The organism is Phormidesmis priestleyi ULC007, from assembly GCF_003003695.1.
Lineage (GTDB): Bacteria > Cyanobacteriota > Cyanobacteriia > Leptolyngbyales > Leptolyngbyaceae > Phormidesmis_A > Phormidesmis_A priestleyi_A.
Genome location: NZ_PVWG01000012.1, coordinates 57672 through 114219 on the forward strand (window position 1 = coordinate 57672; position 56548 = coordinate 114219).

The 56548-nt window shown below is 49.3% G+C and carries 59 protein-coding genes and 1 pseudogene (2 of these 60 only partly in view); 29 read left to right on the forward strand and 31 right to left on the reverse strand.

The genetic code is table 11. The features are described from left to right. From C7B65_RS12600 to C7B65_RS12630, 7 genes are all read left to right on the forward strand, one after another. Window positions 1-723: the final stretch of a tetratricopeptide repeat protein gene (locus tag C7B65_RS12600; RefSeq protein WP_073070470.1), read on the forward strand. 741 nt of this gene lie to the left of the window's left edge; the window shows 723 of its 1464 coding nt (coding positions 742-1464); its start codon lies off the left edge, out of view; the stop codon is at window positions 721-723. 140 nt (window positions 724-863) lie between these two features. After that, a complete protein-coding gene (locus C7B65_RS12605; protein ID WP_073070526.1) occupies window positions 864-2348 on the forward strand; it encodes a site-2 protease family protein in 1485 nt (494 codons plus the stop codon). Window positions 2349-2430: 82 nt separating this feature from the next. After that, window positions 2431-3228 (forward strand): PIN domain-containing protein, encoded by a 798-nt coding sequence (locus C7B65_RS12610; protein WP_073070469.1) that lies wholly within the window; start codon window positions 2431-2433, stop codon window positions 3226-3228. A 73-nt stretch (window positions 3229-3301) separates the two neighbouring features. Beyond that, window positions 3302-3865 (forward strand): hypothetical protein, encoded by a 564-nt coding sequence (locus C7B65_RS12615; RefSeq protein ID WP_073070468.1) that lies wholly within the window; start codon window positions 3302-3304, stop codon window positions 3863-3865. 99 nt (window positions 3866-3964) lie between these two features. Beyond that, window positions 3965-5671 (forward strand): SpoIIE family protein phosphatase, encoded by a 1707-nt coding sequence (locus tag C7B65_RS12620; RefSeq protein ID WP_073070467.1) that lies wholly within the window; start codon window positions 3965-3967, stop codon window positions 5669-5671. A gap of 2 nt (window positions 5672-5673) precedes the next feature. Beyond that, entirely contained in the window at window positions 5674-6108 is a 435-nt protein-coding gene (locus tag C7B65_RS12625; RefSeq protein ID WP_073070466.1) for an ATP-binding protein, read from the forward strand. Between the two features lie 70 nt (window positions 6109-6178). Next, window positions 6179-6364 carry a type II toxin-antitoxin system HicB family antitoxin gene (locus C7B65_RS12630; RefSeq protein WP_073070465.1) on the forward strand — a complete coding sequence of 62 codons (186 nt, stop codon included), beginning with the start codon at window positions 6179-6181 and terminating at the stop codon, window positions 6362-6364. Between the two features lie 198 nt (window positions 6365-6562). Here the strand turns inward: C7B65_RS12630 and tsf are convergent, their stop codons facing one another. The 4 genes from tsf to C7B65_RS12650 form a co-directional block, all read right to left on the reverse strand. Next, on the reverse strand, window positions 6563-7222 hold the full coding sequence (gene tsf, locus C7B65_RS12635) for a translation elongation factor Ts (RefSeq protein WP_073070464.1): 660 nt from the start codon (window positions 7220-7222) through the stop codon (window positions 6563-6565). A gap of 83 nt (window positions 7223-7305) precedes the next feature. Further along, entirely contained in the window at window positions 7306-8094 is a 789-nt protein-coding gene (rpsB, locus tag C7B65_RS12640; RefSeq protein ID WP_073070463.1) for a 30S ribosomal protein S2, read from the reverse strand. Between the two features lie 168 nt (window positions 8095-8262). Beyond that, window positions 8263-9177 carry an SMP-30/gluconolactonase/LRE family protein gene (locus C7B65_RS12645; RefSeq protein ID WP_223257327.1) on the reverse strand — a complete coding sequence of 305 codons (915 nt, stop codon included), beginning with the start codon at window positions 9175-9177 and terminating at the stop codon, window positions 8263-8265. 24 nt (window positions 9178-9201) lie between these two features. Then, complete coding sequence (locus C7B65_RS12650) at window positions 9202-10161, reverse strand: glycosyltransferase family 2 protein (RefSeq protein WP_073070461.1); 960 nt, start codon at window positions 10159-10161, stop codon at window positions 9202-9204. Between the two features lie 129 nt (window positions 10162-10290). On the opposite strand from C7B65_RS12650, the gene C7B65_RS12655 reads away from it, so the two are divergent. After that, window positions 10291-11493, forward strand: coding sequence for an argininosuccinate synthase (locus tag C7B65_RS12655; protein WP_073070460.1), 1203 nt, complete (start codon window positions 10291-10293; stop codon window positions 11491-11493). A 143-nt stretch (window positions 11494-11636) separates the two neighbouring features. On the opposite strand, the gene C7B65_RS12660 is transcribed toward C7B65_RS12655, so the two are convergent. Then, a complete protein-coding gene (locus C7B65_RS12660; protein ID WP_073070459.1) occupies window positions 11637-12299 on the reverse strand; it encodes a DedA family protein in 663 nt (220 codons plus the stop codon). Window positions 12300-12653: 354 nt separating this feature from the next. Between C7B65_RS12660 and C7B65_RS12665 the strand changes: the two genes are divergently transcribed. Beyond that, window positions 12654-13019 carry an STAS domain-containing protein gene (locus C7B65_RS12665; RefSeq protein ID WP_073070458.1) on the forward strand — a complete coding sequence of 122 codons (366 nt, stop codon included), beginning with the start codon at window positions 12654-12656 and terminating at the stop codon, window positions 13017-13019. Here C7B65_RS12665 and C7B65_RS12670 read toward each other — a convergent pair. The 4 genes from C7B65_RS12670 to rpsF form a co-directional block, all read right to left on the reverse strand. Then, entirely contained in the window at window positions 13016-13756 is a 741-nt protein-coding gene (locus C7B65_RS12670; protein WP_219898516.1) for a hypothetical protein, read from the reverse strand. The two genes, C7B65_RS12665 and C7B65_RS12670, sit on opposite strands and share 4 nt — an antisense overlap. Further along, window positions 13749-14300, reverse strand: coding sequence for an Npun_F5560 family protein (locus tag C7B65_RS12675; RefSeq protein WP_073070457.1), 552 nt, complete (start codon window positions 14298-14300; stop codon window positions 13749-13751). The genes C7B65_RS12670 and C7B65_RS12675 overlap by 8 nt, the downstream gene beginning before the upstream one ends. A 16-nt stretch (window positions 14301-14316) precedes the next feature. After that, window positions 14317-15318: an NAD(P)/FAD-dependent oxidoreductase gene (locus C7B65_RS12680; protein ID WP_073070456.1), complete on the reverse strand. Its 1002-nt coding sequence runs from the start codon at window positions 15316-15318 to the stop codon at window positions 14317-14319. A gap of 98 nt (window positions 15319-15416) precedes the next feature. Then, window positions 15417-15749 (reverse strand): 30S ribosomal protein S6, encoded by a 333-nt coding sequence (gene rpsF / locus C7B65_RS12685; protein WP_073070455.1) that lies wholly within the window; start codon window positions 15747-15749, stop codon window positions 15417-15419. 240 nt (window positions 15750-15989) lie between these two features. On the opposite strand from rpsF, the gene C7B65_RS12690 reads away from it, so the two are divergent. Further along, window positions 15990-16784: a fumarylacetoacetate hydrolase family protein gene (locus C7B65_RS12690; protein ID WP_073070454.1), complete on the forward strand. Its 795-nt coding sequence runs from the start codon at window positions 15990-15992 to the stop codon at window positions 16782-16784. Window position 16785: 1 nt separating this feature from the next. On the opposite strand, the gene C7B65_RS12695 is transcribed toward C7B65_RS12690, so the two are convergent. The 5 genes from C7B65_RS12695 to C7B65_RS12715 form a co-directional block, all read right to left on the reverse strand. Next, window positions 16786-17283, reverse strand: coding sequence for a Tic20 family protein (locus tag C7B65_RS12695; protein ID WP_073070453.1), 498 nt, complete (start codon window positions 17281-17283; stop codon window positions 16786-16788). Between the two features lie 487 nt (window positions 17284-17770). Then, window positions 17771-18088, reverse strand: coding sequence for a hypothetical protein (locus C7B65_RS27800; protein ID WP_181314388.1), 318 nt, complete (start codon window positions 18086-18088; stop codon window positions 17771-17773). A gap of 458 nt (window positions 18089-18546) precedes the next feature. After that, on the reverse strand, window positions 18547-18744 hold the full coding sequence (locus C7B65_RS12705) for a hypothetical protein (RefSeq protein WP_073070451.1): 198 nt from the start codon (window positions 18742-18744) through the stop codon (window positions 18547-18549). 156 nt (window positions 18745-18900) lie between these two features. Next, window positions 18901-19923 (reverse strand): response regulator, encoded by a 1023-nt coding sequence (locus tag C7B65_RS12710; protein ID WP_073070450.1) that lies wholly within the window; start codon window positions 19921-19923, stop codon window positions 18901-18903. A gap of 400 nt (window positions 19924-20323) precedes the next feature. Next, window positions 20324-23005 carry a DEAD/DEAH box helicase gene (locus C7B65_RS12715; protein WP_317615805.1) on the reverse strand — a complete coding sequence of 894 codons (2682 nt, stop codon included), beginning with the start codon at window positions 23003-23005 and terminating at the stop codon, window positions 20324-20326. 246 nt (window positions 23006-23251) lie between these two features. Here C7B65_RS12715 and dnaA point away from each other — a divergent pair, with 246 nt between their 5' ends. Together dnaA and dnaN are read left to right on the forward strand one after the other, a co-directional pair. Next, window positions 23252-24619 carry a chromosomal replication initiator protein DnaA gene (gene dnaA, locus C7B65_RS12720; protein ID WP_244913202.1) on the forward strand — a complete coding sequence of 456 codons (1368 nt, stop codon included), beginning with the start codon at window positions 23252-23254 and terminating at the stop codon, window positions 24617-24619. 480 nt (window positions 24620-25099) lie between these two features. Then, window positions 25100-26248, forward strand: coding sequence for a DNA polymerase III subunit beta (dnaN, locus tag C7B65_RS12725; RefSeq protein ID WP_073070447.1), 1149 nt, complete (start codon window positions 25100-25102; stop codon window positions 26246-26248). A gap of 114 nt (window positions 26249-26362) precedes the next feature. Here the strand turns inward: dnaN and C7B65_RS12730 are convergent, their stop codons facing one another. Together C7B65_RS12730 and C7B65_RS12735 are read right to left on the reverse strand one after the other, a co-directional pair. Continuing rightward, entirely contained in the window at window positions 26363-27283 is a 921-nt protein-coding gene (locus C7B65_RS12730) for a DUF4351 domain-containing protein (protein WP_073070446.1), read from the reverse strand. Window positions 27284-27348: 65 nt separating this feature from the next. Continuing rightward, window positions 27349-28353, reverse strand: a complete 1005-nt coding sequence (locus C7B65_RS12735) for a hypothetical protein (protein WP_106254003.1) — start codon at window positions 28351-28353, stop codon at window positions 27349-27351. A gap of 404 nt (window positions 28354-28757) precedes the next feature. On the opposite strand from C7B65_RS12735, the gene C7B65_RS12740 reads away from it, so the two are divergent. The 3 genes from C7B65_RS12740 to C7B65_RS12750 all read left to right on the forward strand — a co-directional run bounded on the left by C7B65_RS12740 (window position 28758) and on the right by C7B65_RS12750 (window position 29846). Beyond that, a complete protein-coding gene (locus C7B65_RS12740; RefSeq protein WP_073070444.1) occupies window positions 28758-29174 on the forward strand; it encodes a fasciclin domain-containing protein in 417 nt (138 codons plus the stop codon). A gap of 156 nt (window positions 29175-29330) precedes the next feature. Next, a complete protein-coding gene (locus tag C7B65_RS12745; RefSeq protein ID WP_223257326.1) occupies window positions 29331-29549 on the forward strand; it encodes a UBP-type zinc finger domain-containing protein in 219 nt (72 codons plus the stop codon). A gap of 24 nt (window positions 29550-29573) precedes the next feature. Beyond that, the gene (locus C7B65_RS12750; RefSeq protein ID WP_073070443.1) at window positions 29574-29846 is read left to right on the forward strand and encodes a hypothetical protein; all 273 of its coding nucleotides are present in this window, start codon (window positions 29574-29576) and stop codon (window positions 29844-29846) included. A gap of 261 nt (window positions 29847-30107) precedes the next feature. Here C7B65_RS12750 and C7B65_RS12755 read toward each other — a convergent pair whose 3' ends face one another. From C7B65_RS12755 to C7B65_RS12785, 9 genes are all read right to left on the reverse strand, one after another. Then, window positions 30108-31859 carry an eCIS core domain-containing protein gene (locus C7B65_RS12755; RefSeq protein ID WP_083582777.1) on the reverse strand — a complete coding sequence of 584 codons (1752 nt, stop codon included), beginning with the start codon at window positions 31857-31859 and terminating at the stop codon, window positions 30108-30110. Continuing rightward, window positions 31807-31971, reverse strand: coding sequence for a hypothetical protein (locus C7B65_RS27805; RefSeq protein WP_181314389.1), 165 nt, complete (start codon window positions 31969-31971; stop codon window positions 31807-31809). The genes C7B65_RS12755 and C7B65_RS27805 overlap by 53 nt, the downstream gene beginning before the upstream one ends. An 18-nt stretch (window positions 31972-31989) precedes the next feature. Further along, on the reverse strand, window positions 31990-32298 hold the full coding sequence (locus C7B65_RS12760; RefSeq protein WP_073070441.1) for a hypothetical protein: 309 nt from the start codon (window positions 32296-32298) through the stop codon (window positions 31990-31992). Next, window positions 32264-32548 (reverse strand): type II toxin-antitoxin system BrnA family antitoxin, encoded by a 285-nt coding sequence (brnA, locus tag C7B65_RS12765; protein WP_073070440.1) that lies wholly within the window; start codon window positions 32546-32548, stop codon window positions 32264-32266. Before brnA ends, C7B65_RS12760 begins: the two co-directional genes overlap by 35 nt. Then, window positions 32529-32804: a BrnT family toxin gene (locus C7B65_RS12770; protein WP_073070439.1), complete on the reverse strand. Its 276-nt coding sequence runs from the start codon at window positions 32802-32804 to the stop codon at window positions 32529-32531. The genes brnA and C7B65_RS12770 overlap by 20 nt, the downstream gene beginning before the upstream one ends. Before the next feature lie 121 nt (window positions 32805-32925). Then, entirely contained in the window at window positions 32926-33285 is a 360-nt protein-coding gene (locus C7B65_RS28345; protein ID WP_073070438.1) for an ATP-binding protein, read from the reverse strand. After that, entirely contained in the window at window positions 33257-34978 is a 1722-nt protein-coding gene (locus tag C7B65_RS28350) for an ATP-binding protein (protein ID WP_073070437.1), read from the reverse strand. Before C7B65_RS28350 ends, C7B65_RS28345 begins: the two co-directional genes overlap by 29 nt. A 53-nt stretch (window positions 34979-35031) precedes the next feature. After that, window positions 35032-35712, reverse strand: a complete 681-nt coding sequence (locus tag C7B65_RS12780; RefSeq protein ID WP_073070436.1) for a hypothetical protein — start codon at window positions 35710-35712, stop codon at window positions 35032-35034. Continuing rightward, window positions 35709-37187, reverse strand: coding sequence for a hypothetical protein (locus C7B65_RS12785; RefSeq protein WP_073070435.1), 1479 nt, complete (start codon window positions 37185-37187; stop codon window positions 35709-35711). Before C7B65_RS12785 ends, C7B65_RS12780 begins: the two co-directional genes overlap by 4 nt. Before the next feature lie 116 nt (window positions 37188-37303). Here C7B65_RS12785 and C7B65_RS12790 point away from each other — a divergent pair. Next, window positions 37304-38343 (forward strand): annotated as a pseudogene (locus tag C7B65_RS12790) (IS630 family transposase). Here C7B65_RS12790 and C7B65_RS29260 read toward each other — a convergent pair. Further along, window positions 38336-38461, reverse strand: a complete 126-nt coding sequence (locus tag C7B65_RS29260) for a hypothetical protein (RefSeq protein ID WP_262983528.1) — start codon at window positions 38459-38461, stop codon at window positions 38336-38338. The pseudogene C7B65_RS12790 and the gene C7B65_RS29260 overlap by 8 nt on opposite strands. Before the next feature lie 259 nt (window positions 38462-38720). Then, on the reverse strand, window positions 38721-38882 hold the full coding sequence (locus C7B65_RS27810; RefSeq protein ID WP_181314390.1) for a hypothetical protein: 162 nt from the start codon (window positions 38880-38882) through the stop codon (window positions 38721-38723). 7 nt (window positions 38883-38889) lie between these two features. Between C7B65_RS27810 and C7B65_RS28355 the strand changes: the two genes are divergently transcribed. Further along, on the forward strand, window positions 38890-39252 hold the full coding sequence (locus C7B65_RS28355; protein ID WP_219898518.1) for a hypothetical protein: 363 nt from the start codon (window positions 38890-38892) through the stop codon (window positions 39250-39252). 72 nt (window positions 39253-39324) lie between these two features. Here the strand turns inward: C7B65_RS28355 and C7B65_RS12805 are convergent, their stop codons facing one another. Then, window positions 39325-40311, reverse strand: coding sequence for a nucleoside hydrolase (locus C7B65_RS12805; RefSeq protein ID WP_073070434.1), 987 nt, complete (start codon window positions 40309-40311; stop codon window positions 39325-39327). Window positions 40312-40566: 255 nt separating this feature from the next. Beyond that, window positions 40567-41790, reverse strand: a complete 1224-nt coding sequence (gene chlP / locus C7B65_RS12810) for a geranylgeranyl reductase (protein WP_073070433.1) — start codon at window positions 41788-41790, stop codon at window positions 40567-40569. Window positions 41791-42522: 732 nt separating this feature from the next. Between chlP and C7B65_RS12820 the strand changes: the two genes are divergently transcribed. The 7 genes from C7B65_RS12820 to C7B65_RS12850 all read left to right on the forward strand — a co-directional run bounded on the left by C7B65_RS12820 (window position 42523) and on the right by C7B65_RS12850 (window position 49378). Further along, window positions 42523-42753 (forward strand): hypothetical protein, encoded by a 231-nt coding sequence (locus C7B65_RS12820; protein ID WP_073070431.1) that lies wholly within the window; start codon window positions 42523-42525, stop codon window positions 42751-42753. A gap of 406 nt (window positions 42754-43159) precedes the next feature. Further along, window positions 43160-43840 (forward strand): deoxyribose-phosphate aldolase, encoded by a 681-nt coding sequence (deoC, locus tag C7B65_RS12825; protein WP_073070523.1) that lies wholly within the window; start codon window positions 43160-43162, stop codon window positions 43838-43840. A gap of 219 nt (window positions 43841-44059) precedes the next feature. Next, complete coding sequence (recO, locus tag C7B65_RS12830) at window positions 44060-44917, forward strand: DNA repair protein RecO (RefSeq protein WP_073070430.1); 858 nt, start codon at window positions 44060-44062, stop codon at window positions 44915-44917. 2 nt (window positions 44918-44919) lie between these two features. Next, on the forward strand, window positions 44920-46611 hold the full coding sequence (locus tag C7B65_RS12835) for an MFS transporter (RefSeq protein ID WP_223257325.1): 1692 nt from the start codon (window positions 44920-44922) through the stop codon (window positions 46609-46611). A 77-nt stretch (window positions 46612-46688) separates the two neighbouring features. Next, the gene (locus C7B65_RS12840) at window positions 46689-47894 is read left to right on the forward strand and encodes a glycosyltransferase family 4 protein (RefSeq protein ID WP_073070429.1); all 1206 of its coding nucleotides are present in this window, start codon (window positions 46689-46691) and stop codon (window positions 47892-47894) included. A 69-nt stretch (window positions 47895-47963) separates the two neighbouring features. After that, on the forward strand, window positions 47964-48251 hold the full coding sequence (locus tag C7B65_RS12845) for a DUF3288 family protein (RefSeq protein ID WP_073070428.1): 288 nt from the start codon (window positions 47964-47966) through the stop codon (window positions 48249-48251). 170 nt (window positions 48252-48421) lie between these two features. Then, window positions 48422-49378: a protochlorophyllide reductase gene (locus tag C7B65_RS12850; RefSeq protein ID WP_073070427.1), complete on the forward strand. Its 957-nt coding sequence runs from the start codon at window positions 48422-48424 to the stop codon at window positions 49376-49378. 30 nt (window positions 49379-49408) lie between these two features. Here the strand turns inward: C7B65_RS12850 and C7B65_RS12855 are convergent, their stop codons facing one another. After that, on the reverse strand, window positions 49409-50635 hold the full coding sequence (locus tag C7B65_RS12855) for an MlaD family protein (protein WP_083582776.1): 1227 nt from the start codon (window positions 50633-50635) through the stop codon (window positions 49409-49411). Window positions 50636-50639: 4 nt separating this feature from the next. Then, window positions 50640-51419, reverse strand: a complete 780-nt coding sequence (locus C7B65_RS12860) for an ABC transporter ATP-binding protein (RefSeq protein WP_073070426.1) — start codon at window positions 51417-51419, stop codon at window positions 50640-50642. A gap of 316 nt (window positions 51420-51735) precedes the next feature. On the opposite strand from C7B65_RS12860, the gene C7B65_RS12865 reads away from it, so the two are divergent. The 5 genes from C7B65_RS12865 to C7B65_RS12885 form a co-directional block, all read left to right on the forward strand. Continuing rightward, on the forward strand, window positions 51736-53109 hold the full coding sequence (locus C7B65_RS12865; protein ID WP_083582775.1) for a gluconeogenesis factor YvcK family protein: 1374 nt from the start codon (window positions 51736-51738) through the stop codon (window positions 53107-53109). A 102-nt stretch (window positions 53110-53211) separates the two neighbouring features. Next, window positions 53212-55635: a tetratricopeptide repeat protein gene (locus tag C7B65_RS12870; protein ID WP_073070425.1), complete on the forward strand. Its 2424-nt coding sequence runs from the start codon at window positions 53212-53214 to the stop codon at window positions 55633-55635. Beyond that, the gene (gene tsaE, locus C7B65_RS12875) at window positions 55632-56093 is read left to right on the forward strand and encodes a tRNA (adenosine(37)-N6)-threonylcarbamoyltransferase complex ATPase subunit type 1 TsaE (RefSeq protein WP_073070424.1); all 462 of its coding nucleotides are present in this window, start codon (window positions 55632-55634) and stop codon (window positions 56091-56093) included. The genes C7B65_RS12870 and tsaE overlap by 4 nt, the downstream gene beginning before the upstream one ends. Before the next feature lie 64 nt (window positions 56094-56157). Then, window positions 56158-56427 (forward strand): type II toxin-antitoxin system RelN family antitoxin, encoded by a 270-nt coding sequence (locus C7B65_RS12880; protein WP_223257324.1) that lies wholly within the window; start codon window positions 56158-56160, stop codon window positions 56425-56427. Continuing rightward, window positions 56417-56548, forward strand: partial view of a type II toxin-antitoxin system RelE/ParE family toxin gene (locus tag C7B65_RS12885; RefSeq protein ID WP_073070423.1) — the 5' end (the start) only. Its footprint extends 228 nt past the window's final position; 132 of the gene's 360 nt are visible here — the first part of the coding sequence; it begins with the start codon at window positions 56417-56419; its stop codon lies beyond the right edge, outside the window. The genes C7B65_RS12880 and C7B65_RS12885 overlap by 11 nt, the downstream gene beginning before the upstream one ends.

Genomic DNA, 56548 nt, shown 5'->3' on the forward strand with positions numbered 1-56548 from the left:
AACGCGGCAGTTGCAGACTTTAGCCAGGCAATTCGTTTCAACCCTAACTATGTCTCTGCTTACTACAATCGCGGGTTAGCTCAGTCTAAGCTAGGCAATCTGGAAGCCGCCCAAGCAGACTTTACAAAAGTTGCCCAGCTAAACCCTGACAAGCCAGAAGTCTTTTTACAACGAGGTCAAGTGCAAGCGGCGCTCGAAAACCCTCAAGGCGCGATCGCCGACTATAACCAGGCGCTCAAGCTCAAACCCGACTATGCCGAAGCGCTCAAGAGTCGAGGCGATTTGTTAGCGACGACTGGAGACAAACAAGGCGCATTCAATGACTATAACCAGGCAGTGCAAGTGCAGCCGGATTTTGCGTCTGCTTACACGAGTCGAGCCGATGCGCGATCGCACTTAGGCGATCGTCAAGGCGCGATCGCTGACTATAGCCAAGCGGTTAGCCTCAATGCTGAAGATGCCAAAGCCTATGAGAATCGGGGCAAGGCAAAAATGGATCTGGGCGATACAAGAGGCGCGATCGCAGATTTTTCTCAAACCCTTCGCATTGATGCGCGTGTGGCAGACGCTCACTATTATCGGGGTGTCTTGCTGGCGAAGCTGGGCAACCAACGCGACGCGATCGCCGATTTGCGCCAAGCAGGCGACCTTTATCGACAACAGGGTCAAGCAGACGGCTATCGCAACACGCTCAAGCAAATCAATCAAATAAACAGCCGCTAGAATCCTGCGGGCAATGGCTCAGAAAACCCTAACTTCGATAGAGTAGATCTAACAGCGTCCTGTTTTTGAAGACCTTTCAACTTCATCAGCAGGGCGTTTGTGGTTCGATCGAGGTAAGCAATGCTTACAAGGGTTGGGAGATGATTACTGCAATAACTGTGTTGGTTGCGCTAGGAATTCTGGGCTGGGGATATTATCGAGCTAAACCTTTTGGCAAACTAGGAATTCTTGCCTGGTTGCAATCGGTGGTGTTGATGGCTCCCTGGCTGTTTTTCTTTGGTTTGACAACCTTGGGCATCTACCTCAACTTGGTGAGCGTTTTGCTGCTGTTTGTCGCCTCTACAGGACTCTATATTGTCATTGGGCGCAGACTTCGGGCAGTCGCTCAAGAAGAATCTCAACGAGCGACAGTCACAAAAATCAAGGGTGACGCATTCGATTCTCAGCCTGAGCCACCGAGTTCAGAGATAGCTCAACTGCCTGAGTTAGACTCTGCCGAGAAGCCTGAATTGCTGCCCATTCCCGCAGAGGATCTCAAAGCGATTCAAGGAATTTTTGGCATCGACACATTTTTTGCCACCGAAACCATTCCCTATCAAGAAGGCGCGATTTTTAAAGGCAATCTGCGCGGCGAGATAGAACCTACCTTTGCGCGACTCTCTGCAAGTTTGAAGGAGCGATTGGACGATCGTTATCGCCTGTTTTTGGTCGAAGGTCAAGAAAGCAGACCCGTCGTCGTGGTTTTGCCCAGCACCAACGATCCCAAGCCCGCAACGCTGGCGCAGAAGATTCTAGCAGGAGTGCTGTTAATTGCGACGATCGCCACCTGTCTAGAAACCGCTGGGTTTTTGCTGGAATTTGACTTCTACAATTCGCTAGAACGATTTCGAGAAGTGCTGCCGATCGCACTCGGCATTCTCACCGTTTTGGGCGTTCATGAATTGGGGCACTGGCTGCTGGCGCGTCGCCACAAGGTTCGGCTGAGTTTTCCCTATTTCATTCCAACCTGGCAGATTGGTTCGTTTGGTGCCATTACTCGATTTGAGTCGCTGTTGCCTAACCGATCGGCGCTGTTTGATATTGCGTTTGCGGGGCCGGCTGCGGGGGGCATAGTCTCACTAACGATGTTGATTACGGGATTGTTACTGTCTCACGAAGGCAGTCTATTTAAGCTGCCAACCCAATTTTTTGAGGGGTCAATTCTCGTCGGCACTGTGGCACGAGTGATTTTAGGAACGGCACTTCAGCAAACCAGTGTTGCCGTTCATCCGCTCACGATCTTGGGCTGGGTAGGGCTAATTTTGACCGCGATTAATCTTATGCCTGCCGGACAACTCGATGGCGGCAGAATTGTGCAGGCAATTTATGGGCGCAAAACGGCTGGGCGAACCACCGCCGCCACGATCGTGGTGTTAGCGATCGCGTCTCTCGTCAACCCACTGGCGCTTTATTGGGCGATCGTGATTTTAGTTTTGCAGCGCAATTTAGAGCGACCCAGCCTCAACGAGTTGTCAGAACCCGATGACACACGAGCCGCCTTGGGCTTGCTTGCACTGTTTCTAATGATTACTATTTTGTTACCGCTAACCCCAAGTTTGGCAGGGCGATTGGGAATTGGTGGGTGATTACACTATCGTAGATATAGGGTGCATTGTCCGTTTACGGAAATTCTCGCTGGTCTTTCCTTTTCGCATCTTCCTGAAATCTATGTCAGATCTACCTCCCATTTTGCTGCTGCTCGATTTGAGCGCGCTGCTAGTGAGTAAGCCGCGAGAGTGGCAAGAGTTTACACGACTGGGTAATTGCTATGTGCCCCAATTGGTCTACCAAGAAATCCAGGCGTTAAGTCAGATTGGAATTGAACGCAACCATGAGCATACTGCCAAAGAGTTTTGCCGCTTTTTTGCAGAAAGTAACTGGCAACTTACTGGGGTAGGGGCGCTTCATCCCTCACTTCAGCCTAGTGATGGGCAGAATATGAGCAAACGCGCTCGATTAGCTCAGGCAGTCTCGGAGTGTGCCTATGGGTTTGCGCGTAACAGTCCAGGTCGGCTCGTGGTTTTGATTTCTAATGACCAGCCTTTGCTGAAACGGGTTCAGAGCTTGGGCGTAGCAAATCTCAGCGGAGTGCCCGTGTCAGCCATGTTGATTTGGAGTCGTAGCGGTCGCAGGCCTCCGATCGTAGCTCAACACCTGCAAGCAATGCGATCGAACACAGTCACAGTCAGCGGGATGACGACTCCTCGCCGTCTGCAAACATCTTCCTCGCTGCCCAAAGTGGCTCCTAGACCCCTGAGAGAGCCTCAACCGAAAGTGCGCCCTGTTCAGCCGCTTTATAATCATCCCAGCACGTTTCATCAGATTGGGTCTGGCGTGTCTACCCTCGTTGCGGTGGCGATCGCTCTCAGCATTATTTGGTATATTGTTCAACCCAAAAGCTTTAACCAATTCTTACGACAGCGAAATCTGCCCACCCTGCCTGAGATTCCTTCAATGCAAAAATAATAATCCCGGAACTTGCCCTTGGCTCAAGACCGTCTCTGACTGTATCCACCTCAGTCATGAAGACTTTTTTGCAATGTTTTTCAGCCGTTCAGCTAAACTATTTGCCGCGATCGTTTTAGTCGGTGCCTTATCGTTGGTCACTGGAGTCCCGCTCGGGCAGAACGCTGCCGCGACTCCGCTGTTTCAATCGCTTCAAATTTGGCAGGGCACTGCAACAAATGGCAGCATTCAGCCTGTTCAAATTCCGCTCAGTCAGCCCTTACCTAAAATCAAAGCAAACGTCGTCTTTCAGACGATCTCTAGCGGAGGCTTTGCCGGATTAACCTATGAAACGCTCCTGCTCAAAAACGGGCAACTGATTCGCAGTCGGATCAATCGCGATGGCAGCAAGTCTGAGATCATAGCGATTCGGCTGTCTCCCCAACGAGTGCGGCGGTTTGAGAAATTGGTGAAAACTCATATCAAACCCTTCGATCGTCTTAGCTATCCCGCCCATCCAGGCTCCGCAGACTTCTTCATGGTGACGGCCTCTAGTCATGCGGGCACTGTGCAATATGCCGACATCATTCAGTCTGAGCTACCGTCCTCTCTCAAAATCATCCTTCAAGCCTGGAATCAACTCGCAGCGAAACAATAACGCGATCGGTTTCAAATCCTCACAAACCCGTTAGTTTCACGGAGATCAGGGCACCTTGGGCTAGTTAGAAGTGCCGACAACCCTGGAGTGAAGGATCGCATGGGACGAGAGACAAAACCTAAGCTTAAGTTAATGATTGTGGACGATGAGCCAGATAACTTGGATCTGCTTTATCGCACGTTTCGACGCGATTTTGAGGTGGTCAGGGCAACCAGCGCGATCGCCGCCCTCAAAATTCTCGATCAGCAGGGTGAGATGGCAATCATCATCTCCGACCAGCGAATGCCGGAAATGTTGGGCACCGAGTTTTTAAGCAAAACAGTCGATCGCTTTCCTGACACGATTCGGATTGTCTTGACGGGATATACCGATGTCGAAGATTTGGTCGATGCGATCAACGCCGGAAAAGTCTTCAAGTACATCACCAAACCGTGGAAGCCTCAGCAGCTTCAAGTCGTCATTGAGCAGGCGGCAGAAACCTATGGCGTGTTGAAACAGAGAACCGCCGATTTGCAGCGCGCGCTCCGACGAGAATCGCTATTTAATGCGGTCACGACTGCGATTCGCGAGTCGCTCGACTATCCCAGTATGCTGCAAACGATCGTCGAAACTCTGGGGCAAACCTTTGGCGCAAGTCACTGTGTGCTGCACCCCGTTGAAGGAAAGAGCATTGTGGCAGAATCATTGCTCTACTGCTTGGCAGACTGTGAGCCAATCAGTGAGGAGCGCGATCGCCAAGACCCGATGGTGCAAGCGGCACTAAAAACTCGCAAAACTCAGGTTGGTCAATCGCCCAAAGATGCCGATATGCGTCTTGTGGTGCCGTTAACCTATCAGCAAGAATTGTTAGCAATTCTCTCTTTCTACCAAGGCAGCAGTGAGCAGGCGGGTGCTGACTTGTTTCACCCTCCCTGGTCAAAAGAGGATATTCAACTTCTAGAAGGTGTTGCAGAACAGGCGGCTCTGGCGATTTCTCAGGCAAAACTTTATCAGCGAACCCAGAAACAAGCCGAACAAATTCGAGCAGAGTTAGCGGTTGCTCGTCAAATTCAAACCAATTTGCTGAGACAGACGTTACCCATCCTTGAAACCGTTAAAGTTCAAGCCTGCTGTCACCCAGCACGAGAGGTAGGAGGAGACTTTTTTGAGGTCTACCAGCATCCTCAAGGCGATGTATGGCTGGCAGTTGGTGATGTATCGGGAAAAGGCGTTCCGGCGGCATTGTTTATGGCAAGCGCTATCTCTGTGCTGAGGCGAGAACTGTCTCAAGAAACTCCCCCTGAGCCAAACGTGGTGATGCAGAACCTCAACAGCATTCTCTCGCAAGATCTGGTTAGCACAAACTGCTTTATCACGATGGTTTTAGCGCGCTATTCGCCGATCGACAAGCAGTTAGTTTATGCCAACGCTGGGCACATTTACCCAGTGGTTTGGGCAAGACAGACAGGTGCTTCTCAATCAGAGCAAGCTGTGGTAGAGCCGATTTATCTCAAAGTGCGGGGGGTGCCGTTAGGAATTTTGCCTGAGTGGAACGCGATCGCCGGAAATCTCACGCTCCACTCTGGAGAAGTGCTGCTGCTGACTAGTGATGGCATTACGGAAGCGATAGTTCCTTCTGAAGATTTGACGGGTCACACCCCAACTAATGGGGGCAAGGGTAGCTCAATGCTCAAAGAAATAGGACTTTGGCAATTACTCCTTCAAGAACGGGAATGCTTAGATCTAAATCACCTTTTAGCCCGTATCCAATCACACAATGCTATTCAGGAAGATGATCAGACGATTCTATCCCTGGAGGTTCTTTAACGATGAGAACTGAACTTCACATTCCCAGCACTTTGCAGTTTTTAAGCGTTGTTGAAGGTTGGCTTCTAGGAAGTCTAGAAATCGAGTTTGGCGATCGGGTAGATTGGGCGCGACAGTCAAATCGTCTGCGTTTGGCTCTGGTCGAGGCTTATTCTAACGTGGTGCGACACGCTCACCGCGATCGTCCTCATCTTCCGGTGCTGATTCGCTTAGAGGTGAAAGACCGAGATCTAGCGCTAGAAATTTGGGACTATGGGCAAGGGTATGATCTTTCAACCTATTTGGCTCCGTGCCCAGAAGACAAGCAAGAAAGCGGCTATGGCTGGCTGATCTTAAATCGATTGATGGATAAGGTGGAATATCGCTTGCAGGTTGATGGGCGCAATTGTCTAAAGCTGGAAGCGAATTTAGTAGAGGCGATGGAAGCTTCGGATTAGTGCGTAGGAATGCAAGAGACCTCAAATATAATGAGCAATAATTGATGATCCAAAACTTAAGGTAATAGTGATGGGAAAATACCGTGTTCTGATCGAGGCAGACGAAGATGGAATGTATGTTGCAGAGGTGCCAACATTACCTGGGTGCATCTCTCAAGGTCAAACTCGTGCAGAAGCGATTGAAAACATTAAAGAAGCAATAGCAGCGTATCTAGAGAGTTTAGATGCCTACGGAGAGCCAGTTCCTTACTTTTAACGTCAGTTCGACGAGGTTTTTTGCTTCGTTGTCAGCGGCTTCCCGAATTCACAATCGGAGCAAACCGCTTCTGTCGAACTGACGTACTTTTAACTTGCAGTTTCGCTAAAAAAATGTAGAGACGCAACAAATCACGTCTCTACAAAATTACAGTCTATTGAAATGGCGACAAAGGCTTAATTGATAGATTCAAAACATCTATTTCTGACCTGTTTGAGCCGCAACTTCTGCCGCAAAGTCAGTCTCTTCTTTTTGAATGCCTTCACCCAATACAAACCGGACAAACCGACGCACTTGAATGTTTTCGCCAAGTTGAGCGACGTTGCGCTTGACCAACTCGTCAACGGTGATGTTTTGGTCACGAATGTAGGGCTGATCAAGCAAGCACATTTCCTTTAGACGCTTATCGATCCGACCTTGAACGATCTTCTCTTTAAGTTCTTCTTTTTTGCCGCTCAGGTCATCTTTACCCATCTCGATCGCTTTCTCTTTATTCACGATCTCTTCAGGAATGTCACTAACTTTGACATACTCAACATTCGGACACGCCGCCACCTGCATCGCTACGTTTCTCACGAGTTGTTGAAACGCTTCGTTGCGAGCCACAAAGTCAGTCTGACAGTTGACTTCAACGAGAACGCCAATCCGTCCGCCTGTGTGAATGTAGCTATCGACTAATCCTTCAGCCGCAACTCTGCCTTCTTTTTTGCCAGCAGACGTGATTCCCTTCTGCCGCAGCCATTCTGAGGCTTTTTCTAAATCACCATTGTTTTCCTGGAGTGCTTTTTTGCAATCCATCATGCCTGCGCCCGTTTTTTGGCGCAGTTCACCGACCATCTTTGCCGAAATGTCTGCCATCTTGCCTTTCCCTAATCAACGAGTGGTTAGCCGTCAGCCGCTAGTGGTTAGACACCCACGACTAACGGCTGTAACGGGTCGAGTTATTCTGCGGCGGCGGGTTCTGCCGCTTCTTCAGGTGTGAAGGCTTCGCTTTCGTCGTATTCGTATTCGTCGTCTGCGCCTTCGTAGTCATATTCGTCGTCGAGTTGACCGTGACGACCTTCGTAGATCGCATCTGCCAACCGACCTACTATTAGCTTAATCGAGCGGATCGCATCATCATTCGCTGGGATAGGAATGTCTACCACATCCGGGTCGCAGTTGGTGTCAAGCAACGAGACGATCGGAACGCTCAACTTCAGACATTCTTGAACGGCGTTATATTCCCGCTTTTGATCCACAATCAGAACGATGTCAGGAACCTTCCGCATGGCTTTGATGCCACCGAGATATTTCTGAAGTTTGTCGAGTTCCCGTCGCAAGACTGCGGCTTCTTTTTTGGGCAACATATCCATTGCGCCCGTTTCTTCGCGACGCTCAAGATCTTTGAGGCGATCGACGCGGGTTTTGATCGTCGCCCAATTGGTCAGCATTCCGCCGAGCCAGCGCTGGTTGACATAGTAAGCCCCACAGCGAGACGCTTCTTGAGCGACAATTCCGGCGGCTTGGCGCTTGGTGCCAATAAACAGAAACTTTTTGCCTTGCTCAGACGCGGTACGCACATAGTTGTAGGCGGTGTCCATCAACTGGGCGGTTTGCACCAAGTCAATGATATGCACACCATTGCGCGCGGTGTAGATGTACGGGTCCATCTTGGGATTCCAGCGACGGGTTTGGTGCCCGAAGTGGACTCCAGACTCAAGCATTTGAGCCAACGAAACAACTGGCATTCTTTTTACTCCTGATTCGGGTTAATCCTCCACCCAGGTGAGTTTCAATGAAGTTTGAAACACCCGAAATCCTGGATGTGTGGGTTGAAACAACTTTACTAGGATAGCACAATTAGAGGCGTGTTGAGGAAGCTGAAAGACTGGAGTAGCAGCCTTGATCGCCCACCTTCAAGGAGTCACTGCCAGTCCCTCGACACCGACTTCTAGTCGAACGACTTTTGCAGGCTGAACTCCGGTTTTGGGCGGCAGCGACATTCCTCCATTTGTGGTGACGTAAATTGAAGTGCGATCGCCCTCAGTTCGACCAAAGGCTAAGGCGGTGCTTCCGGTCATGCCTTGCTCGACTGCGGCGATCGTCGTGATCGTGCCATCAGACGCAATTCGCACCACGCTGTTATAGATGTGAGTGGTTCCATACAAATTGCCCTGCACATCAAACGCAAAATCATCAATGTTGGCGTTTTGCACAAAGATTTCTGGCGTACCAGGATTGCCATCTGAGCTGATGGGAATGCGAACTAAATGCTGATATTGCGTATTTGAGGCATAGAGAATTCCCTGGAAAATCTTCAATCCGTTGACTGCGGGGATCGGGTTTTCAAGACTTCGCCGATCGAGCAGATCATGTTCTAACCAGACTTTTGCTGATTTTTGGGTGGCATTAAATTCCCAAATGGCACCGAGATAAGAATCTGCGATCAGATAGCGATCGTCCATCAGATGAGTCATGCCGTTGAGAAAAATTGCGTCGGCGATCGTCACCAGGGTCTCAACTCCGCTCTGAGCCACTCTAAAGACGGCTGAAACTCCCTGACTGGTTGCCCCTGAGACGAGAAGATTACCCTCTTTATCAAAGGCGATTCCCGCAGTTTTGCCGTCAACTCTGGCAAATTCGCGTTGTTGTCCAGTCGGACTGATTTCGTAAATGATCCCATCTTCGTAGCTCGTGACGAAAAGAGTGCCGATCGCGTTGATCGCAATGTTTTCTAGAAACGTGTTGACGGGAAACTCAGCGAATAGGAAATCGGACACGATCGCCTTCGGAGTATGGTCAAAGATGGGCGGAAGCTGTGGATTACTCAAGACGGAACTCCTGATCTTAAAGATCTATCTCTGCTGAGATTCTGCATAGGCATCATACACGGCGCGAACGGTATACCAGTTTAGAAAAATGCGGGCGACTTGCTCGGCGAGTTGGGGTTTGCCTTGTTGAATCAGCCATTGGATCAGAGGAGCCATCGTGCGTTCGTTGAGGCGACCTCCGATCGTCAGTCCTTCCCACAGCGCTCGACTGATCCACGTCATTTGAATCATCATTTTCACGTCCCAAGTCGGGTGTTTTTGATAAAACAACACACCCATCCGACCGCGCTGAATTTCTTTGTCAATCATGTCGGGGATTTGTTCTAAAGAAAATGGCGGATGCCAATGATAGCCGACCGCATCGGGACACTTGATCAGCGTTAATCCCAATTTCTTCAACCGGACTCCTAACTCCAAATCTTCCCAGCCGTAGAGTTGAAAGCCTACGTCAAACAGTCCCGCTTTTTCGAGCCAGTGACGGGCGATCGCTACGTTCCCCGTCGCAAAATAGGCGGCTGAAAAATCCGTCACCTTAAAAGGCTCTGCGGTCGGATTGTCAAAATTGCAGGTGTTGATGACTCGCCCGTAAGTAAATAAGCGAGCAGGCTCTGAGCCTGTGCCAGAGGCATCGCTTCCCAATTCTTTTTGACCCTGATCAAGCGCTTCTGCATGAGCACGAAGAAACACTTCTGTAACAACTAGATCGCTGTCGATGAAAATGATCGTGTCACCGATCGCTTTTTCGACACCGAGATTTCGAGCCGCCGCCGCACCCTGATGATTTTGACAAAACAGCTTCACATGAGGAAACTTTGCCGAGTCAGATTGCAGCCACTCGACCGTTCCATCAGTCGAGCCATCATCGACTACCACAATTTCGTAGTCAGAAAAAAGACTGCTCGACTGCTGATTTTCTAAGGCTTTTAAGCACTTCTCCAAAATCGGCTGGCGATCGTAAGTCGGAATCACGACACTAAAAAACACGGCTTTCCTGCACACGGGACGTTATCAGTATCTCTTTTTGGCTCACAATTCTGTGCAACTCCCGACATAACCTGGCACAGATTCGATAGATAATGTATCGTCAATCGTTACTACCAATTGAGAAAATTCATGGGTCGTGCTAATAAGGTTGTCCTAGCATATTCGGGTGGAGTTGATACGTCTGTCTGCATTCCTTACCTCAAACAGGAATGGGGCGTTGAAGAAGTGATCACACTGGCAGCAGATCTCGGTCAAGGGGACGAATTAGAGCCAATCCGCGAAAAAGCCCTAAAGTCTGGTGCGTCTCAATCTCTGGTAATTGACGCTACCCAGAGTTTTGTCAAAGATTACGCCTTTCCGTCAATTCAAGCAAATGCGCTTTATGAAAATCGCTATCCGCTCTCTACCGCGCTGGCTCGTCCTTTAATCGCCAAATTGCTCGTCGAAGCGGCGGCTGAATATGGAGCCGATGCGGTCGCTCACGGCTGCACGGGAAAAGGTAATGACCAAGTGAGATTTGATGTCGCGATCGCCGCCCTCAATCCCGATCTAAAAGTCCTCGTACCCGCACGAGAATGGGGCATGAGCCGCGAGGAAACGATCGCTTACGGAGAGCGATTCGGCATTCCTTCCCCGGTGAAGAAATCTTCGCCCTACAGCATCGATCGTAATCTTTTAGGTCGCAGCATCGAAGCCGGCCCGCTTGAAGATCCCTGGACGGAAGCCTTAGAGGAAGTTTTTGAGTTAACGAAGGCGATCGCCGACACGCCTAACGAGCCAGAATATGTTGAGATTGGCTTTGAGAAAGGAATTCCTGTCAGTCTCAATGGCGAGATGCTGAATCCGATCGATCTGATCACTCAGTTAAATAAAAAAGCTGGGGATCACGGATTTGGTCGCATTGACATGATGGAAAATCGCTTAGTCGGCATCAAATCACGGGAAATTTATGAAGCTCCGGCGCTGTTAGTGCTGATTCATGCTCACCGCGATTTGGAAAGCTTGACCTTAACTAAAGATGTGACCCAATACAAACGGGGGATCGAAGAAACTTACTCCAATCTGGTCTACAACGGTCTTTGGTACAGTCCACTCAAAGGGGCACTAGATGCGTTTGTTCACCAAACCCAGGAGCGAGTTTCGGGAACGGTGCGCGTCAAACTGTTTAAGGGAAATGCAGCGATCGTGGGTCGCCAATCCAGCAAAACCCTGTACACGCCCGAATTGGCAACTTACGGGTCTGACGATAAGTTTGACCACAGAGCGGCTGAAGGTTTTATCTACGTTTGGGGGTTGCCAACTCGCGTCTGGTCACAAAACCTGCGGACGTAAACGTTTTTAGGATCGTGGATTAAATCATATCGGTACTTGCAATGATCAAGGGCACGGCAGTGCCATGCCCCTACGCAAATTCTGGCTTTATTTAATTCACGGTTCTTTGGGGCGATCGCCCCTTTTTTGTTCAAATTCAAAAACTATTCACCGTCACTCGCAGGTTGCTGATCTACCACAGCCACGGCTTCTTGTTTTGCCTTGCGAGATTCTAGCCAGAGCGGAACCACAATCCAGGCAATGACGATTAGGAGGGCGACGATCGTAAACTGTGATGCCAGTCCAATCAGCTTCTCTAACGGCACCACTTGACCCGCAAAGAATGCCAGTGACACCATCACCGATGCCCAAGCACACGCCCCAGCGACGTTATAGCCCATAAACTTCCAGTAGGGCATCTCAGCAATGCCAGCCAACGGACTTGCAAAGATTCGCAGTAGGGCAATAAAGCGACCAAACAAAACGGCTTTTCCGGCATTCTCGCTGAACTGCGATCGCAACTTTTCTAGCTGCTCTTCACTCATCCGAAACAGGCGACCCACCTTCAGCAACATTGCCCAGCCACCATAGCGACCAATCCAATACCCACAGTGACCGCCTACGATCGCACCTGCTGCGGCAACCCCTAAAACTAGCCAGTAGTTAAGCTGATCGTTTCCAGCTAAAAATCCTCCAGCTAACGTGACCGTTTCGCCAGGAATCGGCAACCCCAAGTTTTCTAACAAAATTCCTAAAAAGATCGCCCAGTAGCCATACTGTTGGGCAACTTCCTGAATAGCTTCTGGCGAGATGAAGTCGAGTGACATACCAACAACCTTTACAAAGCTTAACCTACGTCGATCTTGACTTGATTCTATAAATCCGTCAATCCCAAAAATTGGAATTCTCTGGTCTTAGATAGAATTTTTGATTTTATAGTCTGGAAGAAGACTTTTTATTGAATTGAAGTGTAACCGATTCCAAAATGAAGATTCCGTAAAACTTTAGAAGAATCAGGCTTTGTCCGGGAATCTAATCTTTATAGTTGTAGCAAGTGTTTAAGTAAATCTACTTAATTATCTGAAAAACCTTCGCTGTCCTTGTCCCAAAGCATCAGCGTACGTTTAAAACAGCTAACTATAGTTACTCAGACCAACGAAATCATTATTAGGAACGAGTTTATGATTTCTAGAGGACAAATTGAGGAGATTCGACTTCAGCCCCAAGGTCGCTTAGACCTACAAGGTGGAGAGCGGCTTCAGCAACAGCTTGAAACGATCGCTCCTAGACGCTATAAGATTTGGGTCATTGACCTCTCAGAAGTGGAGTTTATCGACAGCCCTGGTTTGTCTGCCCTGATCAGTGGGTTAGAGCTTGCTAGAGAATCGAACGCCCGTCTTGTTCTTTGCAGTTTACGCCCCTCGGCACAACTGATCTTTGAAATTACTCAACTCGATCGGGCCTTTGATATCTTCGAGAGCTATGATGTTTTGCTGACTGCTCTTATCATTCCAGAATCAATCATTCCAGCTTTAGAAGTTGCTTAGGGTTGAAAAACTCGGTATTCACTTGCTGGAGCGATCGTTAAGTCTAAAATCGGCGTGTTGGTTAAGCAGTGCCAATGACAGGCGAATAAATTGGGTAGCTGAATGTTGAGACTCGCGATCGCAGGTGTCGCCGGAAACGGGAATAGCCGATCGAAGAAAACTGTTTCCCCGGCAAACCCAAACTGCATTAAATAAGTAGAAGGCGTGGCTGAGACCAACTTTAATAAACGCTGCCCTAATTCATAAAGTGGCTGACGATATCGATCGGGCAGGTGAAAGGGTTGGAGATAGCTGAGTGGATCAGCCGATGCGATCGCCTCAGCGTAAAGTGCGCCCTTTGAAGTGAGCACGATCGGCAGCCAAAAGTTCCCTTCCCCCGTAAAGGAGTGCAAATCTTTCTCCACCCGTTGCCGCAGCTCTAGCACATCGCGACAGTCTTGATAAATGCCCCTTTGAGGAAATTCTAGAGAAACTGGAATATCCAAAGTGAGGGGACATAACAAAATGTCTTCTAAGCAAATTGTACCGTTCGTCAACTTTTGCTGAAGACGGGCGATCGTTTCTATCTCTACCTCACAGTCAACTTGGATAGCCACCTCAGTTCGAGAGGAGGGTGATTCCTCGGTGCCGCTTAAGTTTTGAGTGTGAGGAGCGACAGAGGGCATAAGAATTGCCTGTTTCAAGGCTTCACCCAGCAAATCGGACTCCTCATCAGTCACGATTAAAACTTTAGGCATTGCCAAAGCTAGGCAGCGAAACGTCACCTTCACGAGGAAAGCTCGGTAAATCTAGATGAGAGGTGCGACGAGTTCTCACCGCCAAACGGTAGCTGACGCTTTGCAACTCGGCATGAAGCTGGCGATTTTCTCGCTGCACCGACGCAACTTTTTCACGCACCGGAGCCATCCGCTCGGCAAATTTTTGCTTATAGATCTTGGGCAACTCTTGCACAACTTGCTCTAACATTCGCGCCCGATCGGTCAATTCTTGCACCGACTGCCGCAGTTGATAAATCTCGCCATCTCGTTCAGAAATCTGCTCTTGATAGAACGTAACCTGCTGCTCAACGTTGTGCAGTTGCTCTCGCAGTGCCCGCATTTCTTCTAAGTGACGCTCAGATGAAATATCGGACGCTGGCACGGCAGCAGCATTGCCTTTGACGAGCCGGAACAGCTCTTGAGAAAGCTGCTGGACGAGTTGGTCGCGCATCTGCAATTCTTCTTGCAAACGCACAACCTCGACTTGCAGTGATTGAACCGGGGGGATATCAGCTTGGGTCACTTACTCAGTTACTCCGTTATGAATGGGTGGTTTGCTTGAGATTTTCTTCCCAGAGACGGGGAGGAGAGGCGCGACGAATATCACGCCAAATTGCAGTTGCCGCTAATGTACCATCTGCAACCGCAATTGATACCTGATTTACGCCCTCTTTTAGGTCTCCTAAGGCAAAAACTCTGGGGTGAGAGGTGCGACACATACTATCTGTGACCAAATTTCCCCCTTTCCACTCTAAATCTAGCCCCTTTAAGTATTGGTTAAAGAAGTGGGAACCCATCGCGACCAGTCCGTTTTCAAGCTCTACTGTCGAATCGTCTTCTAGCAGAACGCCCGTCATGTGGTGATCGTGTCCTAAAAAGCGTCGAATGGGCGTTTCGACCAACGGATAGCCATGCGCCTGGAGCTTTTCGCGCATCTCTTTCCCGACTTCACACAACCCTTGCGTAAATACGGTGATATAAGGCGTAAACCAATTCAGCACAAAAGCCGTGTTGATCGCGGCTTCTGTGTTCACAAACAGACCGCATTTTGTGTCTCCTATCTCGTAACCATCACAGATCATGCAGACGTGCAGGTTATATCCCGCATAGTCATAAACATTCTGCATGTCGTCTAGCTGGGGCAAATGGTCAATTAACCCACTAGCGGCAACCAGGTATTTGGAGCGAAACACGGGATAGGTGCTGTCTTTTTTACCAACTTTGACCTTGACTGCAAAGGTGTCTCCTTCATCTTGGACATCTTCGACAAAACCGGGTAAATAGTCACCGTCTAGAGAGAGAAGATGCTCTTGCCCCTGTTGAAGGATGGCGCGTCCGGGCGTGGTGGGGGGCAACCCTAAATAATTTCGCATATCCTGCATCCAGAACGATCGACCGCGACCTTTCTCAATTACTAAGGTCGAAAGACGGTATCGTTGCAGATAAAGAGCGGCCGACAACCCACCTGCGCCGCCACCAACGACGATGGCATCATAAAGGCGATCGAGACGCTGGTCTAGATTTTTCCGTGAGAGCTTCATAGGCGTGACTTAATAAAACTAGGTGAATACAAGATAGGGAGCTATCACAGCCCCCTAACGTCAACAAAGACCCCTACCTCTAAGCCTAGCTCTGACCTCTAGACCTCAGCAGGCTCAGTTTCAATCTCAGGCTCTGCTTTGGGCACTTCTTGTTTGACGGTCATGTAGCGAATAACTTCAGTGCTAAGGCGCATTGCCCGCTCTAGGGGGGCAACTTGGCTGCCGTCGCCCTGATAGTTCATCTGAACATAGACTCCCTCGCGCTGTTTGGCAATCTCGTATGCCAGACGGCGCTTGCCGCGGTGTTGGGTTTCGATGATTTCTGCGCCGTTTTCCTTCAGAATATTCTGATACTTCTCGATCGCAGCTTCTACGGCTTCGTCACCGATATCAGGACGAAGAATGTACATGGTTTCATAGATATAGTTCATGACTAGTTTTTTCCTTATGGACAATGGGCTTTTTGGGTGGCTGCTCAAATTTGGCGAATCGTGTTAGTCAACACTGGATGCGCGGCTCTATTGACCAATCATTAAAAAAGCAAGGACTTACAATTCTATATCAATTTTTCAGCAATCCGGCTGACTGATTCGAGATTTTGAGGGTTGTAGGTTTGGTTTAAACGCTCGATCGCAATTTATATTCCTAAATTAAAAGGTATCGGTTTAGTTATGGCACAGCGTTATGTTCGAGTCCAAAGCCTTGATGGGAAGATTCACTACGGGCTGCTGCAAATCGATCGCAAAGTTCAGGTTTTAGATGCGCCTCCCTGGTTAAAAGGGCAATTGACAACGCTTGAACTCGATGCCGATCAATGTCAAATTTTGGCTCCTTGTGCGCCTTCAAAAATCGTGGCGGTGGGCAAAAACTATGCGAACCATGCTGCCGAAATGGGAACGCCCGTTCCACAAGAGCCGCTGTTGTTTCTCAAACCGCCCACGACGGTGATTGCATCTGGGGCAGAGATCTTCTACCCGACTCAATCGGCGCGAGTGGATTATGAAGGCGAATTAGCACTGGTGATTGGAGAGCGCTGCACTCACTGCACCCCCGAAGCAGCTCATAGCAAAATTTGGGGCTATACGATCGCCAATGATGTGACGGCGAGAGACTTACAAAAAAAAGACGGACAGTGGACGCGAGCAAAGGGCTTTGATACGTTTTGTCCTTTGGGTCCGTGGGTGGTGAGAGAAATCAGTGCAGGGGCGCGGCTACAGACGTTTATCAATGACAGTGTTCAGCCTGCTCAATCTGCTGCAATTAGCGAAATGGTGTTTGCACCCGATGTGTTGGTGTCTTATATCAGTCAGGTGATGACGCTGCTGCCCGGAGATGTGGTGTTAACCGGAACGCCTGAAGGAGTCGGCGCGATCGAGGTCGGCGATCGCGTCCGAGTCGAAATCGAAGGAATCGGGTTTTTGGAGAACGCTGTCACCACTCGCGCCGCATTGCCGCAAGTCTCGTGACCTAGCGGACTTGCATATACACCGCGTCAGAGATTGTGGGAATTTCAGCATAGCGACCCAAGGCAGATTGGACGATCGAGTAACCCACTGCCACAATCATGCCCAAGAAAATTGCGTTGAACAAAGTCTGAGTTAAGAAACCCATTCCAAGCAGACTTGCAAACACATATTGCCAGAGAATGCTAATCAAGCTCAACACAATCCCAAACAGAATGGCTTGCATCACGTTGAAGCGGATGAAGTGAGGAATGTTTTCGTTTCTAACCACCAGCAAAAAGAGGGCAAAGAATACGACAAATGCCGTGATTCCACCCAGGCTAAAATAAACCGCTAACAAAGGCGACAGGGGAAGCGCAATGATCGCTAAAAGCGGAGTCAGAAAAGAGTTGGTGATGGCTAAAGGAGCGCTCACCAGGACAATCAGGTCTAGCAAAGGAAGGAGATAGGCGAGGCAGGCGAAGATACGATCGGATACAGTTGTAGACCCACGCAAAGACATGGTGCGTTCTCCCGGTTAAAGTAGTTAGTTTCTCAGGTCTTTAGCCAAGAATAACGCAAATTCTCTAACATCCTGAACCCTCTAGAGTCAGCAAAGCAAATCGCGCTTGCAAATTCGGGAAGCCCCCTAAATCCCCCAAAAATGGGGGACTTTGAATCAGAAGTTTTGGCTTGAAGTCCCCCAAAATGGGGGATTTAGGGGGCAGAAGCCACTGACAACGAAGCGAAAAAACTCGTTGAACAGACGTTAGATCACGAACGGTTAGGAGCGATACGGAACTTTGCCATCTACCTTCTTATGCTTGGACTGTTGCCCAGATTGTTTGTTGTCTATGTTCTAACTCAAAGTAGATAGGCATCAAAACGTCTGTCAAGAGACGAGAGCATTTTAGAGATATGAAACGGCTAATTCAATATTTTTGTGCAATCAAATTAGATAAAGCTGTTCTCTGGTGCTATCTCATTTGGTATTTAGTAACGGTTTATTTTTATTTTGATTCTTCACCTACACTGTGGCTGAATGCGATCGGCATCAGTGCTGTAATCGGCACAGGGCTGTTGTTAAGTGTCTCTTCTGGTAAACCTGGCAACAGAGATAAATGGCAAACATTCAGACTATATCTCATGCCATTTTGTGTCTCAAGTTTCTCTGCTTTAATCAAAGGGCAAGGCTTTATAGTATTTGTATCACCAAAAACAAAAGAGACACTTGTATCAATAGCGTGCTGTGTTCTATTTTTGTCATTTGTTTTAGCTCTTAAAATGACTAAGGAACGTGGATTTATTAAGGTGTAACTTCTCGCCATCTTCCTAAGGAGCTACGGTGTACACCAATCTTTGTCGCTGCGTTTGGGTCGGCTTCAGCCCCCTAAATCCCCCATTCTGGGGGACTTTGAGCTAAGACTCTGGTTTCAAAGTCCCTCACTCGTGGGGGATTTAGGGGGCAAAAGTCTCGGCGATGACAAATCAGAGGACTTTTACAGGTTATTTAATCCACGATCCTAAGAATAACCTGAGTTCGATGAAGCTTTTCGGTGCGGTTGCAAATCCGGGCTGCCCCCTAAATCCCCCATTCTGGGGGACTTTGAGCTAAAACTCTGGTTTTAAAGTCCCCCAAAATTGGGGGATTTAGGGGGCAGAAGTGCTGAATAACGCAGTGAGAGAACTCATCGAACTGACGTTAAGAATAGAATCGCTTGGTATGTGCAGTCACCTGCGAAGGACGCACGACCCAAATAGGTTCGCCCTGTATCAAATCTTTTACTTAGTCGATGTCAACGACTCGAAACCCCATCTGACACTCAAACTGATCGGGCTGCTGCTCAGTCAGCTTACGAATGGCATGCCCACAGCGAAGCTCTCCGTGGCTCCAGCGAGGTTGACCACTTTGATCTGCCATCAAACACGTTTTGCAAACTTTTTGAGGAGAGAGGATGCGATCGCCTGCAAAAATGACTAACATTTCACACCTCCAGTAGACTTCACGACGTAGCAATAGGTAGAAAGCTTATAGCAACCTTCAGATGGTTCTAACTCGATTCTAGAGCAGCTTTTAATGAGATACCGATAACTGTTATACAGCTTGACTAAGAACAGCTTGAGTCAAAGCCTCTCAACCTCAACGAGCCGTGTTCACACACTTGGCGAAACAATTGCTTAAAGCCACTTGTTCACTTTCAGTCGCTTGAATGAACAAGCTAAATTGTTCGATCAATTCAGGGTTACGCCATCCTTTAGCGGTTTCCTCATTCATCACTTTTAATGCCTCACCGGGTGAAAACGCTCTCTTATAGGGGCGTTCACTCGTTAGAGCATCGTAAATGTCAATCACTTGAAAGACCTGAGCTATATAAGGAATTTCATTCTTCGTCAAACCATCAGGATAGCCCGACCCATCCCAGCGCTCGTGGTGATGACGGATAATCGGCACCACACCGCGCATGGTTCGCAAGGGAAGACAGATTTGCTCACCAATCAAGACGTGCCGCTGCATAATCTGCCACTCATCGGCGGTTAACTTACCCCGTTTTAGCAGCACCGCATCGGGGATGCCAACCTTGCCAATGTCATGAAGATAGCCACCCCACATCAAATCACGAATCATTGGGCGAGATAGCCCTAAATATTCACCAAAGGCTTTGCCGCGCGCGACTAGACGTTCGCAGTGATCTCCGGTGTCGGGATCGCGGCTCTCAACCGTGCGAGCGATCGAGAACAACACCTTCTCAGCGTGATCTAGGTCTTCATTTAATCGCTTTTGACGAACCAGCGATTTGATTCTGGCAGACAGCTCTAACTGATCAAACGGCTTGGTCAAAAAATCGTCTCCCCCTGCCTCAATGCCTCGCAGACGAGCGCGGCGATCGTCGAGCGCAGTGATAAACACAACCGGAGTGAGTCGAGTGTGCTCATCGTTTTTGAGGCGGCGACACACTTCGTAGCCGTCCATTCCGGGCATCATCACGTCGAGCAAAATCAGGTCAGGATTGGTTTCAAAAACTTGTGCGAGTGCCGCCGCCCCGCTTTCTGCCTCGATCACGTCATAGCCCTCGATCGACAAGAGAGCTACGGCAGTCATGCGGCTGGGTGGATGGTCGTCTACGACAAGAATTCTGGGTCTCTCTAGATCCAAATCATTCACGGCGGGAAAACTCTACGAAAGTGAATAATGAAAGTTTCAATAGAGCCAAGACATTCGCAGAAACCTTAGAAGTCCATTTCGTACTTAAACTAAGCTAAACCGCTCCAGCGACCTGTTCCTAGTATGAGGGAATGTCTTCATGAAGCAATCAGGCTTTTTACGGGGATCAAGAAACACTTAGGCGTACGGGTGCTAGTACTTAGAGATTGCTACAGCCCCCATCTTGAAAGAGGTTTAGCGGTTGGCTTTGACTTCTGCAATTTCTGTGCGTTGAGATTGAGCGATGAATTGTCTAGTTGAAGTTACGGATATTCTCTTAAACTAGATTCTTTTTGTTAAGTCATTGTGCGAATGATGGAGATTTTGTGAGGAAGAAGCTGAATCAGCTCTCTTGAGTTTGCTACTCAACTCCTTCATTAACTGGAAAGCGATCGATCAGTTGAATCGCTCGATTGGCATTGGTCTGAAGCAGCCTTGAGATATGAGGAATATGCGGAATCTGAGAGAGAAAATCTAAGGTTCGCCGCAAGATTCGCACCACATCGCCTTCGTCTAGACTAGTGTTTTCACAGAGTTCTGTCCACTCCGTACCGAGTGCCCATTGTTCGATCAACCCGATTAGTTCTCCTTCTAACCAAACGGGTAGCGTCACTTGGTGTCGTCGCTGCACCTGAAAGAGTTGCCGACGAATGTTTCGCAGCCCGCCCAGAGCCTCTTCAACCTCGTTTGAGACTTCATAGCGAGTCCAGCTATCGGGGCGCGAGACTTCGGTAACGAGGGCTGCACACGCGGCTGCTAAGTGGTGGGGGTCGAGAGGGTCAAATTCGCCTGACATGATGGCTAACCCTAGCCAGAGTTCGTTATCTCCCCGAATTGCCGCCGTGCCTTGACCTAGCGGTGTGGGAATCAGTCCTTCAAGACAGCCAAAGGTTTGCAGAATCTCGATCAAATTGGTGAATTCTTCCCAGTGGCGCTGGGCTTGTTGCTCTAGTTTGCCTTGGCGATCGCGCACTTCTGCTTTCAGGGTTTCAATGCGTTTCTGACGTTTGAGCAGATAGCTACGATCGCCCCACTGACTGACGGGATGGGTCGCAATTTGGGCTTCAACGGCTGCCGTGCGCTGGAATTGGGCATAGACTTCAGGGTGATCATCGGTGAGTCCGGGAGCGTTGGGGATGCGGTTCGCGATCACCGCAGTCAGGTCGTTGCCACTACGAGACTGACCTGGTTTTGGTGGCATCTCAGAAGGAGGCACCAAGTCATCGACTTCACAAATTCGCGGAATGTCGCCCCGTAAATTTACGACATCAGAAACCGTGCTGATATACCAGCGATTGTTTTGACCCAAACATACTAGATAAGGAAACTGTCCAGCGCCCTGAATCTTCATCACCAAGACGGCAGGGAGCGGACTTGCTAACCGAACGTGGTCGCCTTTGAGGGTTAAGAGGGTTCCGGCGACGGCAAACGAGAGGGCGATCGCCAGTTCTCCTGAGTGCATTTCGTCTGCCTGACTTTGCAGCGTCTTTAATAATCGGCGCTCTTCTTTGAGGCGTGCCTGTAATTTCTCGTATTGCGCCATCAGCTTCCAGTCTACGGAGGCAACTTGCGCTTCTAGCTGACTGAGTTCGGCTTCGCAGCGATCGATTTCTTGCTGTTGAGGACGCAGATATAAGGTTGACAAATATTGCCCAAAGCTGCGCTCGACTAACTCTTGGGCTTCTTCTATAGTGTGAGTTTGCAGAAGGTTCAAAACCATGCCATAGCTAGGCGTGAACTGACTCACCAGGGGATCAGGCTCTGAGGTGGCGAGATAAGCCGCTTCTTTTGCGCCCTCAAATGGAGTCTGAACCGTCACTACATAACCTTCTTTGTCCATGCCCCGCCGACCTGCCCGACCTGCCATCTGTAAAAACTCGGAGGGATTGAGGAGCCGATGCCCTAAATCAGTGCGTTTAGAGAGGCTAGAAATCACCGTGGTTCTGGCAGGCATATTGATCCCCGCGGCAAGCGTTTCAGTCGCAAACACCACTTTGATCAAGCCCTGCTGAAACAATTCTTCCACCAAACCTTTCCAAGCGGGTAGAATTCCGGCGTGGTGAGCGGCAATGCCTCGATAGAGCGGTTCGACCTGTCCTACTCGTCCCGCGTCGGGATTGCGATCGAGAAACTTATCGATCGCGCCTTTAAGTTGAGCAGCTTCGGCTGCATTCACCAGCGACAGCGCTCCCAAATTGGTCACCGCCTGATCGCAGCCCTTGCGACTAAAGATAAAGTAGATCGCAGGCAGCATATCTTTTTCGCGCAGCTTGCTGAGGGTAAAGGCGATCGGAGGAGCTTCGGGTCTGGGTGCCCCGCGCTGATTGGCTCCTTTCGGACGATGCTGACTGCGCTTGATTTTGAGCCGAGGATTAATCTGAGTTTGATGCTCGTCAAGCAGCGGAAACAAGCCTTTGGGACTGCAAAACGAGAAGTGAAGTGGAACGGGGCGATAGTTAGAGTAAATTAACTCTGTGGGGCCGTGAACTTGAGCGATCCAATCGGTTAGCTGGTCGCTGTTTGCCACCGTTGCAGAGAGGGCGAGCAGTTGGATCTCAGCGGGGCAATAAATGATCGACTCTTCCCAGACGGTGCCGCGCTGACGATCGTTCATGTAGTGACATTCATCAAGCACAACCGCTTCTACGCCCGTGAGCGAGGTGCCGACTTCTCCGATCGGCGTGCCATAAAGCATATTGCGAAAGATTTCGGTCGTCATCACCAAAATGGGAGCTTCTCGGTTGACTGACACATCTCCGGTTAAAAGACCGACGCGATCGGCTCCAAATTGATTGCGAAAATCGCGCAGCTTTTGATTAGACAGCGCTTTAAGCGGCGTAGTGTAAAGCACTCTGCCCCCGCCCGCCAAAGCGCGATGAATGGCGTATTCTCCGATCAGGGTTTTCCCTGAGCCAGTCGGCGCACAAACCACCACCGACTTGTCTGCCTCTAAAGCCGCGATCGCCTGTAGCTGAAAGTCATCTAGCTCAAACGGAAACAGCATTTTCAGGTCAAGCCGAGAAGAGGGAGGGGAATTGTTCACCAAGAGTTCCAAGTTTTTAAGTAATACTACTTTAGATCTTAAACTTCATCTGCAAATTGAGGGGATGAAGCTAGGAGATGACTCTATTTATATTGCTGTTTATGGCGATCGCAAAATCCAGAAAAAAATAGAGTAAATTGTTCTATGCTTTTGATCGGCTTCTACCCTGACTTGAGGGTTGGCGATGTTCGAGCTTAGTAGACTGATTCGATGGGTAGTGGTTAGAGGTTTACCGTGGAAATTGCGATGGTCGAAAGTCTCTGGGCACAGGTTCTAGAGCGGTTACAGGTTCAGCTAAGTCGCCCCACGTTTGAGACTTGGATCAAGACTGCGGTTCCCGAACAGCTAGAAGATGGCTGTCTGGTGATTCGCACGCCCAACCCCTTTGCCAAGAATTGGATTCAGAAATACTACATCAAGACGATCACCGAAGTCGTTGAGCAGGTGGTCGGGCAGCCGATCGAGATTCACATTACGATCGCGCAGGGTGACGATGGGGCAATGCTCGGTGATGCCGATATGTATTATCCGTTGCCGATCGAGGTGAATATCCCCGAAATTCCCACGGGGCAACGCGCGCAAAATTCTGACCTCAACCAAAAATATGTGTTTTCTCGTTTGGTGGTCGGCCCTAACAATCGCATGGCGCACGCTGCTTCGCTTGCCGTTGCAGAGTCACCTGGACGGGAGTTTAATCCGCTCTTTCTCTGCGGCGGTGTTGGGTTGGGAAAGACCCACTTAATGCAGGCGATCGGACACTACCGTCTAGAGATCTGTGCCAATTCTAAAGTGTTCTACGTTTCGACCGAGCAGTTTACCAACGATTTGATCTCAGCGATTCGCAAAGATAGTATGCAGAGCTTTCGAGAGCTTTATCGAGCCGTCGATGTGCTGCTAGTCGATGATATTCAGTTCATCGAAGGCAAAGAATATACCCAGGAAGAGTTTTTTCACACGTTCAACACTCTGCACGAAGCGGGAAAACAGGTGGTGATCGCGTCCGATCGACCACCCAATCAAATTCCGCGTTTGCAAGAGCGGCTCTGTTCTCGCTTCTCGATGGGCTTGATTGCAGACATTCAGCCACCCGATTTAGAGACGCGGATGGCGATTTTGCAAAAGAAAGCTGAATATGAAAATATGCGCTTGCCGCGAGCGGTGATTGAATATATTGCCTCTAGCTACACCTCAAACATTCGAGAGTTAGAAGGGGCACTGATTCGAGCGGTGGCGTATATTTCAATTTCGGGTCTGTCGATGACCGTTGAAAACATTGCGCCTGTGTTGAATCCGCCCGTAGAGAAAGTCGAAGCCTCTGCGGAAGCCGTGATTACAGCCGTTGCCGATGCGTTTAATGTGCCGATCGAAGACTTGAAGGGCAATTCTCGTCGTCGAGAAATTAGCGTCGCTAGACAAATCGGCATGTATCTGATGCGCCACCACACCGAACTTAGTTTGCCAAAAATCGGCGAAGAGTTCGGCGGCAAAGACCATACAACGGTGATGTATAGCTGCGACAAAATTGCTCAACTAAAAACAAACGATCCCAGCATGGCGCAAACATTAAAGCAACTGGGCGATCGAATTAATTTAGCAAGTCAAACCCGCAAATAGGGTCGGATAGTACAGGGGGTCTTAAACAAATCCCATCGATCGAGTCAACTCCGATTCATTTTCCTCATCTAAGAGAATGAATCCTGACTCGCCTGTGGAAAAACTCCTCTTTTCTGTGGAAAACTTTGTGGGAAACCTGTCGAAAACTCCTTACCGATAGTGGAAAACTTAAAAACCTTCTCTACCAATAGTGGTTTGAGTGAATCTTTTCCACAAGTTTTCCACAGACGATCGCCACTTCAAAATCTTTCCTGACCGTGATCCTGATGCTTTCTCCACAGTTTCCACAGTTTCTCTGACCGCATTTTAATTGAGTTACTTTAGCCCTCAAACCCCTTGCAAATGCTGGTTTTAACGCCTAGTGGCACGTTGTAAACAGGGGTGCTAATATGCTCAAACAAGATTCGCCTACAGAGCAACTCCACAATTTAATTCACGATCCTCAAAGATTCCCTTCACCTTTTTTAGCCCTCAACTGCCATGAAACTGGTTTGCGCCCAAAACAATCTCAATTCTCACCTTTCATTAGTCAGTCGTGCGGTTTCGTCGCGTCCCACTCATCCAGTCTTGGCAAATGTGCTGCTGAATGCCGATGCCAAAACGCAACGCGTTAGCCTCAGTGCGTTTGATCTGAGCCTTGGCATTCAGACCAGTTTTCCGGCTCAGGTGGAGGAGAGCGGCTCTCTGACCCTCCCGGCTAAACTGCTGAGTGATATTGTCTCTCGCCTGCCCGATGGAGACATCACGCTTGATAGCGGCACCGAAGCCGATGCAGGTCTGCTGACAACGCTCACCTGCGCCTCAGGACGTTATCAAATGCGCGGCATGGGGGCTGAAGAGTTTCCAGAGTTGCCTGTAATTGAAGACGGTGAACTGGCGACTTTATCCGCAGAAGCCTTGATTGATGGCTTGCGGGGTTCGCTGTTTGCCGCAAGTGCAGATGAGACAAAGCAAGTGCTGACGGGCGTTCACCTGAGCTTGCAGCCTGATGGACTGGAGTTTGCCGCAACTGACGGACACCGCTTATCAGTGGTGCAGACGATCGAAGAAGAAGCCTCTCCCGATCGCTCTAAAAGTGAGACAGCGCTGAATGTCACGATTCCGGCAAAAGCTTTGCAGGAGTTGATCAAAATGCTGGGGCAAGGGGGCAGCTCGGTTGCGGTGCAGTTCGACCAGGGGCAAGCCATCTTTGAGTGGACGGATCAACGTCTGACTAGCCGCTTGCTAGAGGGGCAATATCCCAATTATCGGCAACTGATTCCCAAACAGTTTTCGCATCAGATGACGGTCGATCGTCGCTTGCTCTTGGGTGCCTTAGAGCGGATCTCAGTCCTGGCTGACCAGAAAAACAACATTGTCAAGATGAGTTTAAATGACTCAACTCAAGAACTAACGCTCTCTGTGGATGCTCAAGATGTGGGCAGCGGTCGCGAAACAATGCCTGCCCAAATTTCGGGCGACAGTTTAGAGGTGGCGTTTAACGTCAAATATTTAGTGGATGGACTGAAAGCGATCGCCACCACTGAAGTGCAAATGCAGCTAAACACGGCAACAAGTCCAGCAATCTTGTCTCCTTTGGGCAGCATCAAGATGACCTATCTGGTGATGCCTGTCCAGGTTCGTAACTAAACCTTGTAGATGTTCGACTGTTGATGGAAGCAGAACTTTTCCGTGACAGAGCGCTGATGCTGGCAATTCACTTCGGAAAAGTTCTGCTTTCACGCTAAAGCTGTTGCAATGTTTCTACACATGTGACAGCCATAGCTCCAGGTCTGTCACACTAGAAAAATCGAGCAAGGCTTCTCCGAGCAGTTCGAGTTGTGCGATCGGCAACACTTCGACCTGTGTCTTCAAAGACTCTGGCACTTCCCCTACCCGGCGTATCAACTGTCGAAGAATCAGCGATCGCTCTCCTTGCTCAATTCCTTGCTCAATTCCTTGCTCAATTCCTTGCTGCATCCAACTCGTCGTGATTTCCATAACGCGCTCCTGCTCCAATGCTTCTAATTTACCAATCTCTTCGGCAAACAACTGCTCCTCAGACTCATTCAGTCGGAGATAAGTATCCACAAATCCTGAAATCAGGCGCGTTCGGGCAGAATCTAGCTGTAACGTTGCCAGTATCCGCAAACATTCTGCTTTAACTTTTGGGCGGTCTTCCGGTGCAATTTGCATCTTTGCCATGAGGGCGGCTGCAACTGGACTGCGCTGATTGAGAAAGTCTCGCCAGTCTAACCGATTTAGTTGAATTGCAGCAAAATTGAACTCTAGAACCTTCAAACCCGGAAATTCAATTGAGTGTGTTTGCGGTTCGGCTCTGAGCGGTTCATTAAATGAGAAGACGACGATCGGATAGATCTTCTGCACATACTTTTGGTATAGGCGTGAAAAGTAGAAAAACATCCGCCGAGCAAAGTCTGATTGTGTGTAAGACTGAGCCTCAACATGAACGAGGAACCCAACATCCTCACCGGACTGCTTCACCTCAACCAGTAGATCAATGATTTTGTCCTCGCCAGATGTCAGATCCCCGAAGTACTCCTGCGGCAAAAACCGAATCGAGTCTCGGTCAAGGGTGTTGGCAATTTCTGGCAGGAACAGATCCAGGAACTCAACAAAAAATGTGGCGAGTAGTTCTTTGAAAAGGCGATCGTGATCAACCATGAAATTACTGCGAGAAATATAAAAGGGGCATAGATCGTCATGCCCCTACGGAAATTCGGGTTGAATCAGGCAGAGATGGATTCTTGCTCTTGCGCCGATCGTGATTCTTCGCCCGATGTCTTGAACTTAAACTGAGCTGGATTGGTGTGCGTTTTTTCCAAGAATCCTTGCCGCATCCCACGAGTCAGTGTGCCTGCCACACTCTTAATCGCCCTTGCCATCTCTGCTCCTTCAAACTCACCATAGACTTCACGAATGATGTCATTGGTTGAGAACGATCGTTCTGGGTCGGTTGCCGTCACGTTGATCATTGCCTGAAGCGGTTCCATACCCCTAAATGCTCGTTTGGGGTTTTGGGCATCAAACGATTGAGCCTCAGACTGTTTTGCCGTTCCCTTTGATCTGGCTCTGGGTTTGGCTTTGACCTTTGATCCCTTCTTGGGTTTCTCTGTCGCAGCAGCAGGTTCGTCTTCATCGGGTTCAACTTCAGAGACTTCAGCAGTATTGTGGGCTTGATGGTTCCCCTGAGCCGCTCCAGCCAAAGCTTTGAACATAGGAGGATGATCTTGAACCTTCTCCAACAATCCTTTTTTCACCCCCAGAACTAAGGTGATCTTCACGCTTCTTTTTGCTTTGGGTAATTCCGCTTCGTCAAAATCGTCGTAGACGGCATCAATCACGGTTTCTGCATCAAACGCTTGTTCAGGAGACTGTTGAATGACTTGCACCATTGCGTCGATCGGAGAGAGTCCTTCAAACTCAGGTCTAAGCACTTTTCCATCAAAAAGTTTTGCTTTTTGTTGTCCTCGCTTGCCTTTAGATTTAGTGACCGCCTGATCGGTGGAGGCTTTTGGCTGCACCACGGCTTCCGACTCTGGAAAATAGTTGGCGTGACCGTTGCTCATTGGCTCGTCTCCTAAGAGCGAGTTCAATTGTTGCAGGGCGAAATCGATCGCGGCAGTGGCTTGCTGAACTGCGGTTTGAATAATCGCCTCGCGATCGTTGCTTAGGCGCGATCGCTCTTGTTCTAACTGTTGTCTTGCTTCATCACTCAAAATTGAATATGACATTGCTTCTTTTTGCCTCAACATATACTTACCTGTTCCGATTGTATTGCGAACAATCAAACTTGAAAGATTAAATTCTTGAACAGAGTACTACTTACCTCAAACAATCTGGTGAGTCATGAGTTGGGCAAAGAGTCTAAGAGTGTTGACGAGTCGAGCAAATGTTCCTTGTTGAGTCACCTTCCTCGACTCTATGATCAGGAACAGGATTGTTGAGAATGCAATTTAACCTTGACAGACCCCAAATCGTGAAATTGTTAAATTGGTTACTGTTCTACCCCAAAGGATAGAGTGAGCGGCTGCGTGGTTTCGTTCGATCGACAGATTATAGCGTTTGTCTTTAGGTATAGACTGAGTGAAGTTCACGACACTCGTAAACTCAAACCCATTATTACTGCTAGAAATCTATGCCTGACATTGTTGACACTGCCATGAGTGCGGGAACCTTTACCACTCTGGTCGCAGCCATCACAGCGGCTGGTCTTGACACTGCCCTTAAGAGTCCTGGGCCGTTCACTGTTTTTGCACCCTCTGATGATGCGTTTTCTAAATTGCCATCGGGAACGGTTGAATCGTTGTTAGAAGATCTGCCCACGCTGAGAAAGATATTAGAATATCACGTTGTTTCTGGAAAAGTGCTGGCGGCAGATGTCGTCAAACTAACCAAGGCAACCACCACAGAAGGAGAGGATGTTGAGATTAACGCTTCTAGTGGCAGCGTCAAGATTAATGGTGCAACGGTCACAATTCCAGATGTCGAAGCTGAGAATGGAGTGATTCATGTAATCGACACCGTTTTATTGCCTGGATCAATCAGTCTTTGACGGTAATTGCAATTGCTACTGAGTAGCTAAGTTTAGAGCGTGATCATATACGCTCTATTTTCTTTTTTGCATATTTTTTCACAGATCAATGCTGCCTATTCACTAACCTTCACCCATATGAGTACTCATTGCAGCCATCTCGACTAGATTCAAGCCGTGACACCGAGCGCAACCGGATGCGAGGAATGTCTCGCAATGGGCGACACCTGGGTTTATCTACGCGAGTGCCTAAGTTGCGGACACGTCGGTTGCTGGGATTCTTCTAAAAACAAACACGCCACAAAGCACTTTCACGCCACCACTCATCCGATCGTGCAGCCGATCGAGCCAGGAGAAGACTGGAAGTGGTGCTATATCGATCAAACCTTTCTCTAATGGAAAATTTACTTAGAAAATCCAATGAGTTGTCAGGCGATCGACCTTAGCGATCGTGAAGATGCTCTCAGCGACTGGCTCGAAGACTATGGCGTAGAAGATGCTTGGAAACTAGCAGAACCCTTAGCCGAAGCGGGCATTGAGGTCGAAACATTAGACCGTTTAACCGCGCCTTGGCACAATGATGCGACCGAAATGCACAATTTGGGGTTACGTTGGCTCTCGCTGTCTTTTGAGGTTATGAGCATGATTTCGAGCGGACTGCGGGGCGCAAAACGCATGTCTGAATTAACGTGAGTTCGACAAACGCGGTTCGCTCCGATGATGAATTCGGGAAGCCCCCTAAATCCCCCAAAATTGGGGGACTTTGAACCGGAGATTTTGGCTTGAAGTCCCCCAATTTTGGGGGATTTAGGGGGCAGAAGCCGCTGAGAACGAAGCGAAAAAACTCGTCGAACTGACGTTGAATTAGTGCAGTCTATGAAATCTTATTCGCATCTCGACCAGGGTGTGCAACAACTGATCGACGTGCAGGAAGGCATTGAAGACACGCTGCAATTATTTGGCTATAAAAGTATGGACAAACTTAATTGATAACGCGATCGAGTCAAACTGCATCGGTGATAGCGCTGCGGTTGAGTCAGGCTGTTTAGGATCAGTCGGCTTGCCTCGACTCATCAGTCGATTAATCACTTTGATGTTTGAGTCAAATAGGATTTTGTTCACGTCTTTGAGAATTTGAAGTGCCTCCTTAGAATGCAGACTCCAACCCACCAACCCTTCGATGCTGCCGACACTATTGCGATTGGTAACTTTAGCGGCGGCACCAAAAAATCTGACTTTTTTGGGCAAGATACCTTCCGCCGCTAACGCATCGATCACATCATAGTAAGCACTTCTTTCAGCGATCGTCACATACTCTTCAGGGTTGTTGTTTTGAGTATTAAAGATTGCCGCCTTTACAAAGGTGCTAGTCGTGCTGGACAGTTTTCCGATGTCTGCTCCCCACCGATTCATATCGTTGGCAAACCAATCCTTTTCGGTGCCGTTTGGTTGAAATAGAGCCAGCGGTTTTCTAGAAAGGTGGGCTGTCGATGTTTTTGATGGCAAAACCGGAACCAAGGGTTGATTAATGATCCAGTTTGGTGAGGTCGATGTGATCACTTGTTGAGCAATGCGATCGGCTTCTTGTTCAAATGAGTCACCAGGGTCACTAATCGAAACGCCGTCTGCGGTTGGGGCACCTGCGACGGCTCCGTTAGCTTGCTGCATGGTATGCACGACTTCATGAGCGATCAACTGCTGACCCTCAGACGATCGGGGGTTATAGCTGCCAGCACTAAAGAAGATATCTTGACCTGTCGTAAACGCGATCGCATTTACAGAGCGAGACAGGCGATCGGCTTCGCGGTTGGTATGAATCTGCACACTCGACAGATCGGCTCCTAAACTTTGTTCCAAGTGTTGCTGAATGCCTGTTTCTAACGTGTCTCCTCCACCCGCTGCCTGGATGCGCTGCCCGATCGAGCCATTGGCGCTCTCAGTCGCGTCGTTTGCGGTGCGCTGGATGGTGCGCTGATTCGGAACTGACGCTGGCTGCGGCACCCTGATCGCTTTGGGTGAAGAGGCGCGAAATTCTGCGATCGACGGCAACAGTTGCCCGACATCAACGTGCAATCCCAGCATCAAATTGTTGCCCTGAGTATTGATCTCCAGATTTAGCCAGTTTAGCTTGGGCACTGGCAAAACTTTTCCATCGAGTAGACCGAGAGAGAGCCGTCGAGCTTCGGGGTCTGACACAATGCCCGCAAGCGCCCCGGCTCCTATGACTGTAAATGCGCTAACCACCCCAACTTTTTCGCCTCGGTTGAGGTGTCGCCAGTCTGACTCGGCACGATCGCTGACACGAGTTTTCAGAGTCGTCAGCGTGGGGTCAAGCTCAACCACAACCGCTTTGAGGAGATCACCAGCAGTTGCCGATCGCGGTGTCGCTGGCTGCTCGGAAGGAACCGCAGCAGACTTTTCCTCCGTACCAAGGCGTTTGGGAATGAAAGTCGGTAAAGTTTCTAGATCAAGCTGCGTCAGTTGAAACTTGAGAATGGCTGGATCTAAGATCTGTTGAGTGTCTTGCTTGATGCTCGATGGCAGATCTAGGTCGAGATGATAATTTAAACCCAGGCTATATCGTGAAGCTGGATCAGGCGGTTGCAGTAGTGACGGGGGCGTAAGCTGAAAATTAGGAACCGGAGGCAAACTGTTATCTCGCTGCACGGTCTGAGAAGTGCCAGATCGCTGCAAAAATAACGGCATTCCTAGCGGTTGCCCCGCGATCGTTTTCTAACGCATCAAGTTGATTGTCAGCCGAGATCATCTGCTGATTTTGTTGAACGGATTCGGGCTGTTGAGCGATCGTGGGTTCCATGACGGTTCTGGTTTTTGATTAAAGGATACTAGCTCGATCGCCGATTAATTCTGCGGGTAGTTGTCGTCCTAGTTTGCGATATTCACTAGCGACTCCTTGCCCCACATCTGCAAAAGTGATTGGACGAGATTGACTCTGAGCGATCACGGCTGCTGCCAACACTGCATTGCGAATATTGCCGCCACTGAGATCAACGGAAGCGGCAAGCTGATTTAATTGCGGTTGCGTTAAGTGATGACGATCGCCTAAATGAGATTGCCACAGCGATCGCACTAGAAGATCGGCAATCGCGCTACGATATTGATTTTTTGGTAAGATAATGTTCATCAAGGGCGCGGCGCAGCACCATTTTAATGACGGCTTGACGGCTAATGTTGAGCTCGCTAGCCATTTGGTCAAGTTCGCCGAGCATGGGATTCGGAATATCTAAATTGGTTGTCACGACATCTTGCTGTCTTCGTGAAGTCATCGGATGAGGTGTGCCGATGCGTGTCGTTGTGGGGTCAAAATAGCGATCGACAACTTCTTCGCCTGCCTCAATTCTCTGTTCAAGCTCATCAGTAGAGATATTGCTCATAGATCTCTCGCTCTCTTCTTGTACTTTTCCAGTAGGTAATTAACCAGATATATTCCCCTTCATCATCATAACGGATCTCGTAAATCACGGATAAAAGCGTGTTTTCTAGATATCCAACTGCAATAAATTGCTCTGGATCATCTCGTTTAATCTGTTCTACATATTCACCAGCCAAAACCATGGAAACTTCTTCGAGAGAATATCCCCGATTTCGCTGAAGAAGTTGACTTTTGTGGTTATCCCAGTCAAATCGCATTTTTGCTCAATGATCGCTCATCTTTCTGCCCGAAACCCAATCTGCACAATAACAGTATACCCGCAGTGAAATTGCCACGTTTACAAAGCAGCGCACCCGATAGGATTGAAGATCGTATTGACTAAAGAATACTGACTCGATCGCCGATTAATTCTGCGGATAGTTGTCGTCCTAGTTTGCGATATTCACTAGCGACTCCTTGCACCACATCGGCAAAAGTGATTGGACGAACTTGACTCTGAGCGATCACGGCTGCTGCCAACACTGCATTGCGAATATTGCCGCCACTGAGATCAACGGAAGCGGCAAGCTGATTTAATTGCGGTTGCGTTAAGTGATGACGATCGCCTAAATGAGATTGCCACAGCGATCGCCGTTCTTCGGCTTGGGGTAGCGGAAACTCAATGATCATATCTAAACGGCGAGAAAAGGCAGAATCAAAGCGGCTGCGGCTATTGCTGGTGAGCAGTGATGCCGTCAAACGATTCGATGCGCTGAAGCAGATAGTTGGTTTGAGCGTTGGCGAAGCGATCGTTGGCTTGCTGGACTTCGGTGCGTTTGCCAAACAGCGAATCGGCTTCATCAAATAATAAGACGACTTCGGCTTGTTCGGCTCGTGATAATAGCTGCGATAAATTCTTTTCGGTTTCACCAATATATTTGCTGGTAATTGAGGCGAGATCGACTCGATAGAGCGGCATTCCTAATTTTGTGGCTAACCAACCTGCTGCCAGGGTTTTTCCTGTGCCGGATGCGCCGACAAACAGCGATCGCACACCGGGATGATAGCGCACTGTGGCAGAGAGTCCAAGTCCGGTGACGAGACGATCGCGGTGGCGACAGCGCAAAAATAGCATCTGGAGTTCGTCGCGCAGTGCTGGAGTCATCACCAAAGCGTTGTCAGGAATGGCATCGGTTAGCGGTTGCGCCAAGGCATCGAGTCCGACTCCTTCTCCTGTCCAGGCGGCGGCGATGACGTGTTCTCGTAGTGCCAAACCCAAGTGTAGAGGTACTTTTATAGATTGTTCTGGGAGCGGTGCCGATTCGTTGAGCAGTTGCAGCAATCCACTAGCGATCGCATTGCCAATCATCAGCCGATCAATTACAGAAACGCTGTGTGGCAATGGCGAGAATGCTGAAGAGAGCAATCCTAATGTAGGACGTGAACCACCGAGAGGTGCTTGAAGATAAGCTAAAATGCGACCTGCGATCGGGTCTTGTTCAACCGCGATCGATAATGAGATTGCCAACACTTCAACGATGGTCAATGATAATGATTTTGCCAATCTCAATAGTGAATAATCACGAGCGGCAGGGTGACGCAGATAGATTTTGAGGGCATTGACCCAATGAAATTGATCGGCAGTGGCGATCGCTTGATAGTGGCATAAGTGCTGTAGCTCCGGGGCGGTTGGGTTAACGAGAAGTGCAGGGTCTAGCGTGGCAGCGATCGCAGCAAACGCAAAGGTGTGAAGGGTGACGATCGGGCGATTAGCCGAATTCTCAATTTCCATGCCCTGCTCCTGTGTAGTGAAACGCAACAACTCGCCCAAACCAGGGCACCCAACCCGGATCGAGATCCAGCCCGACGCGACGAATCCGAATATCAGCTTGCTGAGGTTCAAACCAAACATCAACGTGCGTGTGATTAAAACTTGCCCCGATCGACTGACTAAATTGTGTAATCCCATTTCAGCATTGAGACGGCACCAGCGCCGCATTGAGTTTAGCCAGGAGCGGAGTAAAACGGCTTCTGAGCAGTTGTTTGAGCATTTAGTAAGTGCCTCCCAAACAGGATCGGTTTCAGGGATTTCTAATCGTTGCGCGATCGTGTTTAATAACCTTCTGGGCAAATCAAATTCAATCAGGTGAGGATTAGATTCTAAAAAAGATTTGATTCTTAAATGAGTCATTAATGGCAACAGAAAAAATAGTCCTGCAAACGCACTCGATTGAGGAATATCTACAGATTGACGAGAGACTGAAAGATAATCTTGCTGTTGTAGAATATCTCTAGATGATTGCGATTCATCCAACACTGAGCGAGAATTCTTGGGAATCGTAATGAAACTCTCTATTAATGCTGTAGGACTCTCTATCAACGACGACTGATCAGGCTGAGATTGCTTTCTTAAATTGCTAATTTGTTGAATCACCTGTTGAGATCGCGTCATTAATGGCTCGTCTAAAATGAATGCAGGTTGTTCTGCAATTAGTGCGATCGTGGTCAGCCAGAGCGATCGAGCATCTTCAATTCCCCAAACTTCAATCCATGTTGGAGTAAATCAATCCAAGGTTTTGGTATAAATGAGATTGATAACGGTTTAATTGATCCGATTGAAGTCTTTGATTTAAGCCATCCACAGGCGCGCAACAATGCTGAACCGTCGTGCCAGGTGAGCGCTGAAAGTAAAGGTGTGATTGCAGTTCGAGTGAGTAGCTCTTGCATTAAGGGAACGATCGCAGAGACTCCGATCGCAGTTTGCATAATGCCATAAAGCACTCGACGAAATCCTTCATCTCTAGACAAATTAGCCTGCCAGTTAAAAACGGCTAACCGCCAAAACCATTCATCAGTGCTGAGGTGGTTTGACAATCTCATTGCCAGACACAGATAAGGCTCAACTTGATCTCGAAAATAAACCGCGATCGCACTATTAGCCGCCGGATCTTCTGCATGAACTGCCGTCATACCAATCTGCGCCAGTCGCTGCTCTAACACGAGTGCCAGAGTTGCCGAACTTTGCTGACTGTGAATCTTGCCAGCATCGAGCGATCGCACCAGCAACAGCCGTCCGCTTTCAGGAAAAGATGCAGTATGCAAAGCATCTTCTAACAAAACAGTACCCCGATGAATGAGGGCTTCATCGTGCGATCGCAAATGGACAGTGTGGACATGGCGTTTCATAGTATGTGATGTTGTCTATTCACGATCGCGAAATCAGATTTGTGTTGAAAGCGCCCGGTTCGGCAAACTGCACACGCGCATCTGCCGCCAACTGCGCATTTGTCTCGTAGGCATGAACAATTCGAGCCGATGCTTGACTTGGCGATCGCGACGCGATAATCTTGCACCCATCCTTCTGCTAATCGCAGCGCTGCAACGGTGTTATCAAGCACTTTTACCCCGTCAGAAAACTGTGCCGATTCGTCGGTGCCAGCGAGTGTGTCCCCTAACCGAATCTGATTGAGTAGCGCTGAATTCACGTCTTTAAATTTGGCAGTGGTGCCCGAAACACTGACCTCGCCGAGATCGACCCCCAGATTAGCGAGACTCTCGATCGTGTCTGCCCGACTCGACAAAGTGAAGTTTCTGGCTTCGACCGAGGCAGAAGGCTGAAGTCGTTCGGCAACCGTCACAGTGCGGCTGGCGGCACCAATCAGGGGCGACTGTTCTAACACGTCATCGGCGATCGGTTGAGAAAACTGTTTAGAAACAAATCGCTCTTTGTTGGCAGCCGTTTGCTCTTTGATCACCCCGATACGAGCTTGAGTATCTTGAGTTTTTTTGAGTTCAAATGCGGCAGAACTTGCAAATCCGACATCACTGAAGTTGGTGAACGTTGTTTGAGTTAACAATGGCTCAAACAATGCCGCTTTTTGGCGAGCCGTCGCGAATTGGGTCGTGCCTGCCGCCAGAATTGTAAAGCTAGGACTTGTCAAGACTGATGCAGACTTCTTGCGAGTAAAGAAAGTGTTTAGCTGTTCTTGAGTGACGCGGGCACTTTGACCCCCTTCTGCGATCGCCGCCAAGGTCGGAGACGTTGCCAATCGAGCCGCTTGATCGGTGCCCAACACAAACTGACGAATTCGATAAATATCAGTTTGTACTCGCAAAAAGTGAAAATCAATGCGATCGTTGGCTTGCTTAACTTTGGTTTCGGGAAGCCCAATAAAGCGTTCTAGCCCAAGCGTCGTGAGTTGACTGGCTTCTGCTGGAAGTTGCGCGGTGAGTTGATTGTTCAATGTTCGTAGTGGCGTGACCCCCCGGACATTGTTCTCGATCGCGGCCACAAAGTCTTCTTCAAACGGCGTGAGCAACTCAGCACCCTGAATCCACGTCCAGGAGTCGTTGTTAGTGTGAGGTGTTGCCCCGGCTGGCAGTGCATCACCAACCCAAACCGTGTCATTGGCTGGTAGGGAGCCCGCCGCCGATTTGCCCGTGTGTCCCCAAGCGGCGCGACCCTCATAAAGTGTGAAGGCGATTCCGGTGACGGTCGTGTTTTCTAAGCCAACAAGACTAGCAGGCACCTCTAATCGCACCCAATCTGCGATCGCGGGCAGTACCCCCATATACTGACGGCTGGCGGTTCCGGGAATGCCCAAATCGAGCAAGTTTTCACCCAATAAGCACGATGCTCCCAGCTTCCGCCGACGTTCCATTGGACCATAATTTCGCGGGGTGGATGGTCGGCATCGAGATATACTCCAGCAGGGTATAGACTTTAGTTTTGAAAGGGAGTAAAAAGTAAGAACTCATCCCGCTCTGGGACAAGACCCTGATCAAGCTGACTTTCACAGATGAAGACATCCAGCAGCTTCACTCTGAGCGCTTCCATCACCCCCATCCTCGTGTGCAGCGAAAAATGGAAGCCTTGTACCTCAAAAGCAAAGAATATCCCCACTGGGAAATCTGCCAACTGATTCAAGTCAGTGAACCCACTTTGTTGAGTTATCTTCGGGACTATCAGAAGGGGGGGATTGAACAACTGTAAGAACTGAGCTTTTATCGACCGCAAAGCGAACTGAAACAACATCAAGAGAGTTTAGAAACTTATTTCCGAGCGCATCCGCCTAAAACTCTGGCTCAAGCCACCGCAAAAATTGCCGAACTGACGGGCATTCATCGCAGTCGGGAACAAGTCCGTCATTTCCTTAAATCCCTGGGAATGAGTTGTCGTCGAGTCGGGGTTCTGCCCGCCAAAGCGGATGTCGAAGCCCAAGAAGCATTCCTCAAAAAAAACTAGAACCTCGATTAGAAGAGGCAAAAGCAGGCACAAGAGCCGTCTTCTTCGGGGATGCTGCCCATTTTGTTCTCGGTGCCTATCTCGGATTCTTGTGGTGTTTTGAACGATTATTCGTCAAAACAGGAGCAGGACGACAACGATTTAATCTCCTTGGTGCTTTGAACGCTGTTACCCATGAGTTAATCACGGTGACCAACGACGATTACATCAATTCCAAAAATGTGTGTGACCTCCTCCGTAAACTGGCGGCTTTAGGATTGAACCTGCCCGTCACCCTAGTACTGGACAACGCCCGATATCAAAAATGTGCCTTAGTCAGGGATCTCGCTCAGGAACTCCAGATTGAACTGCTCTACCTCACTGCTTATTCTCCTAATCTCAACCTGATTGAGAGACTGGGGAAGTTTGTGAAAAAACAATGTTTCTACTCTATTTACTATGCTGATTTTACGGCTTTCAAAAAAGCGATTACTAATTGCCTTGACCAATGCCATACTACCCACAAGGAAGAATTAGATTCACTCTTGACTTGGCGTTTCCAATCTTTCAAAAAAATAAAGACTGTTACCTGACAAAGTATAGCTGAATATCAAACGTTGGCAACCCAGCGAATGCACTAGACGGATAGGTATTCCGCAAGTAGTTCCGCAGCGATTCACCAACTGCATGAATAGATTGCAGGTTTGCCATGAATTTTTCACCTGATACTCAATCAGCACTGATCGCGGGAAAGGTAATTGAGTGATGACGATCGCAGCGAGTAAAGTCTGATACAAATAATTCTCAAGCATTTAATCTACATTGACAGTACCCATCCGGGTGATTTCTGTCTACAAAAGTTACATTGCTCTGAGTTGAAATGCTGATAGTGCCCTGACGGTTTCATCATATAAGCTGGTTTCAGAGACTCTGAAAAATGTATCAAAACAACGATATTTGACACTTATCTTTAAACAAAGTCTTTAAGGTGAGCGCCGTAACTTTGGGTAGGCTTACGATAGAACGTATAAAAAATGTTCTTCATGCACCAGCGTAGCGATCGGCAGTTCAACCCTATTGTTCCGCCCTGAAGCAGAGCGATCGCGTATTGTGGAGGCAATGCATGATTCACTTCAGCTATGAAAACCTTGCAAGGCTATACGATGGTGATTCGTCCTGAGACTAATGGCACTTTTGTTGCTTATGTGCCTGCGATTCTAGGATGGATTCGTCCAGGTGTGCTAATCGCGGCGCAGGCATCTATTCTGCCCGGTGAGTTTCGGGTGGCAGAGATTTTATTCACCAGTGGCACCGTTGCTAAGAAATGTCCTGTTTTGGTTCTCTGGCTAGATGGAAAAGATGCGGTTGTTGCGGCGGTTACCTCTGCAAAGCCGCGATCGCAGACAGATGTTGATTTGCAGGATTGGGCAATAAGTGGTCTTCGAGTCGCCTCAACAGTTCGGTTGTCACGATTGTCTGGAAATATCGCTACTGTTGGGTAAAATCGGACAGATTTCTCCGTCTGATGCAGAGAGGATCAAAAAAGTTTGGGATTTGAGGATCAAACCTCAGTTTTAAACCACTTTGAGCGTCTTTAAATCTTCAACAAATCGGGTAAAAAATCCGGTCGAATCAACTTGCAACGCAACCCAGGCATTAGCACTTTGTTTTGCTCGGTTTCGGCGATCGATTAAGGTTTGTCCGCGAGTCCATTCGCCTTTAGTCTCAACGCAAACTCTGGCTCTTTGCATCAGGAGCGTTTCAGGGTAAAACAAGTAGCCGATCGTCGCTGCATCGTGAACTAAAAACCCCTGAACTCCGTTTGTTTCTCGATAGGCGATCGCCGTTGTGATCATAAATTCGCAGAGATGATTCATAAATTTAGACGTATCATCTTCTGAATTGATTGGGTTGATTACTTGCGCCATTTCGCGTGTAAAAATCAGGTTTCTGGTCACGTCGAGCGGCATGATTACAACGTCATCTCGACTGGCTAAAACAATGTCTGCGGCTTCTGAGTTAAACCAGATGTTGAATTCTGCATGAGGGGTGACGTTTCCAGGACAGAAGAATGCGCCGCCCATGATCACCACTTCTTTCGCTTTTTTGAGAATTCCTGGACTCTTTTTTTCGGCGGCTGCCAGATTGTTGAGCGGGCCGATCGCCACCAGCGTAATTTCTCCCGGCATGGCGTTGAGTTTGTCGATGAAGATCTCGTCAGAACACCGTGCTGTTTCATAATCGTGAGTGGGGGGTGGCAGCGTTTTTGATAAGTTGCCCATGCCATCATTGCCGTGAATATGAGCTGCATCCTCGATATCGTTGCTGTTTAAGGAGACTCCTCGTCCCACCTCGATCGTAGGTGCCCCTACCAAGTTAAGAATTTGACTAGCGTTAGAGAAAGTTTTTCTTGCAGAGACGTTTCCGGCGGTGGCAGTGATGGCAATCAGTTCTGCAAGCCCTTGTTTGACTAAGCTTTGCACCCACAAAAAAGCAAAGATGTCGTCCCCTCCAGGATCGGTATCGAGAATGATTTTTGGAATGCTGACCGCAGGGATCATAATCACGTTACCGATAAAAATTAGGTGTTGCAAAATGAGGGAATGAGATGGCTGTATGGGTAGCGCCCCCGTGCCTACCCCTGACGCAGGATGGTTTCATACAAGAAAAGAATGTATTGCCTACCCCTGACGGAGGGCAACCGCGGGGGGATTGCCCCTACCTAAATCTCTCTATTCGGCAATGCCAAAAAAATAATCGCCCCACCCTGGGTTTAGCAGCATGGGGCGATCGCAGACAAAAAACACAATCCAGCATTAAGGCGCTAGGGCATTTCCGCGAATTAGACTGCCGATCGTCTTAGCAGTAATTTTTAGCTGGATGAGCGGATTTGCAGGAACCACAGTCTTATAGAGATAGCTATCAAACGTCAGCTTCTGCACATCGAGATCAGAACACATCTCAACGAAGGCTTCGCGAGTGGCATCTGAGCGGTAGAAGACTGTTTGTAAGATATCTAGCACTTTGTAAGTGATGCCATATTGCCGATCCCAACGCTTGATATAAACCTTGAGATCTGCCTCAGTGGGAATCTTGCTGCCGTTTTCAGAAAATTCTACGATCGCTTCTGCACACATTCGCGCAGACTTTGCCGCAAAATAAATGCCTTCACCGGATGATTTAGTCACCGTTCCGGCGGCATCTCCAACGAGGGCGACCCGACCGACGACTCGGCGAGGTCTTGGATGCTCAGGAATCGGGTGCGCTTCGACGCGAATGATCTTGCCACCGCGTAGTTTGGCGGCTGCCCGTGCGCGAATTCCAGCCTGGAGTTTTTTGATATCAGCTTTGTTGGGCGACATTGTGCCCGTGCCGACAGCGACGTGATCATATTTGGGAAAGACCCAAGCGTAGAAATCAGTCGAGACATCATCGCCGACATACATTTCTGCGAGGTCTTCGTAATATGCCATCTTGTCGTCGGGAAGCCGAATGCGCTCTTGGAAGGCGATCGCATAGCGATAATCACCCGCATCGATCGCTTTGGCAACGCGAGAGTTTGCGCCATCTGCACCGATCACGAGATCGACTTGCAGCGTTTTAGCGGTTCCTTCTAAGCTGCCATCCGAGTGATCGGCGTAGTGCAGCGTGTAGGCTCCTTTACTGCTCGTCGGAATCTCTAGCTTGTGCATCGTGCCATTGATCAGCACTGCACCATAGGAGATTGCCCGATCGCGCAAAAACCCATCCAGCACCTCGCGACGGCACATGCCGATATATTCTTCATCTTTGAGAGTGCCGCCGATGTTGACCTCTACATTTGAAGGAGAGATCATTTTCATCTTCCGCACCTTGCGATCGATGATGCGATCGGGCAAGTCAAACTCGCTCACCATACAGAGAGGAATCGCACCACCACAGGGTTTGACGTTATCTAACTTGCGCTCGATCAGATACGTTTCAATTCCCGCTTTTGCTAAGATCTCAGCCGCAGACGACCCAGCCGGACCTCCACCAACCACCGCAACCCTTAGTGCCAAAGGTTTTCTCCCGTTCTCTAAAAGCTACGAAATGAATGGTATCACGGAGCTTTGGGTTGATTGTGATTACTCTCGCTAAGTTGAAACAGAGCTTAACAAATCAGGCTCTGGCGGTCGAAATTCTGATCCAAATCTCAACAATCGATCAGCAGACCGTTGGAAAGAGCCTAATAAATTCCCGTTTTGCTACGGAAACCCGTCCCTGCGAATGTAGATTGAATCAGTGGGCTTGAGAAAGGGCTTGAACATAGTCATGACTTGCGTGATTCATGCTACACGCTGCTTCGGTTAGCAGCAGATCTCCACCTATTGACAGATTTCAGTTAGTTATAAAACGAATTTAATAACATCAAGGAGCTATGAAGCTACCGTAAATTTACTGAGTGAGTCTAAGCAGTTTTCCCAAGAATTTTGATTGTTCTGAGAATTATCTGTCTACGAAACGCAGAGTGGTCAGAATCTGGGGATTTGAAGGCTATAATTTTTATTAGTATAAAAAATATCTGCTTACGTTAATCTCAAAATTTTATGTCAAACGCTACCTCTTACGTATAAATACTAATGCTATTAAACCTATTCATCTGCTAGCTCAGTAAATCTTCGTAAGGATTTCGTGAGGGTTCCGTATTTTCACTACCATTTCTCTTTAAGGCAAGTTACAAAGATCGTTAGTTCGCTGCTCTAATTGCTGTCTCACAGATGATAATTACTTTTTCGAGCCTTGCTGTTAGGATGAAGATCGCCACCGGGCTAACCTTTGGGGCAGTGGGAGCTTATGCTTTCAGTCAGGGAGTCAGTAATTTCACTCAAAGTTCTCACTTTCAGCCAGAGTTGGATGTACAGTCGATAGTGGCTCATGCCTCGGCGCAGTCCTTAAATAAGACGATCGCCCCTGCAATAGTGAAATTTAACCCAGAGCCTAACCCAGAACCGATCGGCACCGGAGGCACCGGGACTCGCTAGAAAGCGATCCCTCCCTGGAAACGCGAATCATCTTTATAGAAGAGAGTCCGCCCTCTGTAGCAATTGACCCTGGTCAACAGAGCGTGGACTCTATTTTTGGGAGACCCGATCGATAGACCTGTGAGAAACCTCAGTTCGATGAGTTCTTTCGCTTCGTTCTTCATCGCTTCAGCCCCCTAAATCCCCCAATTCTGGGGGACTTCAAGCCCAGACTTTAGGTTTCAAAGTCCCCCAATTTTGGGGAATTTAGGGGGCAGCCCGGATTGGCAACCGCAGCGAAAAGCTTCATCGAATTCACGGGTGAGAAAGAGGCGCACCGATCGCTTTTTAATAGATAGTTAAAAGGTGAGCGATTACCCCTTTGGGAACTGCAAAGCAAACGCGCAAATTGACCCAGAGGAGACCTGTGGCTGCAACCCATTCTGAAATCGACTTGGCACCTTACATTGACCACGCCTTGCTCAGTCCGATCGCCACACCTGAGCAGATTGAGCAGTGGTGCGAAGATGCCGATCGCTTTAATTTTGCGGCGGTGTGCATCAATCCGATTCATGTCCGGCAGGCAGTCGAATATCTCAGTAATAGAAGTCCGAAAGTCTGCACTGTTATCGGCTTCCCTTTGGGGGCGACGACCTCTGCGGTCAAGCTTTATGAAGCTCAAGAAGCGACCGAAAATGGAGCCGATGAGCTAGATATCGTCATTAACTTAGGCTGGCTAAAAGCCGGAAAAGTCGAAGAGGTGCATCGAGAAATTTCCGAGATTCGAGACGCAACTGGACTGGTGATCAAAGCCATCTTAGAAATGTCGCTCCTGACAGACGAGGAAAAGCGCATCGCCGCAGAAATCTGTATGGATGCAGGGGCAGACTTTCTCAAAACCAGCACTGGCTGGAATGGGGGAGCCACGATCGCCGATGTGCGACTGCTCAAAGATATAACTAACGATCGAGTCGGAATTAAAGCTTCTGGTGGAATCCACACGGTCGATCAGGCGCTAGAGTTAATTGTCGCGGGTGCAACTCGACTCGGCACCTCTCGCGGCCCCGATTTAATTCGTCAACGCGATAACCTAGATAAAGGACAATAATAAAACGTCAGTTCGACAGCAGTAGTTCGCTTCGGTGATGAATTCGGGTAGCCCCCTAAATCCCCCATTCTGGGGGACTTCAAGCCAAAATCTCCGATTCAAAGTCCCCCAGAATGGGGGATTTAGGGGGCAGAAGCCGCTGACAACGAAGCGAAAAAACTCGTCGAACTGACGTTAATAAAGGTCTTCGACCCACCCCGCCAAGAGAGATAAGAATCGATGAGTCGAACCTACAAAGCGATCGGAATCAACCTCAAAAGTATGCCGTTTGGTGAGGCAGATCGTCTTCTAACGGTTTTGACGCGGGAGTTTGGGCTAATTCGTGCGGTTGCAGTGGGCGCGCGCAAGCAAAATTCTAGACTAGGCGGACGGAGTGGATTGTTTGTGGTTAACGATTTGCTGATTGCTAAAGGGCGATCGCTCGACAAAATTACGCAAGCAGACACGCTAGAGTCTTACCCAAAACTGGGCGGCGATCTCAGAAAGCTCACCGCCGGGCAATATCTGGCAGAGGTGACTTTGCAGCAGGCACTCAGTGACCAGCCCCAAGACGACTTATTTTATTTGCTGAATGAACACTTGGCGAGATTGGAGCGATCGCCCTCCTCCCAGGTGTTAGCCCATCTCAGCCATGCGGTCTTTCAGCTATTGGTCTTGGCAGGAATTGCGCCTCAAGTTCATCAGTGCTGCGTGACTCAAACGATTCTCAAACCCGATTTAGCCGATTCTAGTTGGCAAGCCGGATTCAGTACGATTGGGGGTGGGGCAGTCACCCTAGATGCTTTAGAGCAGCTTCAGATCCAAGACGGCGGCAAAGGCACGGGTAAATATATTCCGTCACGCCACTCAAAAAAAGCTCGTCTCAATATGCCCATTAGCGCGATCGAACTCTCCCTCCTGCAAGAACTCGCCTCCCCCGATCTGCCTCCAAATTCTGCCACTGCTGAAGAAGCCTGGTTCGCGATCGAACGTCTGCTGCGCTACTATGCCCAATATCATTTTGATCAGCCCATTCGCTCTGCCACCTTGATTGATAGCTGTTTTGCTCCTGCCCTCTTCTCCGAGCCGTCTGCTTAACTATGATGCGATCTGATCTGTCTGATTACACGCTAATATCTGCTCTTGAGCAACCAGACTCCCATGCCTATCCGCCTATCCCAGATCCTTGGCGAAGTGGAGTTAATGGAGTCGATTTTCAGAGCGATCGTTTAAGCCAAGAGAGAAGTTTAGCCATGCTCAGAACTCAAAAAACCCCGGCTGATGATTTCAACGAGTCTGACCAGATTCTCCCAGTTGAGCCATTTGCCCAACCCAATGGCAGCCAAAATGGGGCAAGCAAACATTTGTCAGGCGACACGATCGGAGGGTTGCTGCCGTCCATCGAGCCATCCGACAAGAGTTCTATCAGCGAAACGCCTGAATTATCTCCTGGCGATGCAGACGATGAAGACGAGCAGGGTTTTGCGCCCGTGCTTAAAAACCGTAACTTTTTGACGCTGTGGGCAGGGCAGGTTTTTTCTCAACTTTCAGATAAAGTCTATTTGGTGTTGATGATCGCCCTGATCGAAAGCCGCTTTCAGGCAGAAGGTCAAACGATTAGCGGTTGGGTGTCATCGATCATGATTGCCTTCACTATTCCGGCGGTGCTGTTTGGCTCGATCGCGGGTGTCTTTGTCGATCGCTGGTCTAAAAAAACCGTTTTGGTGGCCACTAATTTACTACGAGGCGCTCTAGTTTTTGTGCTGCCACCCTTGCTGTGGGTTTCGCGAGATTGGACAACGGTGCAAAACCTGCCCGTCGGCTTTGGCATCATGTTGGGCATCACTTTTTTGGTGTCAACCCTGACCCAATTTTTTGCCCCAGCCGAGCAATCCGCAATTCCCCTAATCGTCGAGCGTCGTCATCTGCTATCTGCAAACTCGCTCTACACCACCACGATGATGGCATCCGTGATTATCGGGTTTGCAGTCGGTGAGCCGCTTTTAGCGCTGGCAGATACGCTGTTTGGTCAACTGGGAGGTTTTGCAGGTGTAGGCAAAGAGGTGCTGGTTGGGGGCGGCTATGCGATCGCCGGATTTCTGCTCTTAGTTCTGAAGACGGGAGAAAAATCCAAAACGATCGTGGTTGACGGGGTTGAGCTTCCGGCAGAAGAGCCGCCTCACGTCTGGGAAGACATTAAAGATGGGCTGCGCTATTTGGGCAAAGAGGCCCACGTTCGCAGTGCGCTGATTCAGTTGGTGATTTTGTTCTCGATCTTTGCGGCGCTGGCAGTGCTGGCAGTGCGTTTGGCTGAGGTGATTCCAGAAATCAAATCATCTCAGTTCGGCTTTTTGCTAGCGGCAGGCGGAGTCGGCATGGCAGCAGGCGCGGCACTGTTAGGCACCTTTGGGCAGCGCTTTGCTCACGCTCGACTGGGCTTGTATGGCTCGATCGGCATGTCAGCCTCGCTGATCGGGCTGGCGTTTTTCTATCATCACTTGTGGGCATCGCTGCTGCTGATCGCTTCGCTGGGAGCGTTTGCCTCATTAGTGGGCATCCCCATGCAGACGACCATTCAGCAAGAAACGCCAGAAGCCATGCGGGGCAAAGTGTTTGGGCTGCAAAATAATGCAATTAACATTGCCTTGAGTTTGCCTCTTGTGCTGGCCGGGGTTTCTGAAACCTTGTTTGGACTGCGAGCCGTGTTTTTAGCACTTGCCGCCTTGACGATCGCAGGGGCGACGTTAACCTGGTATATTTCCCGTACAACGATTTTTAAACCGGGTAGTTAGCGGTTAGTGGTTAGTCGTTTATTGGCTTAAATCGATCGCTAACCGCTAATCACTAATCCTTTTACGATATACCTCGAATGCACATCGCTTGGCTAGGCAAAAAAACGCCATTTTGTGGAAATGTTACGTATGGTCGAGAAGTCACCAATGGGCTGCTAGAACACGACCATCAAGTCAGTTTCTTTCACTTTGCTCAAGAGGAAGCGGCTCCTGATAATTGGCCCGACATTCACGAAGTTTCGATCCCGTTTCTCTACAAGTCTCAGATTTATACCATCCCAAACTGGAAATCGAGTAAAGTGCTGATTCAAGCGCTGCAAGATTTGTCGCCCAAACCCGATTTGGTGCACGCTTCGCTCACCTTATCTCCGCTAGACTTTTTGCTGCCTGAGATTTGTCAGAAGCTAAATCTGCCTTTGGTCGCGACGTTTCATCCCCCCTTCGATCGTAAGCGTCGTAACTTGACATCGGGCACTCAACACCTGATGTATCAGCTTTATGCCCCGTCGCTGGCAAAATACGATCGCATCATCATTTTTTCTCACATTCAGCGAGACATCTTGATTAAGTTAGGCGTGCCTGCCGATCGGATTGCCGTGATTCCGAATGGCGTTGACACCACCAAATATTCTCCCGGTCGATCAGATTTTAAACAACGGTTAGGCACCGATCGTGTTTTCTTATATCAAGGTCGAATCGCGCCTGAGAAGAACGTAGAGTCTTTGTTAAAAGCCTGGAAACAGGCAGATATGGGAGAAAACAGCAAACTCGTGATCGTTGGAAATCACGGCACGTTAGCCTCCTCTCTGGTTCCCTTTTACGGTGAAGAACACGGGATTATCTGGCAGGGCTTCATCGCAGACGAGCAGAGGCGCATTGAGATTCTCAGAGGCACGGATGTTTTTGTGCTGCCTTCTCTCGTTGAGGGGCTGTCTTTGTCGCTTTTAGAGGCGATGGCGTGTGGGGTCGCGTGTGTTGCCACCGATGCAGGGGCAGACGGCGAAGTGCTAGAAGACGAAGCGGGCGTGATTATCAACACTCAAGGCGTTGCCTCTCAGCTTAAAACGCTGTTGCCTCAACTGCGCGATCACCCGACCTGGACGGGGATGTTGGGACAGAAAGCGCGCCAGCGAGCCGAAGAACGCTACACCCTAAGCCGCAATATCACTCAACTCGTCGCGCTCTATAGTGACTTGTTATCGCACCATCACGATCGTAAAAGCCGCATCCGCATTCCCGGAAATTTCGCAGCGAACCGATCGCCTTTGCTGCCTTCGCCCTAAATCCTTCTCTCCTGAATGACGATCGGCGTACTATCATAATCAATGTGTTTATGGGCGATCAGGTGAGTCATGGCAGAAGAAAAGAAAGAGCAGCGGCACCCCCAGTGGAGCAGCGATCGCCAAGTCACGGATGCCCTTCTCAGCGGTGGGCCGACTGACTATAATCTGGCTGAGTTGGCGCGGCTCAAGATTCGCTATAAAGGCTTTCCGGGGGCGAGAGACATTCAAGCTGACTTAGAGAAAATCTTGAGCCAGTGGCACCTCACTGAACATGCTTTGTACGAAAAGACTCGTGAGATTCACGCCGTTGCCCAAGTCTATAAAGGTCGCGGAGCAAAGCGAGACGACTGGAGTTAGTCGCGATCGTAAATTCAGCAAAAACCCCCTTAATTGGCGCGCTCAAGATGGGGAATTGAGACCAAAATTTGCGTACGGGGATGGCACTGCCGTGCCTCTTATCCATGCAAATAACAGACATCATTTAATTCACGATCGTTAAACAGATTTTTCAACGGAGATTTAAAGAAATGGAAGCCCGTCAAAATTTAACCGCGATCGTCACAGGTGCCTCGTCAGGCGTTGGGTTATACGCAGCAAAGTCGCTGACTCAAAAAGGGTGGCACGTCGTCATGGCGTGTCGCGATCTTACAAAAGCGTCCAATGTCGCCCAGGAAGTGGGTATACCCCAGGGCAGCTACACCCTGATGCAGATTGATTTAGCGTCTCTCGAAAGCGTTCGCCAGTTTGTGAAAACGTTTCGAGAAAGCGGCAAATCTTTAGATGCTTTGGTGTGCAACGCTGCCATTTATATGCCTCTGCTCAAAGAGCCGTTGCGAAGCCCCGAAGGATACGAATTGAGCGTCGCGACCAATCACCTCGGTCACTTCCTCTTATGCAACCTGATGTTAGAAGACTTAAAGCCCTCCGCCGATCCGAGATTAGTCATTTTGGGAACGGTGACTCACAACCCAGATGAGTTAGGAGGCAAAATTCCGCCTCGCCCCGATTTAGGAAATTTTGAGGGGTTTGAAGCGGGCTTTAAAGCCCCCATTTCAATGGTTGACGGCAAAAAATTTGAGCCAGTCAAAGCCTATAAAGACAGCAAAGTCTGCAATGTGTTGACCATGAGAGAACTCCATCGGCGCTATCACGACGCAACCGGAATCACCTTTAGTTCTCTCTATCCGGGCTGCGTTGCCGACACGCCGCTATTTCGCAATCACTATCCATTGTTTCAAAAAATCTTCCCCTGGTTTCAGAAGAACATCACTGGGGGCTATGTGTCTCAAGAGCTATCAGGCGATCGCGTCGCAATGGTCGTGGCTGACCCTGAATATAAGCAGTCTGGCGCTTATTGGAGTTGGGGCAACCGCCAGAAAAAAGACGGCAAATCGTTTGTGCAAAAGGTATCTCCTCAAGCTCGTGATGACGAAAAAGCCGATCGCATGTGGGATCTGAGCGCAAAGCTGGTCGGGCTGTCTTGATCGGCGGTCTACTGCGATCGCGCTCTAGGCTCAGGGAGCGATCGCACCAGGCTTTGACACCGGAGGCTGCACGATCCTAGAAGGTTCGACGGCTCCACTACTCGCTGCTGGAGGCTGTAACGCTTGGGGTTGCGTTGTCGCCAACGGTGCGAGAACTTGAGAAACCTGTGCCTGTTGCTGCAACTGCTGAGTCGAAGACGTTAAGCCACTCAGCCCTTTAATTAAATTTCGCAAATCGTTACGCAGTTGGGGGTCACCTGTCAGTTCGTCTAAGTCTGCCGTGATTTTTTGAGCGTTCTGAAACGTGGCTCTGGCAGACTCGAGCGTCTGCTGCAAAACCGTGAGATTTGAGGGATTATTGAGACTGACTGACACATCGCGCAAATTGGTAGATGCCTGAGCCGCATTTGCAGACAGCGTTTCTAGGTTTTGAATCAGTTGCCCCTGCTGAATGCGATCGAGCGTCGGACTCAGCTTTGCCACCGTGACTCGCAGTTGCCCACTCGTCTGGTTGAGATTATCGAGAGTTGAAACCAAAGTGGCGCGATTTGCAGTCACCAAGCTGTTGACCTGCGCGATCGTCAGCCCAAACTGATCTGCCGCATTGCTAATCGATTTTGCGGTGCCGGAAAACGTGCCGACTTCCTGCCTCGCTGATTTGACTAAGCCCGTAACTTCTTTACTCAAAATGGTGATTTGAGCAGCAGCATCACTGCTATTTTTGGTTAACGAATTGATATTCCCCGTAAACTGCGGATCGCTATAAACATTGGCAAACTTGATGCTCGCCCGCACTAACTCATCGGTGCTGATGCCCAACGTGCCATTGATTCGAGAGCCTTCGCAAAGAATCAGTTCTTTATCGCAGTCGCGATCGAGCGGTTTTGCCGAAACTGCTCCATCGGGCAACGGTTTACGAGGAACAATATCTAAAAGGGTTTCGCCTAGCAACCCCGACTGATTCACCGTCACCTCTGAATCGCGAGGAATGATCAGATCGGCAGGCGCAATATCAATCTGCACCACCACCCCATTGGGGTCAGGCGAGATGCGATTAATTCTGCCGACCGTCACCCCGCGATAGCGCACGGGTGAACCTGGCTGAACCCCGCCGATCGTGGCAAAGTCTACGTTAACAGAGAAGCTGCGATTGCCAGGATTTAGCCCTCGCAGCCAGAGAATCAACCCTCCAAACAGCCCTAAACCGCATAAGATCAGCAGTCCTACCGAGCCTTCTCGAACCATTCGCGAACGCATAGGCTTATCCAATCACCTGTATGGGTCCTTCTACACTACCGCTTAAAAACTGGCGGATCAGTGGATTATCAGTGCTGTCAAGCTCGTGAACTTTGCCCTGCCACTGCACCTTACCTTGATGAAGAAAGAGGATTCGATCGGCAGTTCGACGAATTGTGCTTTCTTGGTGAGTCACCATCACATAGCTTTGGCAGCCGCCCTGCCTGTTGAGATGCCTGACCAAATTTTCGATCACAGTCGAGGCGATCGGGTCAAGCCCCGCCGTTGGCTCATCGTAGAGTAGCATGTCTGGCGTATCCTTTGGGTTGTGGGGGTTTGACATGATGGCACGGGCAAAGCTGACTCGTTTTCGCATCCCACCAGAGAGTTCGGCGGGGTAGCGATCGCTGATGCCTGACAAGCCCACCATGTCTAGTCGCTGCGCCACGAGTTCTCGAATTTGTCGTCGCGGCAGCCGCGATCGCTGATAGAGCAAAAATCCGACGTTTTCTTCGACCGTCAGTGAGTCAAATAGAGCCGCTTGCTGAAACACCATGCTGATATTGATCGGGTCGGCTGCGTCTTCGATCAGTCCTTTTCGCAGTTGCCCCCCGACGTGGACTTCCCCGGCATCGGGAGCCAACAATCCAGCAATAATTCTCAGCACGGTAGATTTGCCAGTGCCGGATGGCCCGATAATGGCGAGGGCTTCTCCGCGATAAATAGTCAGATCGGCGTGATCTAGGACAATATTTTGCCCAAAAGTTTTACAAACTCCCTTCAGTTCGATCAACGGTTCACTCATTCGGTTGAGACTTAGACCACAGGGTTGAGGAAAATCGGGAACAGGCGATCGAGAAGGCGATTCTTAGAACATCATGAGTCCTAATCATAGAACCCACTTGCTCAAGACGATGATTTTGATCATTAGCCTTTATGACTCTATCAAAAATCCTTCTTCTTCCTTTTCCCAAAGTGAAATCAGGCATTCCTCTGTTCTCGATTCCCTTCTTCCCTATTGTCAATTACGAATGAGAAACTTGAGTTATCCTGCTGTCAAAGGCAAGTAATTTCTATAAAATTCTGGTCTGCCTTTTTTCCGTTCCGGGCATAGAGCACCAATGACAACAAACCGTTTACTCAAGCAGACCATGCGGACAATAAGGCAAGAATCTCGCCATTTGGCTCCGACTTGGCTAGGACAGTGGTTTAAGTGGCTCGCTCCGGGTTTGTTTGTCAAACGCTGGATGTTGATCAGCGCCGGAGGGGTGCTGCTGGTCAGTTTAGGGCTGGCGATTTGGGTAAAGCTGACTCCGATCTTTTATTTGATGCAGTTTGCCGCTGATCTGTTAGAAACGTTAAGCCGTCTGCTGCCCAGCTATGTGAGTGGCCCGCTCGTTTTAATCGCGGGAGTGCTGCTGATCTTGTGGGGGCAAACTCGCACGTTTGGCTCAATTACAAACGTGTTGATGACCGATCGTGACGAAGAGTTAGTCGATGTGTTGCTAACAGCGCGGCGCTTAAATCGCGGCCCCAGAATTGTGACGATCGGCGGTGGCACAGGTCTGTCTACGCTGCTGCGAGGATTAAAGCGATCGAGCGCCAATATCACCGCGATCGTGACCGTAGCCGATGATGGCGGTTCTTCAGGGCGACTGCGGCGCGAGATCGGGGGGTTGCCGCCTGGAGACATTCGTAACTGCATCGCGGCGTTAGCAGACGAAGAGAAATTGCTGACAGAACTGTTTCAATATCGATTTAAAGCGGGCGATGGATTAGTTGGGCACAGCTTTGGGAATTTGTTTCTCACGGTTTTGAGTGACATCACCGGAGATTTTGAGCAAGCGATCACCGCAAGTTCTAAAGTTCTAGCTGTTCGAGGACAAGTTTTGCCCGCCACTCTTAGCGATGTATGCCTATGGGCAGAACTCGAAGACGGTCGCCGCATTGAAGGCGAATCGAGCATCACCAAGGCAAACGGCAAAATCGTGAGAATTGGCTGCACGCCTCCCAATCCGCCTGCTTTGCCGAGAGCGTTAGAGGCACTTTATAAAGCTGATTATATTGTGATCGGGCCGGGGAGTCTTTACACCAGCGTGATTCCTAACTTGTTAGCGCCCGAAATTGCGAACGCGATCGCCGAGCGACAAGTTCCGTGTGTGTATGTGTGCAACATCATGACCCAACCGGGAGAAACCGACGGGTATAGCGTAGCAGATCATATTCGAGCGATCGACATCGCCTGTGGCAAGCCTTTATTTGATGCAGTTTTAGTGCAAAAGCAGCCGCCTTCTGCGAAAGCGTTAATTCGCTATGCCGAAGAGCAGTCTCACCCGGTGGGAGTCGATCGAGACGCAGTGACGAAACTAGGACGACGGATCATTCGGGCCGACGTGATGCACGAAGATGAAGAAACGGGGTTAGTGCGTCACGACTCGGAGCGGTTGGCGCGGGTGTTGCTCCGCTGGTATGGGCGACGATCGCGAGAATCTTGAACAGGTTTCAGGTTTCGACTTCTGAACAACTTCTGTAACAACTTTCTGGACTCTGTATAATCCCTCATGATTCTCTGGAGGTAGGTGTTAGAGAGTTCCAGTATGTCGGGTCAGAAAGGTCATAAATGGTTGGGTCAAGCTGGGGCAGCGTTAGGAGTGTTGTCCTTAATATCGGCAATGCCGATCGCAAAGTTAGTGGCGGCTTCTAACCAAAAAATACCGTCGCCCGAAGAGGCAGCAAAACAGGCGGGAGGGCTTTCTCCAGTCAAGTTGACTGAGGTCGAAGTGGATGACGTGATGCGCGATCGTCTGCGCTTTGATCCGCAGTGGCAGCCAATTTTGCAAGCCGTCCGTCAAGATTTGATCGAGATTAAATGGGGAGACAGCAAGCTTACCCATCCAGTTTGGAAGCAATATGGTGCAAAGGCTTATCCCTTGCTGGAGTATTATGCGCGATCGCGCGATCAAGTTCGACAAGCTTATGGAATGGCAGGGATTCGCAGTCTAGGCAAGCCTTACACGACGCTTTGGTTGACAAAACAGTTGCAGCGACGAGCGTCTACACCTGACTTCTATCTTCTCACTAGTCAACTAGACACCTTGTTGTTAGAGTCGGGCTACGAATCAGAGAATCAAAAAGCCTGGGAGCGAGAATTTGGACTGGATGACCCGCAGGTGCGATCGCGGCTAATTCAACTCGCCAAACAGAATCTAGAACCACAAAATTCTCCGACTTTCTATAATCAGTTCAATTTTGACTTTTTAGTGAATCTCTTAGGATACGATCAGGTTTTTCCGCCCCAACCTCGTAGTGACAAGCCCGTTCCTAACCTATCTGAGTGGACAAAATTTGAACAAATTACCCAACCCAATCAAAACCAGATTCAGGCGGCGATCGCTTATTATCAATCTCTTCCCGCTACGTCACGCGAATATCTATTGGTCAACCGTTTAGGAACCGTCAAAGCCGAGCAGATTTCACCGATCGCCAAAGCCTTATTTAAATCGCTGGCAACTGACGTGCAATCACCCGATCGCGTCTGGGCGATCGCCGAACTCGATCGACACCACGATCCGCAAGGATCAACGCTGTTGCAACAAATCCTCAATGGAGATTCACGCCCGCTCTACAGTCTGACGCGCAGCGTATTTTATGACTTTGGCGGAGATGATATCGATCGCGGTGCCCACGCTTATTATCTGCTGGTCGGGATGGCACAAAAATATCCGCAATCCAAATTTATTCAGGGTTGCCGCGAGTATGGAGATTTGACCGGACACTCCTACTTTGGGGGCGAACCTCGTGCGAAACAACTGCTCGATCGCAACGCTAAAAAATCCGCCGCCGATCGAGTCCGAGATTGGCAACAGTGGCTGAGTCACTATCCTAACCATCCGGGGGCAGATGATGCAACCTTTTTGTTGGCACACAGCTTGCAAGATCAGGGCGATATCATGGGAGCAATGCGACTGTGGTTAACGATGATGACGAGTGAGATCGGCGATCGTGATGCCCTTTATCTCGCTTATCCTCACGTCAGAACTTTGTTAGATGTCGGACTTTCTGCCGAGCAAGTTCAGACTTTATTGCAAGAGCCAAATTATCAAGAGATTGCGCCTTTGTTGCGCTATGCGTTAGCGGTGAAAGAAGCCCGATCGCACGACTATGCCAAAGCGCTGCAAACCTCCGAGAATTTGAATTTGACGGTCATGCCTGCCAAAATTCTCGATCGCTATTACAAAGCAGGTTGGTCGTGGTGGACGGGTGACAAAACCGCAGAAGTTCAGCAACAAATGCAAACCATGCTCACCGAACAGCGTCAGCGCTGGCAGCAACTTCTGACGTTGAAAACAGAAAACACGCCTGATTCTCGCTATCAGTTGGCATCTAATTGGGCAGGCGAAGGCGGCTGGAAAAATGGCTATCTCGCGATTTGGGATGGCTATAGAACTTATCACTTGCCCACTAGCTACAGCACGAGTCAGCGCTATTCAGTCGAGGCAAACGATCGCTGGGATTGCCGCTATTGGTGGGTCTGTGACCTTTCAAAACGAGGCGAGTCAGCCGTGCGCCAATCTTATCAAAGCGCCAGTCAAAATGGGGTTGCATTATCGCTCTATCAGCAGTTATTAGATGATCCTAAAACGCCGCCCCAACTGCGAGAGAAAACGCTTTACATGGTGGCAATGACGCTTCTCTGGCAATGGGAAAATCACGATCCAGGCGAAACTACGCGGATTCATCCACCCGCCGGGGTTCCAGTTGGAAAGCGTCAATTTAACCCAGACACCGGGGAATCTTCTCCCGATATCGGCTCTGCTTACCAAAGTCGAATCGACGGGATTTTAACTGAGTTACAGGTTAAATTCCCCAACAGTGCTTATGCAGATGATTTGCTGTTTTCGAGCTATTTTTTGAGTAATCAGCCTCGCTATCTTCAGCAACTTGTGCAGCGATATCCGACTAGCGATCGCACCGCCGAAGCCCAGTTCCTTTTAGCGCATCAAAAACCCAAATCAGAATGAACTCACTCCTTCTTCCCACTGCAACAGCAACCCGCAAGTTAGGCATTCAGCTAGGGCAAACGCTCTCGGCTGGCAGTGTGCTGCTGCTAGAAGGTGACTTGGGCAGTGGAAAGACTACACTCGTACAGGGCATCGGCATAGGATTGGGAATTAAAGACTCGATCGACAGTCCCACCTTCACCCTAATCAACGAATATTTAGACGGACGGGTGCCGCTCTATCACCTCGATCTTTATCGTCTGAACCTGGCTGAAACCGCCAGCCTCTATCCAGAAATCTATTGGGAAGGAGTCGAAGCCGAGCCAGGAATCGTGGCGATCGAGTGGGCAGAGCGTCTCTCCTACAAGCCACAGAATTATTTAGAGATTCGGCTAGAGTACGATCGTGATTCTGGTCGTCAAGTCACTCTCAATCCCGTGGGTCACTTTGACCTAAAGTCCATCATTTCTGCACTGTGAGAAGTTCTATAAACGACAGAGCATAAGCGCATGTTAGGATCTCGCAAAACCGATCATTCTTTCGATGCGAGATGAGTTAATGAAGGCGATCGAAGTCACGGGCAGAATTGATGCTCAAGGAAACCTAGTTTTAGATCAACCCATTCAGGGAACTGACTATCCCCATCAGGTACGGGTGATTGTATTGGTTCCAGAGAAGGCAGAAGCAGTAGACGACCCAGACGATACTCCGATCGAGGAGGTGAAAGCCAGCCTGAAAAGAGCATTGCAGCAAGCCAAAGCGGGACAAACCAGACCCATTTCTGAACTGTGGGATCGGATTGATGCAGAGTAATGATGCGGTTTCAATTCGATTCTCCAATGAGTTTGAGGAGGAACTGTACCAACTCTCAAAGAGGTTTCGCAGGATTCGCTCTGACATTCAGCCGACGATTGAGCAATTGCAACAAGGAGAC

What these genes read in the sequence shown, in the direction of transcription:
- C7B65_RS12605 (WP_073070526.1), top strand. Translation starts at nt 864, where the DNA reads ATGATTACTGCAATAACTGTGTTGGTTGCGCTAGGAATTCTGGGCTGG.
- C7B65_RS12610 (WP_073070469.1), top strand. Translation starts at nt 2,431, where the DNA reads ATGTCAGATCTACCTCCCATTTTGCTGCTGCTCGATTTGAGCGCGCTG.
- C7B65_RS12615 (WP_073070468.1), top strand. Translation starts at nt 3,302, where the DNA reads ATGTTTTTCAGCCGTTCAGCTAAACTATTTGCCGCGATCGTTTTAGTC.
- C7B65_RS12620 (WP_073070467.1), top strand. Translation starts at nt 3,965, where the DNA reads ATGGGACGAGAGACAAAACCTAAGCTTAAGTTAATGATTGTGGACGAT.
- C7B65_RS12625 (WP_073070466.1), top strand. Translation starts at nt 5,674, where the DNA reads ATGAGAACTGAACTTCACATTCCCAGCACTTTGCAGTTTTTAAGCGTT.
- C7B65_RS12630 (WP_073070465.1), top strand. Translation starts at nt 6,179, where the DNA reads ATGGGAAAATACCGTGTTCTGATCGAGGCAGACGAAGATGGAATGTAT.
- tsf (WP_073070464.1), bottom strand. Translation starts at nt 7,222, where the DNA reads ATGGCAGACATTTCGGCAAAGATGGTCGGTGAACTGCGCCAAAAAACG.
- rpsB (WP_073070463.1), bottom strand. Translation starts at nt 8,094, where the DNA reads ATGCCAGTTGTTTCGTTGGCTCAAATGCTTGAGTCTGGAGTCCACTTC.
- C7B65_RS12655 (WP_073070460.1), top strand. Translation starts at nt 10,291, where the DNA reads ATGGGTCGTGCTAATAAGGTTGTCCTAGCATATTCGGGTGGAGTTGAT.
- C7B65_RS12660 (WP_073070459.1), bottom strand. Translation starts at nt 12,299, where the DNA reads ATGTCACTCGACTTCATCTCGCCAGAAGCTATTCAGGAAGTTGCCCAA.
- C7B65_RS12665 (WP_073070458.1), top strand. Translation starts at nt 12,654, where the DNA reads ATGATTTCTAGAGGACAAATTGAGGAGATTCGACTTCAGCCCCAAGGT.
- C7B65_RS12670 (WP_219898516.1), bottom strand. Translation starts at nt 13,756, where the DNA reads ATGCCTAAAGTTTTAATCGTGACTGATGAGGAGTCCGATTTGCTGGGT.
- C7B65_RS12680 (WP_073070456.1), bottom strand. Translation starts at nt 15,318, where the DNA reads ATGAAGCTCTCACGGAAAAATCTAGACCAGCGTCTCGATCGCCTTTAT.
- rpsF (WP_073070455.1), bottom strand. Translation starts at nt 15,749, where the DNA reads ATGAACTATATCTATGAAACCATGTACATTCTTCGTCCTGATATCGGT.
- C7B65_RS12690 (WP_073070454.1), top strand. Translation starts at nt 15,990, where the DNA reads ATGGCACAGCGTTATGTTCGAGTCCAAAGCCTTGATGGGAAGATTCAC.
- C7B65_RS12695 (WP_073070453.1), bottom strand. Translation starts at nt 17,283, where the DNA reads ATGTCTTTGCGTGGGTCTACAACTGTATCCGATCGTATCTTCGCCTGC.
- C7B65_RS27800 (WP_181314388.1), bottom strand. Translation starts at nt 18,088, where the DNA reads ATGGCGAGAAGTTACACCTTAATAAATCCACGTTCCTTAGTCATTTTA.
- C7B65_RS12705 (WP_073070451.1), bottom strand. Translation starts at nt 18,744, where the DNA reads ATGTTAGTCATTTTTGCAGGCGATCGCATCCTCTCTCCTCAAAAAGTT.
- dnaA (WP_244913202.1), top strand. Translation starts at nt 23,252, where the DNA reads ATGGTCGAAAGTCTCTGGGCACAGGTTCTAGAGCGGTTACAGGTTCAG.
- dnaN (WP_073070447.1), top strand. Translation starts at nt 25,100, where the DNA reads ATGAAACTGGTTTGCGCCCAAAACAATCTCAATTCTCACCTTTCATTA.
- C7B65_RS12730 (WP_073070446.1), bottom strand. Translation starts at nt 27,283, where the DNA reads ATGGTTGATCACGATCGCCTTTTCAAAGAACTACTCGCCACATTTTTT.
- C7B65_RS12735 (WP_106254003.1), bottom strand. Translation starts at nt 28,353, where the DNA reads ATGTCATATTCAATTTTGAGTGATGAAGCAAGACAACAGTTAGAACAA.
- C7B65_RS12740 (WP_073070444.1), top strand. Translation starts at nt 28,758, where the DNA reads ATGCCTGACATTGTTGACACTGCCATGAGTGCGGGAACCTTTACCACT.
- C7B65_RS12750 (WP_073070443.1), top strand. Translation starts at nt 29,574, where the DNA reads ATGAGTTGTCAGGCGATCGACCTTAGCGATCGTGAAGATGCTCTCAGC.
- C7B65_RS12755 (WP_083582777.1), bottom strand. Translation starts at nt 31,859, where the DNA reads ATGCCGTTATTTTTGCAGCGATCTGGCACTTCTCAGACCGTGCAGCGA.
- C7B65_RS27805 (WP_181314389.1), bottom strand. Translation starts at nt 31,971, where the DNA reads ATGGAACCCACGATCGCTCAACAGCCCGAATCCGTTCAACAAAATCAG.
- C7B65_RS12760 (WP_073070441.1), bottom strand. Translation starts at nt 32,298, where the DNA reads ATGAACATTATCTTACCAAAAAATCAATATCGTAGCGCGATTGCCGAT.
- brnA (WP_073070440.1), bottom strand. Translation starts at nt 32,548, where the DNA reads ATGAGCAATATCTCTACTGATGAGCTTGAACAGAGAATTGAGGCAGGC.
- C7B65_RS12770 (WP_073070439.1), bottom strand. Translation starts at nt 32,804, where the DNA reads ATGCGATTTGACTGGGATAACCACAAAAGTCAACTTCTTCAGCGAAAT.
- C7B65_RS28350 (WP_073070437.1), bottom strand. Translation starts at nt 34,978, where the DNA reads ATGACGCGATCTCAACAGGTGATTCAACAAATTAGCAATTTAAGAAAG.
- C7B65_RS12780 (WP_073070436.1), bottom strand. Translation starts at nt 35,712, where the DNA reads ATGAAACGCCATGTCCACACTGTCCATTTGCGATCGCACGATGAAGCC.
- C7B65_RS12785 (WP_073070435.1), bottom strand. Translation starts at nt 37,187, where the DNA reads ATGGAACGTCGGCGGAAGCTGGGAGCATCGTGCTTATTGGGTGAAAAC.
- C7B65_RS29260 (WP_262983528.1), bottom strand. Translation starts at nt 38,461, where the DNA reads ATGGCAAACCTGCAATCTATTCATGCAGTTGGTGAATCGCTGCGGAAC.
- C7B65_RS28355 (WP_219898518.1), top strand. Translation starts at nt 38,890, where the DNA reads ATGAAAACCTTGCAAGGCTATACGATGGTGATTCGTCCTGAGACTAAT.
- C7B65_RS12805 (WP_073070434.1), bottom strand. Translation starts at nt 40,311, where the DNA reads ATGATCCCTGCGGTCAGCATTCCAAAAATCATTCTCGATACCGATCCT.
- C7B65_RS12820 (WP_073070431.1), top strand. Translation starts at nt 42,523, where the DNA reads ATGAAGATCGCCACCGGGCTAACCTTTGGGGCAGTGGGAGCTTATGCT.
- recO (WP_073070430.1), top strand. Translation starts at nt 44,060, where the DNA reads ATGAGTCGAACCTACAAAGCGATCGGAATCAACCTCAAAAGTATGCCG.
- C7B65_RS12835 (WP_223257325.1), top strand. Translation starts at nt 44,920, where the DNA reads ATGATGCGATCTGATCTGTCTGATTACACGCTAATATCTGCTCTTGAG.
- C7B65_RS12840 (WP_073070429.1), top strand. Translation starts at nt 46,689, where the DNA reads ATGCACATCGCTTGGCTAGGCAAAAAAACGCCATTTTGTGGAAATGTT.
- C7B65_RS12845 (WP_073070428.1), top strand. Translation starts at nt 47,964, where the DNA reads ATGGCAGAAGAAAAGAAAGAGCAGCGGCACCCCCAGTGGAGCAGCGAT.
- C7B65_RS12850 (WP_073070427.1), top strand. Translation starts at nt 48,422, where the DNA reads ATGGAAGCCCGTCAAAATTTAACCGCGATCGTCACAGGTGCCTCGTCA.
- C7B65_RS12855 (WP_083582776.1), bottom strand. Translation starts at nt 50,635, where the DNA reads ATGCGTTCGCGAATGGTTCGAGAAGGCTCGGTAGGACTGCTGATCTTA.
- C7B65_RS12860 (WP_073070426.1), bottom strand. Translation starts at nt 51,419, where the DNA reads ATGAGTGAACCGTTGATCGAACTGAAGGGAGTTTGTAAAACTTTTGGG.
- C7B65_RS12865 (WP_083582775.1), top strand. Translation starts at nt 51,736, where the DNA reads ATGACAACAAACCGTTTACTCAAGCAGACCATGCGGACAATAAGGCAA.
- C7B65_RS12870 (WP_073070425.1), top strand. Translation starts at nt 53,212, where the DNA reads ATGTCGGGTCAGAAAGGTCATAAATGGTTGGGTCAAGCTGGGGCAGCG.
- tsaE (WP_073070424.1), top strand. Translation starts at nt 55,632, where the DNA reads ATGAACTCACTCCTTCTTCCCACTGCAACAGCAACCCGCAAGTTAGGC.
- C7B65_RS12880 (WP_223257324.1), top strand. Translation starts at nt 56,158, where the DNA reads ATGCGAGATGAGTTAATGAAGGCGATCGAAGTCACGGGCAGAATTGAT.